Annotated in this window: 48 protein-coding genes; 18 read left to right on the plus strand and 30 right to left on the minus strand. The window is 43.9% G+C overall.

The genetic code is table 11. From position 1 onward, the window contains the following. From ACOT1A_RS21065 to ACOT1A_RS21155, 19 genes are all read right to left on the minus strand, one after another. The coding region (locus tag ACOT1A_RS21065; RefSeq protein WP_176690167.1) for a transposase at positions 1 to 260 on the minus strand (260 nt) is incomplete at its 3' end. 1 nt (position 261) lies between these two features. Continuing rightward, positions 262 to 462: a hypothetical protein gene (locus ACOT1A_RS21070; RefSeq protein ID WP_022646497.1), complete on the minus strand. Its 201-nt coding sequence runs from the start codon at positions 460 to 462 to the stop codon at positions 262 to 264. Between the two features lie 50 nt (positions 463 to 512). Beyond that, positions 513 to 1,304, minus strand: coding sequence for a hypothetical protein (locus ACOT1A_RS21075; RefSeq protein ID WP_000774871.1), 792 nt, complete (start codon positions 1,302 to 1,304; stop codon positions 513 to 515). Between the two features lie 229 nt (positions 1,305 to 1,533). Continuing rightward, positions 1,534 to 1,791 (minus strand): hypothetical protein, encoded by a 258-nt coding sequence (locus ACOT1A_RS21080; RefSeq protein WP_001052325.1) that lies wholly within the window; start codon positions 1,789 to 1,791, stop codon positions 1,534 to 1,536. Between the two features lie 65 nt (positions 1,792 to 1,856). Next, the gene (locus ACOT1A_RS21085; RefSeq protein ID WP_000556022.1) at positions 1,857 to 2,183 is read right to left on the minus strand and encodes a hypothetical protein; all 327 of its coding nucleotides are present in this window, start codon (positions 2,181 to 2,183) and stop codon (positions 1,857 to 1,859) included. A gap of 242 nt (positions 2,184 to 2,425) precedes the next feature. Continuing rightward, positions 2,426 to 2,746 (minus strand): hypothetical protein, encoded by a 321-nt coding sequence (locus tag ACOT1A_RS21090; RefSeq protein ID WP_000834113.1) that lies wholly within the window; start codon positions 2,744 to 2,746, stop codon positions 2,426 to 2,428. A gap of 294 nt (positions 2,747 to 3,040) precedes the next feature. Continuing rightward, entirely contained in the window at positions 3,041 to 4,291 is a 1,251-nt protein-coding gene (locus ACOT1A_RS21095) for a site-specific DNA-methyltransferase (protein ID WP_000104393.1), read from the minus strand. 170 nt (positions 4,292 to 4,461) lie between these two features. Beyond that, entirely contained in the window at positions 4,462 to 5,070 is a 609-nt protein-coding gene (locus ACOT1A_RS21100; protein WP_000833775.1) for a hypothetical protein, read from the minus strand. Between the two features lie 155 nt (positions 5,071 to 5,225). Next, positions 5,226 to 5,483: a hypothetical protein gene (locus ACOT1A_RS21105; protein ID WP_001290639.1), complete on the minus strand. Its 258-nt coding sequence runs from the start codon at positions 5,481 to 5,483 to the stop codon at positions 5,226 to 5,228. A gap of 64 nt (positions 5,484 to 5,547) precedes the next feature. Then, positions 5,548 to 5,976 carry a hypothetical protein gene (locus ACOT1A_RS21110; protein WP_000069824.1) on the minus strand — a complete coding sequence of 143 codons (429 nt, stop codon included), beginning with the start codon at positions 5,974 to 5,976 and terminating at the stop codon, positions 5,548 to 5,550. A 91-nt stretch (positions 5,977 to 6,067) separates the two neighbouring features. Next, entirely contained in the window at positions 6,068 to 6,445 is a 378-nt protein-coding gene (locus ACOT1A_RS21115; RefSeq protein ID WP_000645320.1) for a hypothetical protein, read from the minus strand. 405 nt (positions 6,446 to 6,850) lie between these two features. Next, entirely contained in the window at positions 6,851 to 7,996 is a 1,146-nt protein-coding gene (locus ACOT1A_RS21120) for a hypothetical protein (protein ID WP_000339750.1), read from the minus strand. Between the two features lie 44 nt (positions 7,997 to 8,040). Then, positions 8,041 to 8,337, minus strand: a complete 297-nt coding sequence (locus ACOT1A_RS21125) for a type II toxin-antitoxin system RelE/ParE family toxin (RefSeq protein WP_000581857.1) — start codon at positions 8,335 to 8,337, stop codon at positions 8,041 to 8,043. A 49-nt stretch (positions 8,338 to 8,386) separates the two neighbouring features. Beyond that, the gene (locus ACOT1A_RS21130; protein ID WP_000170639.1) at positions 8,387 to 8,857 is read right to left on the minus strand and encodes a hypothetical protein; all 471 of its coding nucleotides are present in this window, start codon (positions 8,855 to 8,857) and stop codon (positions 8,387 to 8,389) included. A gap of 433 nt (positions 8,858 to 9,290) precedes the next feature. After that, entirely contained in the window at positions 9,291 to 11,681 is a 2,391-nt protein-coding gene (locus ACOT1A_RS21135) for an Ig-like domain-containing protein (protein ID WP_000694552.1), read from the minus strand. A 401-nt stretch (positions 11,682 to 12,082) separates the two neighbouring features. Next, positions 12,083 to 12,334 carry a hypothetical protein gene (locus ACOT1A_RS21140; RefSeq protein WP_000115760.1) on the minus strand — a complete coding sequence of 84 codons (252 nt, stop codon included), beginning with the start codon at positions 12,332 to 12,334 and terminating at the stop codon, positions 12,083 to 12,085. Between the two features lie 32 nt (positions 12,335 to 12,366). Further along, complete coding sequence (locus ACOT1A_RS21145; RefSeq protein ID WP_001107529.1) at positions 12,367 to 12,555, minus strand: hypothetical protein; 189 nt, start codon at positions 12,553 to 12,555, stop codon at positions 12,367 to 12,369. Between the two features lie 236 nt (positions 12,556 to 12,791). Next, positions 12,792 to 13,223 carry a hypothetical protein gene (locus ACOT1A_RS21150; protein WP_001251242.1) on the minus strand — a complete coding sequence of 144 codons (432 nt, stop codon included), beginning with the start codon at positions 13,221 to 13,223 and terminating at the stop codon, positions 12,792 to 12,794. Positions 13,224 to 13,326: 103 nt separating this feature from the next. Further along, a complete protein-coding gene (locus ACOT1A_RS21155) occupies positions 13,327 to 13,842 on the minus strand; it encodes a hypothetical protein (RefSeq protein WP_012695482.1) in 516 nt (171 codons plus the stop codon). Positions 13,843 to 14,173: 331 nt separating this feature from the next. Between ACOT1A_RS21155 and ACOT1A_RS21160 the strand changes: the two genes are divergently transcribed. The 5 genes from ACOT1A_RS21160 (at position 14,174) to ACOT1A_RS21180 (ending at position 19,653) form a co-directional block, all read left to right on the plus strand. Then, positions 14,174 to 14,938 carry a hypothetical protein gene (locus ACOT1A_RS21160; protein ID WP_000277498.1) on the plus strand — a complete coding sequence of 255 codons (765 nt, stop codon included), beginning with the start codon at positions 14,174 to 14,176 and terminating at the stop codon, positions 14,936 to 14,938. 80 nt (positions 14,939 to 15,018) lie between these two features. Beyond that, on the plus strand, positions 15,019 to 15,780 hold the full coding sequence (locus ACOT1A_RS21165) for a methyltransferase (protein ID WP_001447802.1): 762 nt from the start codon (positions 15,019 to 15,021) through the stop codon (positions 15,778 to 15,780). Positions 15,781 to 15,873: 93 nt separating this feature from the next. Then, the gene (locus ACOT1A_RS21170) at positions 15,874 to 16,137 is read left to right on the plus strand and encodes a hypothetical protein (protein WP_000149862.1); all 264 of its coding nucleotides are present in this window, start codon (positions 15,874 to 15,876) and stop codon (positions 16,135 to 16,137) included. 43 nt (positions 16,138 to 16,180) lie between these two features. Then, positions 16,181 to 16,768, plus strand: a complete 588-nt coding sequence (locus ACOT1A_RS21175; RefSeq protein ID WP_000491820.1) for a hypothetical protein — start codon at positions 16,181 to 16,183, stop codon at positions 16,766 to 16,768. Positions 16,769 to 17,232: 464 nt separating this feature from the next. Beyond that, entirely contained in the window at positions 17,233 to 19,653 is a 2,421-nt protein-coding gene (locus ACOT1A_RS21180) for an Ig-like domain-containing protein (RefSeq protein WP_000681217.1), read from the plus strand. Positions 19,654 to 21,730: 2,077 nt separating this feature from the next. Here ACOT1A_RS21180 and repHI2 read toward each other — a convergent pair. Then, on the minus strand, positions 21,731 to 22,819 hold the full coding sequence (repHI2, locus tag ACOT1A_RS21185; RefSeq protein WP_000159528.1) for an IncHI-type plasmid replication initiator protein RepHI2: 1,089 nt from the start codon (positions 22,817 to 22,819) through the stop codon (positions 21,731 to 21,733). Between the two features lie 1,107 nt (positions 22,820 to 23,926). Further along, positions 23,927 to 26,383 carry an Ig-like domain-containing protein gene (locus tag ACOT1A_RS21190; RefSeq protein ID WP_001232713.1) on the minus strand — a complete coding sequence of 819 codons (2,457 nt, stop codon included), beginning with the start codon at positions 26,381 to 26,383 and terminating at the stop codon, positions 23,927 to 23,929. A gap of 372 nt (positions 26,384 to 26,755) precedes the next feature. Between ACOT1A_RS21190 and ACOT1A_RS21195 the strand changes: the two genes are divergently transcribed. Continuing rightward, positions 26,756 to 27,382 (plus strand): hypothetical protein, encoded by a 627-nt coding sequence (locus ACOT1A_RS21195; protein WP_000966518.1) that lies wholly within the window; start codon positions 26,756 to 26,758, stop codon positions 27,380 to 27,382. 57 nt (positions 27,383 to 27,439) lie between these two features. On the opposite strand, the gene ACOT1A_RS21200 is transcribed toward ACOT1A_RS21195, so the two are convergent. From ACOT1A_RS21200 to ACOT1A_RS21220, 5 genes are all read right to left on the minus strand, one after another. After that, entirely contained in the window at positions 27,440 to 27,721 is a 282-nt protein-coding gene (locus tag ACOT1A_RS21200; protein WP_000535423.1) for a hypothetical protein, read from the minus strand. Continuing rightward, on the minus strand, positions 27,708 to 28,151 hold the full coding sequence (locus ACOT1A_RS21205) for a hypothetical protein (protein ID WP_001805248.1): 444 nt from the start codon (positions 28,149 to 28,151) through the stop codon (positions 27,708 to 27,710). Before ACOT1A_RS21205 ends, ACOT1A_RS21200 begins: the two co-directional genes overlap by 14 nt. A gap of 60 nt (positions 28,152 to 28,211) precedes the next feature. Continuing rightward, positions 28,212 to 28,388 carry a hypothetical protein gene (locus ACOT1A_RS21210; protein WP_000070862.1) on the minus strand — a complete coding sequence of 59 codons (177 nt, stop codon included), beginning with the start codon at positions 28,386 to 28,388 and terminating at the stop codon, positions 28,212 to 28,214. Further along, entirely contained in the window at positions 28,385 to 30,076 is a 1,692-nt protein-coding gene (locus ACOT1A_RS21215; protein WP_000096325.1) for a DUF4942 domain-containing protein, read from the minus strand. Before ACOT1A_RS21215 ends, ACOT1A_RS21210 begins: the two co-directional genes overlap by 4 nt. A gap of 247 nt (positions 30,077 to 30,323) precedes the next feature. Next, entirely contained in the window at positions 30,324 to 31,487 is a 1,164-nt protein-coding gene (locus ACOT1A_RS21220) for a hypothetical protein (RefSeq protein ID WP_000114860.1), read from the minus strand. Positions 31,488 to 31,856: 369 nt separating this feature from the next. Between ACOT1A_RS21220 and ACOT1A_RS21225 the strand changes: the two genes are divergently transcribed. Then, entirely contained in the window at positions 31,857 to 32,669 is an 813-nt protein-coding gene (locus tag ACOT1A_RS21225) for a DNA adenine methylase (protein WP_001121574.1), read from the plus strand. Between the two features lie 8 nt (positions 32,670 to 32,677). Here the strand turns inward: ACOT1A_RS21225 and ACOT1A_RS21230 are convergent, their stop codons facing one another. From ACOT1A_RS21230 to ACOT1A_RS21245, 4 genes are all read right to left on the minus strand, one after another. Then, complete coding sequence (locus ACOT1A_RS21230; protein ID WP_000970401.1) at positions 32,678 to 33,532, minus strand: hypothetical protein; 855 nt, start codon at positions 33,530 to 33,532, stop codon at positions 32,678 to 32,680. 234 nt (positions 33,533 to 33,766) lie between these two features. Further along, complete coding sequence (locus ACOT1A_RS21235; protein WP_000838219.1) at positions 33,767 to 34,483, minus strand: zinc finger-like domain-containing protein; 717 nt, start codon at positions 34,481 to 34,483, stop codon at positions 33,767 to 33,769. Continuing rightward, entirely contained in the window at positions 34,480 to 34,680 is a 201-nt protein-coding gene (locus tag ACOT1A_RS21240) for a hypothetical protein (protein WP_000594930.1), read from the minus strand. Before ACOT1A_RS21240 ends, ACOT1A_RS21235 begins: the two co-directional genes overlap by 4 nt. 19 nt (positions 34,681 to 34,699) lie before the next feature. Beyond that, positions 34,700 to 35,752 (minus strand): hypothetical protein, encoded by a 1,053-nt coding sequence (locus ACOT1A_RS21245; RefSeq protein WP_001065778.1) that lies wholly within the window; start codon positions 35,750 to 35,752, stop codon positions 34,700 to 34,702. A gap of 476 nt (positions 35,753 to 36,228) precedes the next feature. Here ACOT1A_RS21245 and ACOT1A_RS21250 point away from each other — a divergent pair, with 476 nt between their 5' ends. The 11 genes from ACOT1A_RS21250 to ACOT1A_RS21300 all read left to right on the plus strand — a co-directional run bounded on the left by ACOT1A_RS21250 (position 36,229) and on the right by ACOT1A_RS21300 (position 47,864). Further along, positions 36,229 to 37,104 (plus strand): RepB family plasmid replication initiator protein, encoded by an 876-nt coding sequence (locus ACOT1A_RS21250; protein WP_000594611.1) that lies wholly within the window; start codon positions 36,229 to 36,231, stop codon positions 37,102 to 37,104. Positions 37,105 to 38,252: 1,148 nt separating this feature from the next. Then, complete coding sequence (locus ACOT1A_RS21255; RefSeq protein WP_000423602.1) at positions 38,253 to 38,606, plus strand: hypothetical protein; 354 nt, start codon at positions 38,253 to 38,255, stop codon at positions 38,604 to 38,606. Positions 38,607 to 38,623: 17 nt separating this feature from the next. Then, a complete protein-coding gene (locus ACOT1A_RS21260; protein WP_001447770.1) occupies positions 38,624 to 38,974 on the plus strand; it encodes a type IV conjugative transfer system protein TraL in 351 nt (116 codons plus the stop codon). Between the two features lie 11 nt (positions 38,975 to 38,985). Further along, the gene (locus tag ACOT1A_RS21265) at positions 38,986 to 39,774 is read left to right on the plus strand and encodes a TraE/TraK family type IV conjugative transfer system protein (RefSeq protein WP_000783153.1); all 789 of its coding nucleotides are present in this window, start codon (positions 38,986 to 38,988) and stop codon (positions 39,772 to 39,774) included. Next, complete coding sequence (locus ACOT1A_RS21270) at positions 39,774 to 41,045, plus strand: TraK domain-containing protein (protein ID WP_000592092.1); 1,272 nt, start codon at positions 39,774 to 39,776, stop codon at positions 41,043 to 41,045. Before ACOT1A_RS21265 ends, ACOT1A_RS21270 begins: the two co-directional genes overlap by 1 nt. A 1-nt stretch (position 41,046) precedes the next feature. Next, entirely contained in the window at positions 41,047 to 41,508 is a 462-nt protein-coding gene (htdO, locus tag ACOT1A_RS21275; RefSeq protein ID WP_000521242.1) for a plasmid transfer protein HtdO, read from the plus strand. After that, positions 41,498 to 42,853 carry an IncHI-type conjugal transfer protein TrhB gene (trhB, locus tag ACOT1A_RS21280; RefSeq protein ID WP_000351841.1) on the plus strand — a complete coding sequence of 452 codons (1,356 nt, stop codon included), beginning with the start codon at positions 41,498 to 41,500 and terminating at the stop codon, positions 42,851 to 42,853. Before htdO ends, trhB begins: the two co-directional genes overlap by 11 nt. 7 nt (positions 42,854 to 42,860) lie before the next feature. Beyond that, positions 42,861 to 43,343 (plus strand): hypothetical protein, encoded by a 483-nt coding sequence (locus ACOT1A_RS21285; RefSeq protein WP_000377632.1) that lies wholly within the window; start codon positions 42,861 to 42,863, stop codon positions 43,341 to 43,343. A 118-nt stretch (positions 43,344 to 43,461) separates the two neighbouring features. Next, entirely contained in the window at positions 43,462 to 44,214 is a 753-nt protein-coding gene (htdT, locus tag ACOT1A_RS21290; protein ID WP_182911723.1) for a protein-disulfide isomerase HtdT, read from the plus strand. 9 nt (positions 44,215 to 44,223) lie between these two features. After that, complete coding sequence (gene trhV, locus ACOT1A_RS21295; protein ID WP_001022588.1) at positions 44,224 to 45,174, plus strand: IncHI-type conjugal transfer lipoprotein TrhV; 951 nt, start codon at positions 44,224 to 44,226, stop codon at positions 45,172 to 45,174. An 8-nt stretch (positions 45,175 to 45,182) separates the two neighbouring features. Continuing rightward, a complete protein-coding gene (locus ACOT1A_RS21300) occupies positions 45,183 to 47,864 on the plus strand; it encodes a TraC family protein (protein WP_000387412.1) in 2,682 nt (893 codons plus the stop codon). Positions 47,865 to 49,380: the final 1,516 nt, after the last annotated feature.

Raw genomic sequence — 49,380 nt, forward strand, 5'->3', positions numbered from 1 at the left:
GCGCGCAGGGTCAGCCTGAATACGCGTTTAATGACCAGCACAGTCGTGATGGCAAGGTCAGAATAGCGCTGAGGTCTTCCCCGTGATGAAGGCGTTGCCGACTCATACCAGGCCTGAATAGCTTCATCATCCAGCCAGAAAGTTATGGAGCCACGGTTGATGAGGGCTTTATTGTAGGTGGGCCAGTTGGTGATTTTGAACTTTTGCTTTGCCACGGAACGGTCTGCGTTGTCGGGAAGATGCGTGATCTGATCCTTCAACTCAGCAAAAGTTCGATTTATTCAACAAAGCCTCATAGAAGTAAAACTCAGTTAAATGAAGATCGTTTTCTTTCACGTATGCCGCCAATTTGCGGATACGCTGTTCAAGCATTGTATCTATCCGTAAGGAAACACTCTGCGGAACGTCACTTGCAAATTCATTGATACAATCAACGGTAGAAACTATGAATTTATTGGTCATGGCAGGCTCCAGGCCACCGGGGAAACCGGTGGCTACGGTAATTGGCAGGCTTAAGCGCCGCAAAGGGTGTCAAGGGAAGGGAGAAGCTTGCTCAGCTTGTCGTAATCGAGCGGAGACAGTTCTGTAACGAGTTCGACCGAAAGACTAGTGTTGTCTTCTTCACACAGAATATAGATTCCGTCTTCTGGCTCTTTTCCGGCACATGCCTTCAGTCGTTTGTTAACGACCTCCTGGGCTGAATCCGCTACGTCGCAGCTCAGGACATAGCTTGCCACATAGCTGCTCTCACCGTGGTAATGCGTCACTTTACACAGAGCATACTGGATACCGGCTTTGTGAGCCTCATTCATGAGACGAGAAAACTGACAGCCATCCTGGTAATAGTGGGTATCCTTTGTGACCAGAATAGTCATACCCCCAAATTCATCTGTCCGGCTTTTACTGCATGTAAATGCAGCAGTAATTGTTACCATTTCCGAGAGGTCGAATACCGACAGCACGGCAGTTGTGAGGCAAATTGCATGGTCAAGATCAATGGTCTCTCCATGAAAAACTGCCAGCCCACTGCTGGTAACTTCTGTTGCGAACAACAGTTCATAATTGCAGTCTGGGCAGGATGGTTGCCCAAAGCTCGGCTCAGAAGGGTCATACTCAGGGTGGTTCTCGATAATACTGAGGATCAGCTTCTCAGTCAGAGAACAATCTGTCAGTGGCTTATCAAGCAAACGCTCACCTTCTGCAATTTCTGCTTCGGTAACGAATGTGATTGCTTCTTGTGCCATTTTTGCCTGCTCCTGAGTGCAGGGAATAATAAACGACGCCTGAGTATAATTATCTGCCACAGTTGACTCCTTGATTATTTAATTAATGTATTTGATGAGAAGATCATAACAAATACACTAATACCAACTAATAACCTGAAGGCGTTTTTTTAGAAAAAATATTAAGAAGAAGAATATGAACACTACCTCATCTTAAATTAATATCATTCAGGATTAATATTCATTTTTGCAAATAAAAACCGCCAGACGGCGGCTTTTATAAAGAGGGAAATATCATTGGAAGTTGAAATTACTTCACGGCAGGCCGACAAATTACGCGACTGCTGTGAGCTGAAGCGAAACTTGTAGAGGAAACTATAATCACCTTTTCTAAGTCGTCGGCACTGTCAGCAATATGATGCCGGAAAGCCTCCTCTGCATCACCAGGGGAGTCGGCTTCGACCAGGTAGGCCTGATCATCATCATCAAACATAATGCGCCCGGAAATGAGATAAAGTCGGCTCAAATCTGGCGTTGCTGCGCTCGTGCTTCGTTCGTTCAGATTCATTTTTTCTCCGTCTGTTGCTCGTAAAAAGAATGACGCCGGTTTAAAAGGCGTCGCCAGGGTTCGGGCTAAAACGCAGGGTTGCCATCGAGGAAGCTCATTGGCTGGCCAATAGCGGATGCCACCCTGAGAATTTCACCTGGTGTGGCATAACGCAGCATTTCAGAGCGTCCAAATTTCTGATACTCATCTACTGACATCTTTCTCCACTCTGGGTGAGGATCTTTTCCGCACAGTGACCAGTTGCTTTCAGAGGAATCACGACGGAGAACGTACACATCAAGCGAGGCTGTAAGCCCACTTCCATATCCCCGCTGCGCTACAATACGAACCTGAGAACCATCGTCGCGTTGCAACGTCTGGGTTAATTTCGTGATAGGATCCTGAGAATGCATGCCATTTACCTCGTTTTCAAAAGATTTACCGTAAGTAAATGATACCGAATCGAGAATTCTGGCTAATAGGTCAGAAGAAAAAATAATGAATATTTTTGAAGTGTAGGATAATGATTAGAATAAAATGGCCTGAATAAATCGCTAGCGGTTAAATCCGCTTATTTCAGAGAAGCTCTGATTTAGTAGTTAGGGAAAACGATGCGGTGAAAAGTAACTTTTACACCGCAATTCAGAAAAAAGTTTCAATTAGTCACATTACGAATAACCCGGCTTACTTTCGCATGTGCGTTCCCCTGGATGTTAAAGTAAAGCCCCTCAGGCAGACTCGTCGCCCACTTAACTCCTCGCTCAGCCATACGCTTCGGTGTTTCCAGCCAACCACGAGGAATATTGCCCGTAACGTCACCGATAACCCGTGAAATGCATGCTGCTACCCGGATGCCGCCGGGAATATCGCATTCGGATTCAACAATATGCATAACCTCAAATAAAGCACCATGCCGCTGGACATGATCGCCAATGTGCAACTCGATAGGAGAAACCATTTCTGTATCTGACTTCATATCTGTCCACCTTTAATTTAGAAACCGTCTAAATTACCAATATAGTTAATGTACCGGATGTTAATTCAACAAGTTCTGTATCACAACCATCAGTTTTTTTTGTTGGGTCTATATCGGAGAAACAAGTGAATATTGAATACACTCGTTAATACAGACAACCGGAAATGAATGGCACCCTAATTATCTCTGCGGCGTATGCTAAGCCGTTAATATTGTCATTTTATGGTAGAAACAATGCAAAATGAATAAACCGCTTGTCGCTTCAAACCACTTTATCAAAACCGTTAACTTGCATTAAGCCCGATACAGTTCGGCGAGCTCGTCCAGCATGGGGTTACTCTTATATCCCGGTGCGGCCGTAAAAAGGTTTCGGGAAATCGCCAGCCATTCCATGATTTTGTCCGTCGCCAGCCAACGTCTGCCAAGTCGCTCGGCTGCGATGGGAACTTTATGCAGGCCAGCGAAGGGATCTACAACAAGATCTCCCGGCTCTGTCAAAAACTCAATCAGAAACGCTGCAAGCCTGGTAGGAGACGTTGCACCATGCAGCGGAAAACCTAGCTCGCGGGCAATGGAATGGCAAAATCTCGTATCAGCGCAGCTATTGCCGTAAAACAAAGTATTTTTGGGGATCGTTCCTTCTGTTTTATTTCCAAAGGATCCGCTTTTAAGCTGGTACGCCCCATCACCATAAAAGGTCGTGCGATTTTCACCGCCTGCTGCCTGCAATTTAAGATGCTGCTCTGAATGCGGTTGCAGTACACGTAAGTTGTTTGAACGAACCTTACTCGCATCATTGGTAAACCACAGCACAGGCTCATACGATGAGCAGAGCTGCACTCGTTGCTTACATGCCCAGTGCGTTGGCGATGGGGGCTTACTGCGATTCACCCACTGAAGCCTGTCCATGAGCTCAAGCCCCAGCTTGTCACATAATGCCAGTGTCAGACGCTCCAGATACAGAGAACGTGAAGGCCTGCCCCTATTAAAGCTATCTTGAGTGATATTCAATGCCACACTTGCGCCGGGTACAAGCTGTTTCACGATCGGTTCGAGGATACGCAGAAGCCAGTCAATATAAACCTGCTCGCCACGCCCCCCGCCATGCCCGTAGTCTCTTGAATTTCGAAGGAGGTAAGGCGGCGAGGTCAGGCAAAGATGAATTTGCTCTGTGATATTGCTGAAGAAGGCATAGGCGTTTCCAAAAACCGATGCCCCAAGAGAAGTTGAGAAACCGACAACACAGAGCTTTTCCCATGACTCGTGTAGGTTTGTTTTCGTCTTAGAGGAGTATCTCCAGACGCCCCGTTTTTCTGGAACGCGTTCGATGACTCCGGCCTGCCGAAGAGTCTGCTGAAACCAGCGTACTTTGTGTTTGACGCCGCTGGTTCTGGTTTTATCTGACCCAAATTCTTTCAGTTCGTGCAATTCGGCATCCGACATGCCAGTTTCACGCTGCACTTCGCGATAAAGCTCGTCGTTGCTCAACGGCAATTCGGAGGCTGCGTAGATCCGTGCAATTAAATCCGTAGAAATCGTGCTCATCAGCCATCCTTAATGGAGATGCAGTTTAAATATCGGCCTGATGGTTGGAAGGGGGATTACTAAATCAAACCGATCTGTTTATTTATAGGCTTTGTCAGGTCATGCAGCACAGCTGGGCATGCGCAAAGAGACCCAGTCTTCTTTAGCGGAGACACCTTCAAAAGTTGTACTCAATCAGCCCCAAGATTTTGAAACTCAATGTGCTTTTGCTCACACTCCTCCCTGCCCCACGAGCCCTGCCATTCACAGATGTCCCGGTACTTAATTTCCAGCTTATCCATCTGTGAGAGGTTAGCTGTTGCGAAGTCTGGCCATATGTCGTGCCAGCATGCGTTGTACGTGACGCCTGCTGGTGGGCAATACATCATTGCATCAGCATGGATAATTTCAACGCGAGGATCGTTTGCAAACGAGGCCGCAACGAGGTTAATAACGTCCTGTTCTTTTTCAATTACTGTTACATGGGTTACATCTTCTTTTTGAAGAATGGCGTGAAGCACCATCCCCAGACCAAGACCATTAATGAGCACGCGCCCGGTGGCTCGCTCTAAAAAATCCTGGCAGGTTCTGATCTCCATCGGGGTATTGGACATCACCACATCCCAGCCGTTGGACAAACGCCGATATCTACCGGGCGGGATAAACTCGTCTGTATTACCTGTATACTCGGCACGAAGGGCGAGGCTCATCGCCTTATCTGCGGTAATTTCGAATGTGTCCAGTTTCCAGGTTCCGGACGTGCCGTCTTTAACGGGTAAATCAGAAAAGCAGCTCTTCATCAAGGCAACCAAAATTCCAGTAATGTTGTTACGCTGAACCTATCACAAACCTGCTCTTAATACAGTTATCAGGAGTGACAGCGATCTTTGAGGAATCGTTTAAATCACGGGCATCCTGTAGCGGACGCCCGATATTTAATCAAATGTCGCAGGTGTTAAAGGAAGCGTTGCAAAGTTGCAACGTCTTCTGGAGCAACCTCCACGCAGCTCCTGACACTGTAGTGATTTTCGCCGTTGTAGTCGTAAACCCCACCGTCTTCAAAACTCAGCTGTTCAAGCTCGCCATGGCACTCTGAAATGAGTGCCGTCTGGCAAGCATTTTTCTCACAATCGCTGACGAGTAACCGAACATAGCTATTCTCATGGTCGCCGTTTCGGTTCTGGATTTTAACGATAAAGTGTTTTTCAGACATTTGTGCCTCCAGCACAGTTTGAGGTTAATTTAGCGTTGCCCCGGCTCACCGGGGCAAGAATAAATCAACCCTTAATGAAACTGTGCCCCCAGGTGTTAGGCTTAAATGCCTGCTCTTTGATATATGTTTTCATTACCTTGCAGGTTTTTTTCAGGGCTTTGGTATTGGCATCGGTTACTGAGATAAAATGGCGAGAATAACGGTTTTCCCGGTATTGCTTATCAGCGTTTGGGTCAATTGCTTCGCTTTGCAGGAGTCCTTCGTGCCTGCCAATTACTATTACGTAGTTCATTTCACCTGAAACACGATCCGTGAGTAATTGAATGGAAATATCAGTCGCTCGCGTGGCCTGGCTAGCAGAAATTTTTGCATGTAAGAAAGCTCCCTTTCGAAAGTTGGCCGGAGTCAAACCTGTAATATCCTCGGTGCTAAAATTAAGTGAAGATAGAGTTGAAAATAAATCACAGCTAATGACTTCAGTATTATTAGACATAACCCGGCTCCGCTCATATTCATGTTAAGGTAATTATATCAGGTTGATAGCATTACCTAATAACTTGGTGGCAAAAAGTTGTGGTTTTTGATTAACTAAAATTGATGTTCTCAATACTGCTCAAGAATTCTTTCTTTACACCCGGAGTAAAAGGTATACGTTCAATGTATTTATAAAGCGTCGCAAAGGTTTTGGTTTCAATGTTTCGTGAAATAACATCATCAATCGGGTCTTCGAACATATTAATAAAAACATCAATATGCTGCTCTCCGCTTTCTGAAGCTAAAGAGAGAATACAGACCACTTCAATGTAGCGGTTATCCTGCTCTGCAATGAACAACCAGTGCCCTTCGTTAAAGGCTGGTGCAGCACTGAAGCGTTTTACAACAATTTCTGAAAGAGCATATCCTGCCTGATCCAACAGATTAATAAAGTTGAGTTGAGTTGAAACCACGTCTAACGCTTTCATAAAACCTCCTTTTCATCTGTACTTATTATACTGTTACCCATCCCCCCAGCTAATAACCTCCCAGCAAACTTTCAAAAAAAATACCACCTTTAATTAGAATTGAACACATCCTTTTTAAATAACAAAAAGGATTATGAAACCCACAATGTTTGTGATGTGCCACCAAGGAAAAGTAACTTTTATGTGCTCATAAATCTTATTTCGTATTCACTTTCCTTTGTCTTTCGGTCGTAGATTATCAGGGGAAGCATAAGAAGAATATGTGAGGTTTAAGCAAATGCGGTGATCGGGCATTATAATTTGGTGAGGCTATTATAAGTGGATAAAGATAGTCGTAGGTATAGGATCAGGTTAAATTGCATTTTCCCGGTTGCCTTCCCTGGCCTACCGGTTTCAGCTCAGATACTAAGACCAGCGGTAATACTTAAAATATTCCTCATTTGCAGCTATAAACTCCCTCAAACCGTTCATTAATCCCTTCTCAAACGCTGTCACGATAAACCGGTAACCGTCCAGTGTTTCAATGTAGTAAATACCGCCTGGTGTAATTCCAACATGCAACACCTCGGCTGTCATCATAAACTGGCCTTCCGGAAAATCATGCGAAAGGTAAATGAAACCAGTAGTGGCCGATGCGGGTGTGGCATTCACTAAGACCCCGTTAAACTGCTGCCCGTGCCTCGCCGGTACAAGCTCACTTCCCCTGGTTGACTTATCAAGCAGCCTCTTAACATCTTTTTCTTCTTTTAACGAGGTATAGACCCGCACATCACTGTCATCACCTGGGCGAGAGCCGGTGCCAACATGAGCAAGACGACGGTAAGCACTGCGCATATTAACGTGGCAGGATGCCCCTGCTCTACCCTGAAGCCTTACGCCAAAGTCTTCGCAAAGTAACAAAATCTGACGTAGCTGGTTTTCATGCACGGACGCTGAGAGTGAAAGATTGAAACAGGAAAAGGTCAGTTCTAAAACCTTTTCGCGTTTGTCATTGAAATGAGCTTCCAGCCTGATGACTGGCTTTTCCGACATTGCAAAAGCTTTGTCCGTTACTCTGTACCGGCATTCATCTCCGAAACATTCTTTAACAACGCTGGCTATGACCGTGTCGTGTTCTCCATCTTCCGGAGCTGGCACAAAGATTTCAAATTGTGCCGGTGTATCCGGCTCAAGCAGAACGGGATAGAGACGCGGAGAATTAAGCAAAGCGCATTCAGAATTAATGAGCTTAACCCAGGCGCTTTTGTCGTCCGGATCCTTAAGCTGCTGTCCAAGGTTATCGCAAAAGTCAACTATCTGACGGGTATGCTCATCCGTGACTGCACAGATCAGGTTAAGACCATGCGTGGCCATACGCAGTTCCCGGGTTCGGGACTGGGAATTGATCGACCAGGGGTTAAGTGAAAGCGAAATAGGGCTTATGGAAGGGACGACCGTCTCATTCTGCAAATCTGTAAGCTGGCAGTTCGCAGTAGGCTTCGGGGAAAGGGTACTAAATATGTAACTTGCCTGTTGTTTAGTACTGGCCTGGATATAAAACATCGCGTCCATGCTTGTATCCCGGGATGAAATTGAAAATAGCTTCATTTTTAACCTTAATGGATGAGCGATTTATAGTCATGTGCAGACAAATGAACATTATGTGCGCCATCATTCCATTCAAAGAATAATCGATACTTAGAGTTTACTCGAATGGAGGAATAACGGTTTGACGTCATTCTTAAGCGTTCATAACGCAAGCTGTTGGATAATAACTCCCGCTCACTCTGGACATTATCCAGCGTTTCAAGTCGACACAGAATCGCGTTAATAATTTCAGAAGGAATACCTGCCGTTGTTTTTCCATTACGGAAGAACTTTTCAAGCCGTCTGTCTTTAAATGAATGGATCATAGTTCCTCCGTAATAATTGACCTTAAAATTAAATTAAAAGGGCTTTGAATTAATGAATACCTAAAATGCGGGCGGCAACTGCCAGCTGCTTATCACTTAACTGACGCTGGTGGGTTAAAGAAGACTTAAGGCTTTCCAGAAAATTATTACTACTGGATTGTTGGGTGATTGCATCAACCATTTTTTGATGAGACCTGCACCATGCTGTGAACGCAGAACTGTGGGCGCTTTCAGTCCTTAAACGCTCGTCTTGCAGGGATGCTGACACTTTGCGGGCAGCTTGCGCATTAATGCGGTACAGCGCATTCAGCGTGTAAGCAGTACGGGTCGTTTCGAGGCTGTAACCCGTGGCTTTACAAGCCATACAGCGACTTCTATAAAAATGCTTACGCTCTCCCCGCCCATTGCATTTATCGCAAACAATACGAAAAGTATATTCCGCAGTACCTTTTACAGAATCAACACAGCGGATTTTTGCGCTGGAGATTTCAATTCCACTGCGATCATAATATTTGGTCATAATGTGATTCCTCCGGTTAGTTCTGGAGTAATCATGACAGAATGAATCTACTGGCTAATAACCTGAGAGTAAATATTTTAAAAAAACATTGAGAGAGGGGCTGCAAATTTATACACGAAGGATTCAAATATAATTTGTTTAAAAAATTAAGAGCATTCTGAAGTAAAATTGCATCAAAAAGCATTCATGGATAAATCATGTACTGGTGCCAGCGATTTAAACGAGGACATTGTTCCGGTGTAATTACACAGTTTAGCATCATAGATTATAACCAAAAGGAAGGAGTCCTTCCCGTCTCGGGAATATTACTTTCCCGTTTGCAGTTTAAGAGACACTTAATGAGAAAGTAATAATTAAGTCATGCTCAACTCTACATTTTACATTGAGGATGGCGTAACAGGGTACGGCATACTACCGTACCCTTGTGTAGGGTTTATGTTTGAGGGAATTCTATAGTAAATGTGGCCGTGCCAGATTGACCACTTACAGCGGGAGTAACGGGATATGTGCGCTCTTCACCATTACCAAGATCCAGTGACAGCGATTTAGTTTCACCAGGCTGGACCGTAACTCCGGCAACCGTAACGCCGAACTGGGCGTTTTTCTGAACAGTCAGGGTTCCGTTTAACTGTCCGGTAATGATAGAACCGTCCTGACGACGCAACACACTGGTTCGGATGATGGCCAGCGGCGTGTTGTCCGTTGCTTTCAGTGCTACGGCTGTGGCCAGCGTCTTGAGATTATCCAGCATAATCAGGTTAGCTGGCTGGTAGGTAAAATTAAGCGTTTTAGTGGTCCGGTTACCTGATTCGTCAATAGCCAGAGCCTCCAGATGATACATCTGTCCCGATTCGTCAGTATTGGGGAAGATTCTGGGGTATTCAGGAATAAAGACATCCTTGGATAGCGGCGTGAATGCAAGGGTGACCTTTTCAGAGTTAGGTCCACCAGCGAGCTGAAGCGATATCAGGGAAGCATCCCCAGAGGCATCAGTAACGCTTATGCGTAGGTTCTCAAGCCCTTTAACCAGTTTTCCTTCTGCGTCTGCGCCATTAAAGCTGAACGCAATAACCGGAAGCGTTGAGTCAATTTTCAGCGGTGCATTAAGCGTTTTGGTTCCTGTGTTTCCAACAAGATCCGTGGCAGACACGCTAACAACCGTATAATCCCCGTCCGGTAGACCAGCGTATGAGAAAGTGGCGTTTTTGGTTTTATAATCGCTTTCACTGACAGTCACAGGCTTCAGGGTGAAAGTTTCCCCCCGGGCATTTTTAAGGGTGGCTTCGAAAACTTTGGTATCCCAGTAGCTGATGTTCCAGGCGTTGACGCGATCATTATCGGTGGCCGTCATAGTGATTGTCTTGGAGGCCTTGTTTACCTGAGCGACATTAACCACCGGTGGGTTGTTATCCCAGATAACCGTAAAATTACCAGCAAGCGCATCGAATATGCTGTCACCATCTTTTCCCGAGTAAAGATGCAGATACTCAAATCCTTTGTCACTGGTGTAGTTGAAGTTAACCGTCATCTCGCATGAACTTTGTCCGACAGGAATAGTGCAGAACCAGGCTGCATTTTTTACCGTTCTGAACTTTTGCACGTATGGTCGGGGTTCTGCGGTTACCTTTATGCGGCTAATGGTGGCGGTTTTAACGCTGATTGAGGCCTGAGTTAACCACTCACTGGTATCACTCCGGTACATCTCTTTAGCCACTATCTTCGGGGCTATTTCCATCGCCGGGGCTGGAGTGAAGTTGAGGGAGTTATGATGAATTCGTCTTACTCCTCCCGCCAGAGTCTGAAATTCATGATAAGTATCCCCCACATTTGGATATATGTATTTGAAAGTATAGATATTATAAGTGCTATCGGACGTCTGGAAATTCGAGTCCGCCCAGCCATATTTGGAACCGTTAACAGCAGTAAAGTCACTTTTCTTCCTTAATACCCGTACGGAAATAGGGTTCTGGAAGACGGTCATGCCAGACTGATAGGAGACCCATGATCCGGTAGTGGCGTCCTGCACCTGGATGATATCGTCAGGCTTAACCCGATCAATTACGCTTCGGCGGCTTAGTTCGCTCCTGTTTCCCGCTTTGTCATAAAGGTAGATCCCCACTTTATATTCAGAGCGGTTTTCCGGTGCCAGGGCATTGCTGCTTGCGTCGGCGACTTGAACGGTTACGCTACCTTCCACTGTATTAATTTCCGCTGGCTTTTTACGCTCCACTCCAGCGGCATCGGTTATGAAATATTCAGCATTAGCAAGCCCGGAACCTTTATCACTCAGTCCATTAAAGACCAGTGCCTGGACGCTGGCGTACTGCATACCGGCTGGTACTGAAGTGAAGATCGCTTCGCTGCCAAAGTTCCACCCATTTCTCGTATAACTTATGGTACCCGTTGCCGGAGGCGTTCGGTCAATTGCAAGCGGGTAATCCTGCCGGGAGACCTCCTTCCCTTGCAAGTCGGTAATCACCTCTCTGAGGGTGAAGCTATCTTCTCCCATCGCTGGTACGGTCAGAGTCTTGCCGTAATAATCAAAGCCTGTCGAAGATGTGGTACGGTCATCAACGGTAACCAGGCTGCTTTTCGTGCTCCAGATGAGGCTCCCGTCACTTTTCAGCAGACTGAGCGTAATATAACGGTCCAGACCGGAAATAACGGCAACGTCAAAGCTCGTTACCGGATTAATCCATACGGATGCAGGCGATACGGTCTTTTTAACGTTCAGGGTATCTTTAAAGCTGAATTCTGCGATTTCAGCGGAAGCTCCTGCGCTGAAACCTGCAAATGCAATAAGCAGGGCTAGTTTGATTTTCATGGGTTGTCTCCTGATCAGGTTCCCCATGATACTTTTTCAGTGTTCGTGATCTTTTCGGGAAAATAGCTATTTTTGATGTTTTTCTTTTCTGCCCGGCGGGACTTTTTTGTTTACGTGAATGCAACAAAACCAGAAAAGTTACTTTTTGATAGGGTAAAATTAGGTTTCCCTAATTTCCAGAAGCAAGCGAAAGCAGAACTAGCTTAATAGCCATTAAGAACGCCATACCTATTGATAAATAACGCTCCTTACATTTAATGATTTGAGCATTTAAAAATGAATTAGCGAAAGAATTTTGGTTTGCTTTTTATTGCATGAGTAAAACAGTATTAATAATCCGGAGCCATTAGAACGTACTCTAAAGACTCCGGTATACAGATATCTTGCCAGTAAAAATGGCCTTACTCCTCATCATCCCCCAGCGCTTTTTTGATGGCGCGGCGGCGGGCTGCATCACCTACACGATATCCGACTGAATATACGTCATTCAACCGGCGCAGAATAAGATTTATTTCCTCATCCTGAATGTAGGCAGGTAAACACAGAACCACGTCGCCATCTTCATCATAGACTCGAACAACTTCCTTCTGCCCATCTCGCTCGCGAATAATCTGGACATGCTGAACCCTGGTGTATTCTGGGTTTACGCTCATTTTAAGTATCTCTCTGTAATTGTTGTTACCAGTTAGCTATAAGCCGGATAATTCTGGTATTCAGTGTTCTGCACAGCAATCGCCTGCTCGTGGATCATTGACACTGCCAGGCGGGCTTTAACTCGCTTGCTGGTGAGAAAACGCTTCACTTCTTTAAGTTCGCTGCCAGCCGACAGCATATTGAAGACATGCTGTTTGAGACTGTTGTTATTTTTGGCCACTTGTTTCTCCATCATCTTTGTACATGGTTATTTCAGGCTGGCCTGCCAGATCACACACGTTATCCATATGCTTTTGGACCCAGTCTGTTAGACCCAGACCTTCGGCCTTTGCCTGATTGACGTAACGCAGTTTACGTTCAGGGGTAACCCGCATCTGTAGTTGTGCCGTCGCTGGAACCGCCTCTTTCAGGGCGTTAAGGCCCCTCTGATCACGGGCCTGAATTGATGGTTTACCGCTAGGCATCTGATGTATCGCTCTCCCGGCGAGCGGTGGACAGCTCTATTTCTTTTGCGATAGCTTTATCTATGGCATCCAGCTGCATGGCAAACTTGATTTCAAGCGAACAGCGTAATGCCTTCAGGGCGCGTTCTTTGGTGCTGTATTGTGGTATGCCGTTCTGGCTACCATTCATGCCTCGCATGCGGCGGGAGGTTGCATCGACAACCTCTCCCTCTTCCCGTGTGCCGTGAACCGTAGTTCCGCTCCATGTCGGATAAACAGTGCCAGTGGCGGTGTTGAAGCTCCAGCCGTTTTGGTATTCCCCCGAGACCTCTGGTACGGGCATATCGCGTTCAACGCCATAGTCAGACCAGCGTAAAGCGCGGTTTATTCTGGCCTGTGCCACCAGCTCATCATACGCGGCTTGTTCTTTTTTATTCATCGCCATTTAGGGCAATCTCCTTAGAGGGGAATTAGGTGTTATATCGGTACGTAAGTGCTTTTCAGGCCTAATCTCTGACAAGGCCTGATGTGCCAGACTGCCGTTGCATTCACCGTTTTATGGCGGTTGACAGAGCCTCATTAAGAGCCGCAATTAGCTCAGGCGAAGTCGGCTCCAGATTTTTGGAAGCGTTCAGCAGCTCCTGAAGTGAAGAGATTTCCTTTGGCTCCACCTGGTTTGTTTCAGGTGCCGTTTTTTGCACTTCATCCAGTGTACGCTGTGCACCGTTATCCAGCACCAGCACCCCCCCGGCACGAATTTCTGAAATGGTGCGCAACGTATACATCAATTTATCCCAGACACGGCTACCAACCTCGAACCCGGAATCAGCTACTTTTTCTTCATTATGCTTTTGAAAAATTTCTTCTAACCAAGTGGTGAAGCGCTTTCCAAAAGTATTGGCGGCTAAAGAAGTGCAGGAATAAACCTGTTCAACCTGTTTTGTTCCATTTTTATCAGTGAATGTAATGAGACCGATTCGGCCACTGTTAACAGTGTAAAAGCGAGGTTGAAAGCCAGCTTTGAGAAGGTTTTCAATAGCTGAAAAAAAATCTTTTTTGAGCATCGGTTTCAAAATGGTTTTCCTTTTATGCCCGGTGCCGCCGGGGCGGTGGCGTTAAATATACGCCATGTAAGTAAATTAATTTATACCCATTTGATTGTCAATACAAACAAAAAAACAAACCATGTTTATTATTTTATCAACGATGCTATTTTAAAGTCCGTCTAAAATAAAAAACCAAAAAGTTAAATTTGAAGCCGTCCTTCCTAAATTCATTTCTTGCGCATATTAGCACCCTGCTTTAAGTAAATAATTTTTGAAAAAGTTGTCTGGAGGTTATTAGCTCGTGCATCTGGATTGGTAATATAAAGCCAACACAGAAAAGGAAAACAAAATGTATAAATTAGTATCTCCTCGTGAACTGACTGAGATTATTACCGGTTTACTGCTTAAACCTGAACTCCTTGGTGAGCTGGACTCACCAGAAAAGCATCGGATGTTTATGGCAGATTTAGGCCGCGTGGTGGCCGAACATTGTGGAGGTCTGGTAAACAGCGTCGTCTTGCCAGGAACAGAAGTTACAGTGTCGGATGGGTTACCGCTTAATGGCCAGCCGGTACGTTATCTCGGAATCAAAGAGAACATCCCTCACCTCCTTGTAGAGCCTGATGCTTCCTTACCTTCGCTCGCTAAAAACGTCTGGATGTATGCAGATCCTGAAGGCTGGAAAGAACATTTTGGAGCTGAGGAAGACTGCCTTACTCCTGAAATGATGCAGCTGTTCCGTAAAGGTATCCAGGCTCTTCAGAAAGAGCATGACACCCCTGAAATTAGCCTCACACTTCAGGACTGGCGCCTGGAGGAGGAAACACTGCCAGAAGAGGACAGTCAGGCCTATCAGGTCAGCGTTACCGGCCAACATAACATCCACTGTGAAGTTGTTAACAAGGAAGGTAACCCCTGTTTTGGTGTCATGTTCGAAATCGATCAGGGTGTGCCTGCCTTACACATCAACACCGGCGGGGATATGTTGCTCCACATTCATTGCGCCCATAACGGACTCGTTCTGACCCCTGATGCAAGCGGTCAGCGATTTGATAAGGCTCCCGTTGACCGCTTCTCTTATAACAGCCCATCCCTGCTGTTGTCTGCCGACTAACCAAGGCCAAATCTGAATTGTCCCGTTTAAGTAACCAACCCGCTGCCGCCAGGCGGGTAAATCCTCTTAATGGAGTTTTAATGCAAATCTCAACTGAAGTTCTGAACGTCTTATCTCGCTGCCGTGCTGAAGGGAACTTTCTTTTCCTGGCCGACCAGCTCGACCGCAGCATTTATGTTAAGACAAACAAAGTGCTCGAAGCCGCCGGTGGCAAATGGAACCGAAAAGAGCAGGCACATATTTTTACGGCGGATGCAGCTGAGCGTATCGAGCAAATCATTCTGACAGGTTCGGTTGACATCCCACGAGATCTGTTCAATTTCTTCCCTACACCTGAGAATTTAGTCACAGATATGGTTCTACGCGCTGAACCAGCTGCCGGGGAGCGTGTACTGGAGCCAGAGTTTGGTGATGGCCGCATTCTGAAAGCCTTAAAACTGGCGGCTCCGGATGCATTGATTACCGGGATCGAATTGAACGATGAGCGATTCCTTGCAGTGAAGAACGATAGTGTCCTTAGCACAGGAGTCGAGCTGGTGCATACCGACTTTCTTGGGTACCAGCCCGATGAAACTTTTGATGTTATCGTTATGAATCCACCATTCCTTAAACGCTCTGACGTTAAACATGTCATGCATGCCATCGCAATGCTCGCTAAGCGAGGTCGCTTACAGGCCATTCTGTCAGCTGGGGTATTGTTCCGGGAAGACACACTGACAAAAGCGCTCAGGGAGCGAGTCAAACAACTTGGCGGACAAATTTCGCCTCTTCCGGATGATACATTTAGGGAGTCCGGAACAAAGGTCAAAACAGCCCGCCTTGAAATTGATCTTCGCCGCTAACTGACAAGCAACCGGAAAGAAATCTTAATACGAGTAGCCGGTTAAAGTTACCTGACCGGCTTAACTGACTAAATCAATAAAGAGTGAACAGAAATGACGCATACTGCCGTTTCTCAGGCTAATAGTGCTTTGCAGCTACCCACGGTGGAGCATGTCTACGCTCTTCTGAAAGCAAATTGTAAACCTGACCGCTTTGACGGGCGTGACGGACCCGTGTGGGGCCAGGAATACTCGTGGAATCTGGCAAAAGATCGCTTACAGGATCTGGAGAAATACGGTAAGGCATATGTCTCCCGTCATGAAGACCGTATGGGGGAAGGATTTAGTTTTGGTCCTGACCTGTTAATTATTCGCTAACGCTCCTAATGCCTGATGATATGGTAAGCACAACTGGAAAAATATGTTTTCAAAGCCTATGACCACTTTCACACCAGAACGTATTGAACAAATTTTGGAATTTGCCGAGGGTAGTAACCCAAGCGAAGCAATGAGTCTCAGAGCTGACGAAGTTGCTGTACTGGCACGTATTGGAAAGGCAGTTATGTCGATTGCGCCTGTTTATCAGTGCGAGTTTTGCCACCATGACGCAACCGGGCAACTTCAGTGGCACTGGGAAGATGTGAACAAAGCTTTTTATGATAAATACGATCCAGACAGACGCGGAAGACGTCGAATCCTCTATACCGCCCCGCCGATGCCTTTAGTTTCGGCTGACCTGCTTAACATGGCTTCATCTGCTATTGAAGACTTGCTCACTAACAAAGACAGAAGTGGTGCGGGAATGTGGAATGACATTCCAGAACAGCTACGACGCGCAGCAGAACTGGTAATGGATAATAGCCGGGCCGCTGAAACAGAAGCGATGCTGATGCGTCTTTATGTAGAATGTGACACAGGTGAGCGCAGGGGCAACGGCACTCAATCTGGCGTAGCAATGCCTTCTTGGCAAACCGTTGAAGAGGCACGTGTGTTGCTAGGGGTGAAATGATGCAGTTCTCGCCAGGGCAGTTTGTAATTCACAACAAGAAGCGCCTTGCGGAACGAAGGTAGACGTACTGACTGAGGTTCACTCCCCTCTCGACTGGTGGCGTAATGCCGCCAGGTTTTGATTCATATATGCCGTCCGTTAACGCATTTATATCTGACATACCTAATTTATCCTGATTCTTTTTTACATAAAGTAAAAGCATCACTTAATGCGATATGTGGATGCCGATAGTTTCAGGCTAATGTTATAAGTTTTGCAATCGTTGCCAGTTTGGACACCACAGAAATGTCAGATGTAATTCCAAAAAGAAAGATTTCCGTCCTGAACGCACAATAAGGTTTGTCGAAAGGCAAATTATAGATTTGTAATTTCGAGCACCATATGGAGAAGTTTTTTATACTTTTACGAACATAGTGACCTTTAGGAAAAGCTTAAAATAACACCAAACCTAAAGGGGAATAAGAATGAAACATCTCGCTTTTATTACTGCTGTAGCCGGACTCGGTATGTCTGTTCAGGCCCCAGCTCAGATATATGAATCGGCCTTTAAAGACACGAACGGTATTGAGATCCACGCCCCGTCTTCTCGTCTTATGCTTAATCCGGCATCACCGGTAACTTTGACACTTATTTCAGGTCTTGATCGTTTCGTTAATGTCAAAGTCACGAAAGACACTGGAACTGTCATTCTTAATACTACGACTACACGGACGGGTGTATCAGACCGACTAACAGCTGCTGACGGTAGTGAGTTCTACGGCAAAAAAGTAACTTTGCCTGCTTTGGGTGAAGGCAAATTTGTCGTTCAGATAAACGTGTTAGATCTCAATCAGAAGCCTGTAGCGACCTATAACTATAACTGGCTAATTGATGTCACCCCTCCAGCGGCAAATGCTCTTACCGCTAATACTGGTTCTGGCTCTACCGCTGGTGACGTGTGGAAGCTTGGATTAGAGGCAACGGGGCAGTATGACTTCACCTCTTCGGGCGTAAGTGATGCAAATGGTATTGATAAGGGCCTAATATATATTTACAGGCAGGACGGTAGCCTCTACAGCACTACACAGATGCAGTATGACGTATCCGGCCAAAAGATGTACCACACTTACTCTAAGAATTCAGTTAAGGGAACCGGAATACCAGACAGCAACCTGGATGAAGACTTTACTGCAAAAGTTGTTATCTTCGATAACGCAGGTAATAGCCGAACGCTGCCAACTCAAAAATTTCGCTACGACAACACGCTGGGTGAGATGACACTGTGGGCCGTTCATGATCCAAATACGTCTTCCAGCGTCGTACCCGGGGTTTCTAATTATCCGGCTTACAAAGCCGGTATGGTCGTTAACGAAAACCCTATTCGATTAGTCTACCGGATCCCAAAATCTAACTACCGTGCTTATTCAGAAGGTGGGCTTCAGTTCATCAATCAATATTCCGCCCCCAAAGAGATAGCTGTAGACAGCACTTATGCTTATGTTGAAATGACTCTTCCCTATGGCTCAATTAATGGGGATATGGCTCGTATGGCGAACTTTGGCCAGTGGGGAGGGTATTATCCGTCATACAGCCTCGTTCTAAACCCATCTGCAAACCAAACGCCTGCATTTGCGGGTACCTGGGTAGATTTCCTCGATGACAAGGGGAACTGGGTTAAGTGGAAGGATTTTGAGAGTGTGGCTTCATCACGACTGCCAATTAAAATTTCCCGACTTCGTTTTAACGTTGAAGCCCGGCCCTTTGCACAAGAGATCGGCGGTAAGGCGACCTGCACCATTCCGGCAGGAAAAACCTCGTGTGAAGCGCCTGAGACGTTTGATATGGCCTTGGGTACCCAGGGCTACAATAGGATCCTTTACTTCGTTCGCAGCATCAGCAATCCCATTTTGCGGTCTGAGCAATGGATTATGACACGCTGGAACAATAAACAACTGCCGGTAATAAACTCGATATCATATGACGAGACTAACAAGCAGCTGGATGTACTGGCGTCACTTGAAGGCGATGGTAACTGGTTCGACTCGGTCTCATTGAGGGAATTTTATCTTTCCGATAAGAACACCGGTACCCGGATGTCACCCACAGGCGTAATCAAATCTCGTATCTCAGGTAACTACACGATTGCTTATGATTTATCCCGTCAGTCTGAAGGAAAATACAACGTTGAGGTCAACATCAGGGACTTCTTCCAGAACCAGACCAATAAAACTTTCGGAGAAATTGCTCTGGATAACACTCCTCCGACAGTGGCCATAACATTCGACGGAAAGCCGGTAAAAGACGATACGGTAGTGTACGGCCTGGAGAACCTCAGGATCGCTCTGGCAGATAATCTGACAACCCCGAGGATAACCCGTCTTCAGCTCGTAGGTGGCCCCACAGCTGATAACGTTGAGCTTACGTGGTCACCGGCAGGCAAAGATACATACATGCCTGAGTATCCGAGGCTGTTCCCAAATTTCGAACCATCTGAAAATTATTCAATTAGCGTAACAGTTGCCGATAGTCAGTCGAATACCAAAACCTATACTCAGAAGTTCAGTTATCTACCGAATAACCTTGTGCAGTTACATAATCTACGCACATTATCGGTCAGTTCGCCTCTCAAAACGACAGATGGCGTACCCCTTGCGTACCTGTCCACTAACGTTCTGCGTAAGACAAATGGAGAAATTGCTAAAGGGGTCCAGAACGCAACGCTGACTGTGCGGAAGGATGCAGCCTTCGGTATTAAATTTAACGGGGCACAGGCGGCTCCAGGTGAGTCAGTTGAGGTGCAAATAGATATGGGCCAGGGGGATAATCTTCTGTTACCCGTTTATCCTTCCGAAAATGGGAAAGTTGGCACCTCAGAATTCATGATTCAGATCGACGAGTTGAAGTAACTACCCGGAGCCGACAGTAAAACTGACGGCTTCAATTTTACTGCCCTCCTTGACTCCGATCAGCCAGTACGTCTTCAGAGATTCGCAAGGAAGAACCGAAAGAAAAGTTACTTTAATCGTACGTTTCCAGCGATGCTTTTAAAAGACAATGCACACTCGTTGATTACGACAATGGGAGTGAGTGTCGAAACCCTTGAGTAAGGATACCCGGTAAATATACAGCCCCGGGGATCCTCTTCCTTCAACCGGGGATGACAACGGTAGTGAGTCCGGCAACTCACTCCCGTTGTCACTTCTCTGACATATCGTCATACGAGCTTACTCAAGTGCATCCACAAAGATGGGATCGTTTTGAATCTAAACTGGTACTGGTTAGCCAGTCACTTGCATCTATTCCCCCGTCGATACTTAAGTGACAATTGTAGTGATCTGCAATACTGGTGTCTCAGAAACACTGACGACGGTAGAGACTCAATACCCTAACCCCTGACAACAGGAGTGAGCTTAGAGGTGTTACGCTGCTGTCACTTAATGCTTGGGAATTGCCTGACTCACAACCATTGTCATCCGGAGCTACTGATTAACGTTGAACCGCTGGACTTTAATGACAGTGGTAGTGATGGATAGGCTCATTTCCATTGTCGTCATTTTATCGGACAAGCCTCTTCGTCCTACAGGTTTAAGCTGACAATGGTAGTGATTGGATGATCTCACTACTGTTGTCACTCAGTTCTTTGAGCGGACCCTTCCCTCGGTTGGTCGGCATTAACAACGGTAGTGACTCGATTGGCTCACTGCCATTGTCATCGTGTAAATGACGTACCTTATCAGCTCAGCTGAAAGCAATGACAACGGAAGTGACTCTAATTGCTCACTGCCATTGTCGTCGTGTCTATTGAGAGCCTTATCAGTGCACCTGAAAAGCAATGACAACGGTAGTGATTCTAATGGCTCACTACCGTTGTCACCGTGTGTATTGAGAGGATGGTCCACTTAACTGGACGTCTATGACAATGGTAGTGACTTTAATAGCTCACTACCATTGTCGGCGTGTGAATTGAGAGGATGATCAGCTCAGCTGTACGGCCATGACAATAGTAATGACTTAATGAGCTCACTACCGTTGTCACCCTGTTAATTAAGAGGCTCATCTGCTCTTCTGGAAGGCTATGACAACGGAAGTGACTTGCTGGGCTCAGTGCCATTGTCGCCGTATGAATTGAGAGGATCATCCGCTCTTCTGGATGGCAATGACAACGGTAATGACTTAATAGGCTCACTACCGTTGTCATCCTGTAAGTTAAGAGGTTGATCTGCTCAACGGGACGACTATGACAACGGTAGTGACTTGCTGGGCTCACTACCATTGTCACCCTGTGAATTGAGAGGTAGATCCGCTTAACCAGACGTCCATGACAACGGTAGTGACTTTCTGGGCTCAATACCGTTGTCACCCTGTGATTTAAGAGGTTGACCCGCTCTACTGGACGGCCATGACAACGGTAGTCACTTTCTGGGCTCACTACCGTTGTCGCCACATAGAATGAGAGGAGCATCAGCTCAGCTGAACGGCAATGACTACAGTAATGAGCTGGATGAAGCATAACCATTGACATCTGGCCCAACCGGAAGCCGTATTCGCCAATCCAATCGAGATTCACAATGGCCGTGACTCGCCGCATTAAGTTCCGGTGTCCTCCCAAAGCTGAACGCACACTCGGAGGACAATGACAATGCCAGTAAGGTACACATCATTACCATTGTCACTATAGCTACCAGAGAAGCCGGGATTTGAATGTCGATGGTAGTGAGTGGGTCAACTCACTGCCATTGTCACCCCGTTACGATATTTTCCGTTGGATGTACTGGCCAATGAAGTAAAGCGTAGAAACCGGGTGTTAACAGGTGACTCAGGAGAAAGCGTTGAATTCGCAATCTCGATCTACATAGGGTGGTAGAGAACAATGACAACGGTAATGACTTTTGACTCATTACCGTTGACGTGAAAGAGCGGGCTGGGACTAACGAAAATCGAAGAAGTAATTTAGCACCCGGAGCCTGAACCGCCGGGTTAACTTTAGCTGGCGTTGCTGTTCTTTTTCTGGCTTCGAAGACTACGAATATAGCGCAGTTCTTCAGCGGTTAAATCATGGACGGTAAGAACATCATCGCCGTCTATCGGGTCAGCTGGTGGGCATAACTCACCTTCTAAAACAGAAGACCCTGAGTTCTCTTCTTCATCTTCAACCACTTCTAAAGGAGGCTGAGTATTGTTCAAATTCAGATCGGGATCCCGCTTATGAATCTGGAAGTATACTTTTCCGTCTTTCTTAATTTCGGTGTACTGGAGGTATCCTATCGATGCCAACTCTTCAAGAGCCTTTCTCACGGTAGCATTCTGACTATTTGCTCGTGTTTTGAGGTTCAGACGATTTTTCAGCCGAGTAAGGGATATCGGTATAGGATTTGGCGGTAATGACTCTATGAACGTATAGAGAGCCTGGGCGCTTTCCTTCTTGGCCAACTCCTTAATTGCCTTCAGCTGCATCAAAACCTTATGATCGTATTGATAGAGCTCGAAAATCTTAGGATCAACCTGAAGGACAACCTGATCTGATTCCGGGTCTAACAGGGCAGACTGTACCAGATGCGTTGTATAGACTTTGGACGAGTTATTACTGGTGAACGACAAGGTAACGGATGCTAACCTGCGTAAGGAGGCGTCTATACGTTTTCTGGACGCTGTAGATGAGCGATAATTTTCAGGCGTACATAGCTTGAGGAATTCAGTGAATTTTAAGCTTATCGTGTCATTGTTAATCGGATGATTGGCATAGGTTCGAATGATGCCCATCCACGTCTTAAAATCTACTGACATATCAAGACGCTCACCGACAATTGAAATATTGGTGAACCCCTCGCTCTCCATTAAAGAGAGCGTCTGTAACTCTTTCGTTGCGTCAAAGCCAACCGTTTTATATTCCCGATTTTGACGCCCCACACTCTTTGGTGATGGGACGAACAGCCCGAGCCGCATCAAAGCAATAGACTGCACCGTACGGTTGCTGTTAGGACGCAAAATGATGTCTTTACCTGATTCTTTCTCTCTAACAGAGAAAGCCCTGGTGACCAGGTCCTGCTGCTCAGTATCTTTCTCTTTAGTCATAATAAGTTATCACTGAATGTGTAAACAGATTGGTGAATAGTAAGCCCCAGCGAACTCTATGTCACTGGATGGATCATTGTGATGATCCATATCTGTGCATAAGTTCTACCTAAAAAAACGACTCCACTCATTAAAACTTGGCAAAAACTCTTTGCATACAATGACCTGCAACTCTTATCAACAACGGATCAGATCAAGTTAAAAAGATCTAATGAAAAGTCACTACTATTGTCGCTCTGATCACTACTGATGTCAAAAAACTCATTACCAACGTTATAATAATCACTACCAATGTCAAAATAATCACTACTGTTGTCACTGATCACGTCTCAGGCCTTGTGCCGTCTGGCCTGGAGGCAGCGGGGATCTCTTTTGATCTATCAGGAACACTAAGGTACTAATTATTGGAACTACCTTGTGGAAAATGGGGATAAATAAATGCTTAGTTCTTATACAGGTCTCAACTTGCCTCCCTGATAAAAACTGTCGTCAAAGCTAAATCACAGCCACAGGCATTTTCGGTGGATAAATTTTTGAGAAATAGAAGCATACATGCAGACTCGTGTCGCAAGTAATTGAAAGTAATAATTTATTTAAATAATGCGAGTCACCTTACCTTACAGTGGAAGTTTAAGTCTAACCTCACTACCATTGTCACTTAAAATCATTACCAACGTCGAAATAGTCTCTACCATTGTCTTTTAAGTCACTCCCGTTGTCACTTATGTCGCTACTGTTGTCAGTGACAATGCTCCAGCCCAGTAACCATGCGGCCTACAGCGTACCGGGATCTTCTTTGTACTCTCTGGCACCTTTGGGATCATTTATTGGATCTACATGAGGGATAAAATCTTTTGACGATTTCGTAGTGCAGTTATACCAGCGACTTAGCAAGACAAAAGCTGCAATTTAGTGACGAGTTACTAGTCTGCCCAACAAGAGCAATGCAGAGAAGATATGTGGTGAAATGACCATGGTAGTGAGTCTAATCACTACCATGGTCCGCAGTAAGCGTTACTTACGCAATGAACGTCGGACTGATTTGCAACAACATGGGCTACGGCGCATCAGAAGACGGCCGTTGTGCTTCAGCAAAACAGCCCTGCTTTATTTTAATTCTTCAATGTTAATCATGAACTCAGATCTGCCTGTAAGGCCGGATACAGCAGGGAAAATAGGAAAGCTACGGCTGTCCCCGAGCCCCAAATCCAGTTGAAGCTCTTTGCTTTCACCTGGCATCGCAGAAACACCATTTACAGTCACGCCGAATGCAGCGTCCTTACGGACAGTAAGCACTGCGTCCTGAAGCCCTGTAGCGATTGAACCATCCTTTTTACGCAGCTGGCTGGCATACAGAACAGCCAGAGGAGTATTGTCAGATGTTTTGAGAGAAGCATTGACAGCTAAGGTTTTCAGATTCTCTAGCCTGACGAGATTGTTTGGAAGGTAGTTAAATTCGACTGAGCTTTCTTTAACGTTGTTCATCTCATCTTTGGCCTGAACTGTGAGAGTGTATGTTTCGCCTTCATTAAGAGACGGAAAGATCTTGGGATAATTAGGTGCATACAGGTTGTTTCCCAGATTCACCCAAGACAATTCCACCGCATCAGAAACAGGGCCACCGCGAAGAGTCATACGGCTTAAGGATGGTTTAGTTAGAGCATCGGTGAGCTGTATACGGACGTTCTCCAGCCCATATACTGTTACGTTTTTGCTGATCGGTTTTCCTTCGTAGCTAATACTTACAGATGGTGCTGTATTATCAACGACAACAGTTTGATAAGGGAGGTTACCGGTATTGTTGAATGTATCTTGGGCATTAATTACCACGTTATAACTGCCTTCTGGTACCTCTTTCATGTTGAACTCATACGTGTAGTTCCCAGACGCCATATTTCTACCTGTTTGTTTGCCGGTTACGCTTATTTCTGCGTTGTTACGGTTTTTATCTGACAACCAAACTCGATTTACATAAACATGGTCGAAATATGAACCATCTCCAGGTTGATTCACGTAAACCTGGAGAATGTTGGTGGTTTCAATGTAATCAAATCCAGTGACGGAGGGACCCAGTGTATGCCAGGCTATATTCTCCCATATAGGGGCAAAGAAGGTTGCTTCGGTGGTTGACCTTACTTCATAGCCACTATGAAGATAGCCGGTAGTGCCATTTATAATATCCTGGGGCAAAGAGACGGTACAGGTTGTTGAGCCAGCTGGAATACTGCATGTTGCTCCGCCAGTGATTTTTTGATCATATGGCCTAGCCTGTACATTGAACCGGATATTAGTAAGTTTTATAGGCATATCAGATGCCTTGAACAGGTTCCAGTTTACGCTGTTGAACCATGTTCCATCAGCCTTTTGTCGTTCTATGGGTGAACTTCCCCAAGCCGGACTCTTTACAGAGGCAGGATCCCAGTTGAGCCAGCTGGCATACTGACCAAGATCTCCTCCAGACCATTGATATGTATTCACAGGTCTATAGTAGTTTCCATCTAAGGCACCCTGTGGCAGCTTAACTTCCACGTAGACATAGGTGGCATCTTCGGAAAGGACCTGTACTCCGCCATAGTTATTGGTAATGCTCATGCCACCATTTCGATATGGCTTCCAGTTAGTTCTTGGGATACGTATAACCAACTTGTAGGGGTTTTCCAGCACTGTAAGGCCTCGTTTAAACGGGACGTATCCCGAAGAAATGCCGGGTACAACACTGGTGCTTACACGTGAGTCATGAACTGCAAATGGCGTAAATTCTCCCATTTGATCGTCATATAAAAACCGCTGGGGAGGAATGTTAAGCGTATTTCCTGCCAGGTCCGTAACGATGAAATTGAAGGTGAATTCTTCATCAAGATCACTTGAGGGCATGCCAGCCTGGGTGTTCATATCTTTAATCCACGGATAGAACGCACGTTTATTGGCTGTGTCATAACTCAGGTTATTGTCGGAGACCACAGAACCATTACTTCGTTTAATGACAAGACGGATCTTGGCAATTCCACTAGCATCCTCAATACCGTCTGCAAATATAGAAAACTGGCCACTACCGCCTCGGCCCAACTCCCAAAGTGGCCCAGAAAGTACCATGTCGTAACCTGCGTTTTGACTCGGATAAATACTCTTATAGCGTGGAGGAGTTGTATCAACGATGAAATGATAAGTAGATGTGCTCACTACAGTCTGGCGAATATCCAGAGTTTCATTGACTACAGTAAAGGTCCCTTCTCCGAGCGCCGGTAGAACCATATCCTTTCCATAGTATTCTGTTCCATCGGCAGCAACGATACGATCTGCAACGCTCGTTTTGGTCGAGACGGAGGAATACATAACCTTTTTATCGCTGTCTCGTGTGACCGTCACTCGCTCGTACCGATCAAGACCCGATATCAAGTTCAGAGTCAAAACACCAGCGGGATTAAGATATGTTTGTGTTGCAGGCTTAATATTCCGAACAGCCTTATTGGTATCTGTAAATGAGTAGCTAAATACCTGAGCATGTGCCGAAGATACAGTAGCAAGGGCAGTTGCAACCATGCAGCCAATTAGAGTTTTACGCATATGATGCTCCGGGAATAGGTTATAGCCTTATTCTACGGATTCAGCCTACAAGGTCCGGTCGGATAAAGTGATAATTTGCCTGTTAAAAGAGACATCAAGTGAGAAAGCAACCAACGTACAGAATGCAAAATGGCGGCAGTGCATCTGGATGACGCAAAAGTAACTTTTTGTACCCACTTTTTTGGATTTTAGCCTTCAAAATGAGTATTCAACCAATCATAAAAGTAACTTTTGATAGACGCTGCTCCTTTATGTTTGCCAATTGTGCTGATATGTTTTTAAATTCAAGGAAGCGAGATTTTAAAAGCATCTGTTGAGTCAAATTTATGTAAAATAACAGGGTAACCATCACTTCTAGGTTGAGGAAACCCAATGTTATACATGCTCTTATGCTGTTTTCTGATGCTCAACAGTACATTCGTTATGTTCAGAGCAATGTCTGCAATAAGTAAAGGATCCGCTAAAGAAAACCGGTCTGAAATATCGCTGATAGTCCTAGCAACACTTGGAATTGCATCACCATTCATTGTCGCAATGATTACTATTAATGAAAGTATGACATCTAAAACAGTAACAGATTTTTCTTTGGGTGCTCAGTGGTCCGGAATGGTTTCAGCGGTAGCGCTAATGGGGTTATATGCTCGACGCGTTTGGAAAGAGAAGAAGTCCTTATTTACTGGCGCTTTCCTGGCCTCTTCCTTAATGGCCTTTATTTTTACTGACAGCCTTGTTTTCGTATCCCAGAAGGACACCGGCGTTCTGGCTACTTTCGTACTCGATAAAAACGCTGGAGATATTGATTGTAGTCGCCCGGCTATGATTGTCCATTACAGTAAAGGTGTTCCAACGGACTGGCGTTGCCCAACCAGTATCATGTTGATGGCGTATTCTTCATATCCTTTTTTACCTTGGCCTGAGTATAGCCATGGTACCAGCCAGTCTCTTACGGTTGTTATTGATACATTTATGGAAAACGCTGTTAATCTCAGTCAAAAATAATAAATAAACCTCTCTAGTGAGAGGTTTTATAAACCTGAGCCACCAATCTAATTAACTCTATATTTTTGTTTTAGCTTTTTTAAAGGTAGACTTACCGAATAAAACAGCAATTATAGAGCAAAGGCCTGGCGTTAGGACAAAAGCTAATAATGCACTGCCAAAACTTGTCATTTCAGGCACCACGAACCAGCTGATAGGCCACGTCAGGGCAGGTAAATTTAGCGGATCATAAAGCGCATGTAGAGCGCTTAACACACAGTAAAGTGCTAAAAAGCAAACTAGATAAACAACGATCCACATTTTAATTTGCTCAGCAATTTCAAATTTAGGACTGCCCATGCTTTACCTCAGTGGCTGAATATTGATGGTTAATATCTTTAATCACCCGTAAGCACTTAGTGCATACCTTAGTTCGATTTGTCTGCTTGTCCAGAGTGTATTTAACTTCAAGTTGACCTCCAGCATTAAGCAAAGTGAGCATCTCATCTTCTAACACGCTTCGGTAAATGGTCTTGTCCGAGAGTGTGCCCGGTAACGAGTACTCAACATAATTGTTTGAAACTCTTACCGATTTAGGGATTTTACCACTGAGCTGGATTTCATTCGTTGAAGGCATTACAGTTACTTTAATCACAGTTGCCGGTGACCAGAAATCCTGATAACGCACTTTATGAATTTTATCAGCTCTAAGGCCTAACCACACATTTCCGGCGATAAGAACAATAAGCAATCCATAAACTGATCGTCGAATGTTACGCCTTTTAATCACAATGTCCCCCATCCCTCAAATATCATTCTAAATAACTGCACCAGGATATCATGAGCGTAATTAAAAGAATTCTTCATAACCGGGGTTTTCAGTTGAGTTTGCGGACTCTTTACTTTGCGGTTTCTCGCCCTCTATTTGAGTATCCCTGACAGGTTTGGATTTACCCATGCTCCTCTGAAAGGTATCCATAACAAACTCAATATCTTCTTCTGGCAGGCTGGTGGGTTGGTTGCTCATAGGACTTCCTCTTGTTGAATACGTTCGGCGTACAGGATGCGAACCGAAACGGTCGTGTTTTCAAACTCGTTCTCAAAAACGTCCATCCATTCCGTCCGGAATTCTTCCCCCAGAAGGTTATCGAGCCCCTGAAGAGATAATGGAAGAACGGCTGCTAGAGATCCCCCGGCTGCGAGATGAGATGCAGCTGCCTGGAGATGCAGCCTGGCCCGGTTATCGGCAAAAGGTGGGTTCATCACGACATAATCAAACTTCTTCTGTTGATTAGACTTAGACCATGTGAGGAAGTCAGCTTCTGTCGTATCGTATCCCTTAGCCCGGGAGATAAGGCAATTCAAAGTATCAAGCTCGATGCCAGTAACGATCACACCGGCAGGGAATGATTTAAGCAAATCCGCATGGCCAATATTAGGCTCCAGGAGGGTATCCCCTTCCCCTGCACCGAGCAGGGAATATACATATTCGCTGATTCGGCAAGATGAAGGGTAAAACTGATGCGATACAATATCAGGCATCTCCCCTATCTGGCCGATGTAACGAATAACCTCACACGGATCATAGGAAAATGTCACATCGTATTTTGTTACTGTTGCCCCTAAGAACCGAAGGGTGTCAGCGGCAACACTCGAAGATTTGCGTTCGGCGAGAGACCCTAAAGATGTCCAGCAACTCCATTTATTGTCCCCGTCATTTTTAAACATTAGTTCAGAAAGCTGCATCCGGGTATCAAAGTCGATGCACTGCTTAAGTACAGGGAATGCCTCCAAAGATTTCTTGCTATGAGCCATGCGGTCGGCAGGTAATGCCAGCGGTACGATAGCTGATAAAATATTGTTAAGCCGCTCGGCGATATCAGGGTGGACGTCAATATGCATTGATCCATTTTTGTAAACCCTGAAACGAATACTGTTGCCATCGATGCAGATCCATTTTCTGAACCCCTCATGTTCGACCAACGCCTCAACCAATGATTTGGTGTTATGGATCGCCTTCACCTGTTCGCCACGGAAGAATGCGCATATAACGCGGAGCTCGCTCAGTGGTGAAATGCCAGACTCTTTAAAATCCACCCTTAATTTCTGCCAGGGGTATTTAGACGGCTCGCAAACTCCGGTAGTGATCATGCGGGTGGAGAACCCAAAAGCTTTGTTTGTCTTATGACTGCGGCTCAGAGACTGGAAGACGTCGTAAACCCTTTCTTTAATAAATTGATTGCGGTCATTAAGCAAAGCAACGACTGTGCCTACTACAGCGTCAGCTGTGAAATCAGGGATCACCTGAGGCGGCATAATATAGCGGTCGGCCGTAAACTGCTTATCCCATTCGTTACGTTTGGCATCCGACATGATAGGCAAAACATCAGTGAGTGCCATAACGCGTTTCCAGTATTCAGATCTCAGAGCGTTTTCCGCGAACAAGGCATCCGCTTCAGAGATACTGTGGTTGTAGCCTGAGAGATAAGAATAAAGTTTCTGGTGATTGTGGGTTTTGAACTGGACAGCCATGTGTTTCAACAAGCAGAGTTCATCATTATAGGACTCAACAAGATCCGCGATAATGCCGAGCTCTTTGCGCATATCTGGAAGAAATGTTTCAGAAGAGCTAACCACCAGGCTATGAGAGGTTGTTAAAGCCAGTACGCTGTGACCTGCATTATCGGGTTTAGCTTCAGAATCAAGAGATGACATTTTACCGGTCCTTTAGAAAAAACTTTTACCAGGATAGCAACGTCGCTCTGTAACCTAATAGGTTCAGTGACACGAAAAAGTTTTTTATGTCTCTGAATAAAACTTAAAGATGTCAACTCATAGAAAGAAGCAAAAAAAAAGCCCCGCATAAACGGGGCAAGAACGATACATGGAGGTTTAAAAAAGGCGGGCAAAAAGCCTGAATCCTTAATGACTCTGACAAAACCAACACTTTGCCAAAAGTAAATTATTCTGCGTCCGGCTGTGGGTCAGTATCCTGATCGGTCTCTTCCCCTGCCTTCTTAGCATTTTTTTTACGTGGGTATTTTGGCTTCTCACCATTAAGTTTTGCCTGACGATTCTCCGCACGGCGAAGCTGCTTGTTCTCTGATTCTGTGATCTCTTTTGAAAGATTTCTCAGCATCTCCAGAGTACTGCGGTTCAACGTAATGTTGATTTCTTCGTCAGCACTTGAATCTGTCATCTCCGGCAATTCAATATCCCCCAGTTTCTGTAATAAGCTGGTGGTGATGAGTTTGACGCCTTCTACGGCTTTTGTGGCAATAACCGGCGGAATCCGTGCTGGCTTGAAGTCTGAAGGTCTGACTCGTACCTGACCATGTTGGGTTTTTTTCACCGTGATGCCATTCGCATCGGCCTGCTCAAGTTCCGCGATCATCTTCTTGATACGTGAAATTGCTTCTGTTTCACCGAGCTCATCGATCAGTGAAAGCACGTTAACATACGAAATAGCGTCAGCATGAATCCATTTCTTGATAACAACAGAACAGGTTGTCAGGCGGATAAGAGAACTGATGGTCGTCGGGCTTTTATTTTCACGTTGAGCAATTCGTTCGAGTGACCAGCCAGCAAGAGAATGTAGGCGACGATAGGACTCGCCAAGCGCAACAGGAGAAAGCGCAAGACCACGGTTACCATCAATGGTCGCGAGCTCACAGCCAATTTCATCTTCTTTAATCTCAACGCAAAGGATTGTGATGTCATGATCTTCATCACATGCCATCATTGCGGCTTTTAAACGGCAGTGCCCCTGGCGAACAAAAGGTACCCCATCAATGACACGTACTCGGATAGGGTCTACATAGTCACCTCGAATGTAGGCATTCTTGATGTTGTAGATGTGTTCTTCAACCTCAGGGAGCTTATAGTAATCGTCACCCATTCCCATTTCGCGGGAGTTGAAGCCTGGCGTGACCTGAATTACTGAAGGGTGGATAGCCCATGCTTTCTGGTCACTTACTTCAGTACAAAGTTCAGGGTTTGCATCACGGAACTGTTTAAGCCCAGTGACGTAACGACCTGTGCCAGTAACTACTGAAAAGGCAACATGGGCCGTTTTAAAGACCTTGTCATTAGCTTGCTGTGTAGGTTCTGTCAGTAAAACACTCATAGGGGCTCCGTTACATTTTTCTGCTTACTTTCTGCGTAGCGGGGATACTACCGAAAAAAAAATCCATAATTTTTCGCAAAAAAGGTACTTTTTGAGCCTATTCTGATTTTTCACAAAAAAAGAGGGCTCCCCATTTCTTGTGATGGCATCAAAATCGCTTCATAAACAAAGACATAAATCCAAAACATAAAGTTCAGGTATCAGTGAGGAAAAATCTTATAAATCCGCAATGCTGAAAGTCAAAACTGTGCGTCTTAAACAACTTTTTTTTGCTCCCTAAGTTATTAGTTAAAGCCCGTGGTTAGGTACGATACCAGCACCTAAATTTCTCTCTCAGGTATAGACACTTTGACTCGACATCTCAGACACATGCCGATAATCAAATGGGCTGGTGGAAAAACGAAACTGATGCCTTTCATCAGCCATCACTACCCACACGATCATAGTTGCCGGTGGGTAGAACCCTTTATAGGCGGTGGTGCCGTTTTTCTGAACATGTTTGCACAAAATGCATTGCTTGCAGATAGCAATCCAGACTTGATCAACCTATACAGGACTATTCAAAGACAGAAAACTAACTTTATAAATCAGGTCCAAAACCTAGCGGATAAAACCTTTGTCGAAAAGGACTACTATGAGATGAGGGACCGTTTCAACAAAACCTGTATTTCTGGTCAACCGCTTCAAAGAGCGGCTTTGTTTTACTCCCTGAATCGCCTGGGCTATAACGGTATGTGCCGCTATAACTCAGAAAGAATCTATTCAGTGCCCTGGGGGAAACATACAGAACTGAAGCTTGACTTCAATAAAATAGACTACCTTTCATTTCGTCTTTCAGGTATTGAACTGATCACCGCTGGTTTTGAGGAGACTCTGGCCGCAACCGGCGAAGGAGATCAGATTTATTGTGATCCGCCATATGACAAAACAAGCAAAACTAGTTTTGTCAGTTACGATGGTAAACCGTTCAGCCAAAGCGACCACGTGCTGTTAGCAAATATGCTCGTTGACGCTCACAGAAAAGGCGCTGCTGTTGCGATATCAAATAGCCTGACACCATTCACTTTGGGCCTCTATGAAGAGCGTGGATTCGTCATACACAGACTCAGCGCTTACCGATCCGTAGGAAGTAAGCCAAATACACGGAAAACGGAAACAGAAATACTGGCCGTGCTGAAATAGAGTTAATTCTAATCAACGGGGCTAATCCATTCCTGAAAAGTTAATACCTCAGGGTGAGTTCGTTGAACATAAGGTATAAACTGAAGCTCTTCTATTCTCCGGTCGCCCCTCTTTCCTTCGCAAATAAATGAAATGAGTCCTTGCTGAGAAAGCCCAGTAAGGACGCTCATAAGTCTTATATTTAGAGTTTTAAGCTGTAAGTCGTTATTAATGTCCTCCACTTTATGAGAGCTCTGGCCTGAACGTTTAAGATACTCGTAAACCATGAAATTCGAATTTCGTCGTTTTAACAATTTTTCGGTTATGCATTCCTGAATGAAACCGCCAAGAGCATCTAAAAGCGGACTGAGAACTACCGGGAAAGTTAATGTGTAACTTTGAGAAGTTTTAGACAAAGTAAATGAATTTAGAAAGCTAAAGTTAAGTCTCTTTTTTGAATATGGAGCGTAAGCGACAAGAGTAGTTGACATAACAGTAAGTAAAGCTTCAAGATGTTCCACTGTTATTAATGTGGTTTTATCTGTATTTCTTAGATTATGGAAATCAATAAACGCTACTCTTGAACGGCTAAGCCAATCTTGTACTTTAATGTCGATAGAAAATTGCGATATATGATTTGAACATTCATTTTGGTTGATAGGGCATGCAGACGAAAGATGGTTATGGATTATCATGCATAGCACAAAAAAAGGAAATCGGCAGGCTGTGGGGCATTGAAAACCGGTTAAAGAAAGCTTAGACGTTTCATATGCGCTTACCGGAAAAGTAACTTTTCTTAACGTTGGCTTTGACGATGTTCTTGCATTTTTACAAATGAAACCGAGACCCAGATCATTGTGCATTTTAAAGTCCATCTCCATCATCACCTTTTAGCCTTAACTGTATGGTATTGGTATACAAAAAATTAAAAATTATAATTAATAAGATTATCATTTTTTTACTATTGAAAAGGTTGTGATAGAGGGGAATTTAAATGTAAAAGATTTATACTCGCAGATCTTTATGAGGGATAAAACCCATTGCGTAAGCAACAATATTACGTGAGTGAGTCCTAACGACAGTTTAAGTCTTGGCTCTATATTTAAGCAGTAAAACATTTAACTGTCTTGGAGTTTACTTAACTTAAAAACTGTTATTGCAGCATAATTTTTCGAATCAAAATCATAGAATTTTCTGACTTTTCCAGTCAAATGATAACGTTCACCCAATAAAATGTGATCCTGTTTATCGGCCGTTAAAGCGATCCCGTCATTTCTAACTTTACCAGTAAATGTAAAAAAATAACTCCCTTTACTTTTTGCGTACGCGGCCCTGACTTCAGTAAATGTTAGTTCAATGCTTATGACCTGGCCGATATTGTAGCTATGTTTTAAAATTTCTTGTTCATTTTCCGGAGTTTCAGACAACATCACATCAAAGGTTGTAAAGAAACAATCCAGCTGGCGTTCTGTCAAAAAACGGTTATTGTCTAGTTGCGCCAATATACTATTAGAAAACTTAGTGTTAGCCTTTTTTGCTTTCTCAATAAGTACGTGGTTTCTGGATTTCCATGCTTCGAGTGTTGGGTTAACACGCAGTTCCGGAATGTTATCGAGAAAGGTAATTGGCTCTAGTACCACTAATTTTTCAATAATGGGTCCAACTGTTTGCACCCCATGACACTTTTCACATACATCAGCCCCTTTGTGGCCTGTGCCCGCACATTCGTTACATTCTCTTTCGATAGGTGCATAATAATTTCCATCTCCGTTAAGGGATACATTCACTGAGGCTGGTACCATATGACCATCAAGAGTAAAGAAAAGAGATTTCATTTTCGAAACACCTCCAAACGTGCCTCTACGATTGCTACAGCTTCTTTCACAGTTTTTTCATAGTGGTCATGCCCTTCAGGAAATTGGTCAAAACGTTTACCGTGTTCTAACTCTTCCATGTTGCGTTTAAGGACTTCATGAGTTAGAAGCAAATCATTATAATTATCGATAAGAGTCAGCTTTATAGGTTTAATCACTCAACTAATCCTCGGTTTTTTATTCCTTAAGGAGATCTCGAATTTCCAGAAGCTCTTCTAATTTTGGTTTAGAAAGAATGATTGCTGTATTTTCGTCGTTAAGTAAAGACAATAAAATATTTAGCTTTTCATCATTCAAGATTATTTGAACACCATCATCAGAAAATATTACATTTTTACTATCAACATTTTTGAACAAGTGTGCACTATCTCTACCAAATTTTAGTTCTGTTTGAGTATTCGTTATAGATTCCGTATGTGTACTTTCCACAAGCTCAAGAAATTCAGATTTTAGCCGTTCTGTTTTCTTATGCGAGAGGCGCTTAATACCCAAAGTCTTACGTGTGACTGCCGAATTTTTCTTTTCTGGTCCGCCTTTATTTAAGGTGTCTGGTCCTGCTCCAGCTGCATTGTGTTCAGGTATGCCTACAATTTTGCTCGTTGTAGTCTCAATATTCTTAACGCCAGGTAAGAAACCTTCTATATGTTTTAAAACCATTTTGTGATCGTTGGAATATTTTAACATTATTTCAATGGCGAGCGTTTTTTTGATTAGATTTAGGCTAATCAAACGTTGAAGCTCTAATGGCATATCAAGGATTTTTAGCATATTACGAATTGCGGTAGTTGATCGTTGATATCGCATTGCTAGTTCTTCAACCGAATACCCGAGACTAACAGCATGAGCTAATGCATGAGCTTGCCCAACCGGATTTAGCCCATTGCTTCTGTTACCATCGAGGTTCTCAAGGTATTCTTCAATTTCGTTTTTATAATCGATTAAGATAACAGATAATTTTGGAATATTAGCACCTTCAGAAATTGCTAATTTTAAGCCATGAAAACGAGTATGACCTTGACGAACTAAATATTTACCTTTTCTTTTTACGACCTTGATCATATCAACCTGCCTTCCTTCCTTAAAGGCTTGTTTGATTGACACAATCATCGATTTGACAGGTTCTTGTTCGTAACACAAATCTCCGATTACCGCCTCTCGGGGATTAAATCCCTTTTCAATTTCAACTAGATTAGTATCCACTTCAATGACTGTATGTTTGCTGTTGTTCATATCTTCCTCCTGTTTACTACATGATACATGAACCTCAAATTTGCCAAATAGGGCTGATACATCTAAAAGGTAAACTCAAAAAATTTGCTTAATAAAATTAAAATAAAAACTGTCTTGAATAAAACAATGATAGTAAACCCACTTTCATTTCCGTTTGCGATCTGTAGATATTGATAAAGGAGCGCTATTCCTTGTTTTATATGGACTTATCATTGTTTTCAACAGGTTAGATCAATTCTTTAGATCACTAAAGATCAATAGAGTTCAAGTAAAGATCACGGCATCTTTAACTCATTGATTATAGTAACTTTATGAAAGGATCCGGCATTCGGATGCATGCGAAAAGCATTTGAATGAATAAGGAAGGCATTTACTGGAATGCTTATGGCATTTAGGTAAATGCGTAAAAAGCATTTGCAAGAATATGTTATAAACAGTTTGCCAAATGAAAATCTTATCACCGACGAGTTAAGTTAATGATTAAAAACAACGAGTTAATCCATCCTTTTGACGTAACCAGTAATGAATCAGGTAAGACTTATCAACTGACGCCTAACTCGTCCAAGTCGGTTCAGCCCGTGGCCCTGCTGAGATTGAGTGTATTTACCCCTGTCGGCACAAAAGAAAACCGCGACCGAAACTTTGAAGTTGATGCCTCTGATGAGCTTTCGTGTATGGAAATTGCAAGATCGGAGGGTTATGACGACATCAAGATAACTGGTGTCAAACTATCTATGTCTACCGACTTTAAGTGCTGGCTCGGGATCATCATGGCTTTCAGTAAATATGGTTTTACTTCCGAGAAGATTAGCCTGACTTTTAACGAGTTTGCGAAGATGTGTGGTATCAGTTCAACAAACATCAACAAACGAACTCGTGCGCGCTTTAAAGAGTCATTAATGAACCTTGCATCGGTAGTGCTTGCCTTCTCAGACTCTCGTAGTGGTCGGTTCACAGTAACGCATCTGGTGCAGAAGGCTATGATTGATCCAAAAAGCGATACTGTTGAGCTGGTTGGGGATCCTTCTATGTGGGAACTGTATCGTTACGACCATAAGACATTGTTAAGCCTTCAGGTTCTATACATTTTGGCTAAAAAAGAAGCTGCGCAATCTCTCTATATTTATTTTGAAGCAATGCCAGCTGGTACGTTGTTCGTTAATATGAAACGGTTGAGGGAAAGGTTGCTTCTTACAACCCCTATTCGTACGCAAAACCAGATAATTCGTAAAGCAATGCGGGAACTTGAATCTATCGGATATCTCGATTATCAAGAAGTTAAGAAAGGTCGCGACATACAATTTCAGATCTTCAAAAGAAGCCCTAAGCTGGCCCTTGCCAAACAAGGTTGAAAGCTATCTGGTATGCACTGGTTATAACCTGCTGAAAAATAAGTTATTTATCAGTGCTATGCTTAGTGCTTCTTTTACTACTGGTCTTACATCTCGGCTTAATGTGCAAAAAAGTAACTTTTCAAACGAACTCCTGACTATTCATCTGTATGCCTTTCTGACTCAAGCGTACATGCTAGCCCATTCATTAAATGCCGTTGAGCAAGATGGTTTCGTGCGCACTCTATTCACGTGAATGCCTTTTGTGGATTACGCCTCTTACATTCATACAAATGCTTTTGATGTCGGTATCCCAAAAATTCATTCATTGAAATGCTTTTGTTTGCCACTGTATCCCGAGCATAGCTATGCAGTGGTATAAAAAGGCATTTTGGTGAATGGCATTAGGTCGAATGACACACAGTTCAGCTTTGTTAAGAGCGAGAATGGTCCAAGACATCTATGACATTGGGCATCAGAAGGACTATGTGCTTGATATGAGATCAAAAAAATATCAGAAGCATCACAACTCCAATGGCATTCAAAGAAATGCCTTTGTTTTGTTAGTACACCAAACAACCCAAAATTCATGCAGTTATATCAAAGACTCATTCGCAAAAGGACTCAGCCAGAAAGCATTTGCTTAAATAGCATTGGCCAAAAGCATTCGAATGAATGATGTTCGTATGGACAAGACAAAGTCCCACTCACGCCCAGAGGTGTAAAAGGCATTTAGATGAATGACGCACCGGCCCGAGGATTGTATGTAGTTTCTCCAACTGATAGTTGCCGAACCAGGGAGCACAGTGATATGCGGCCTTCTCAGAATCAAGAGATAGATAATAAGGGAACAAAAAAGATTAGATATGAAGCTTAGTTACCTGCCCGATATCTAGTTAGAGCTTTTCAAACCATCAAAAGTGACTTTTATGCTTGAGGAGTCTCATCAGCTTCAGGATTGAGCTTAACGTAATCTTACCCCCTCCCCTCTTTCAAACTTTTACTAAGCGTTCACTGGTACCTTTCAAAGATTATGCTTTAGGCCCTTTGCTTAAAAATTCACCAATCGCTAAACGTTAAAAAAAGGGGGTTTATGCGAACGGAAGGATCGGAATAAAAAAGTATTATTCATTCGCGTTTACGTGAACTCAAATCTACACGGAGTAATTATGGAACTTTCTTTAAATATTGGCCTTAGTGAAAAGAAATCTAACACGGCTGCACTTTTTAAAACAAAAAGCGCAAAAGTGATTTTGTTTGTTCTGCTGACCGTGCTTTTTTGCGGTCTGGCATATGCGGGTTCAGATGATGGGGCACTGGGAGATATTTGGTCATACATGAGTGAAAGTATGACTGGAGCTCCGGGCAAAATTCTGGCAGCCGCGATGTTGATCTCAAGCGTATATTTCTCTGTCCTTAAGCCTAACCCGGGCCTGGCACTGGTTTCATTATTCATGATGCTGGTAATGGCCAACGGCGAGAAAATTATCAGCACCTTTATGGATGCTGGCGTACCGCTGTAATTTATTGTTAATCATGCATGAGGGGGTTCATCCCCCTCTCTGGATTTTTAATGAGTAAGCAGAACGACGTTCCTCAGCATACCTATAGATTCCCTTTCAGGATCAACATGCCTCTACTGATTTTGTTTTGGGATGCCAAAAAATTAGGGCTTGCATTCATTCTGGTTGCATTTGGGAATATCTTCGAATGCTTCGGGTTTTCTGTTGTAGCAGCGGTTGTGTATTGGATTGCGTATAACAAAGCAGCTGAGTCAGGAATAAGAGGATTGCTAAAACACAAACTCTGGTGGCTCGGTTTTTTGCCAGGTAAAGCAGTTTTTAGTAGCCGTTATTTCAACGATCCATTTATCAGAGATTTGTATTCTTGATGGAGCTATGAATGAAAATGCTAAGTGGCATTAACATCCCTTTTTTCAAAAAATCTAAAAAGGATGAAAACGGTGATCTTGAACAGTCATACGTAAAGAAAGATGAAAGTGCTAAGGGACGTTTTTTGGACATTAAAAAACGATTTAGCCCACAAGCTGAAGCGTCAGGTGCTGGAATTACATACAGCGCCCTGATTAATCGTGATACAAAACTTATCCGCATTAATACTGTTTCAATAGCCGTCATTGGGTTATTGGTTGCAAAGATTCTTTTTTTCACTGACCCAGTGACGATTGTTACCCCTCCAAACATGAATGAAGAGATCACGGTTGTTGGTAACAAAGCATCGGAATCTTATAAAACACAATGGGCTCTCTTTTTTAGTACCCTTTTAGGGAATATTAATCCAACTAATATTTCCTTTGTGACGGCCTATGTCCTCGATGCCCTTTCACCTGAACTACAGGCTAAAACGAGTGAGTCTTTACAGGAGCAGATAAATATCATGCAGGCTCGTGGTGTTGAGCAGACCTTTAAGCCTAATGATATTTACTTTGATCCAAAAAATGACATGGTCTATGTCTGGGGTACCAAAACGACTCGACTTGTAAATGTTCCGGACAAAACTGAATCATCGAAATGGACTTATGAATGGGTTCTCGGGATGAAAAATGGTCGCCCAAGAATTGCATATGTAAATCAATATTCCGGAACACCGAATATTAAAAAAATTACGATAAACGGCAAAGAGCAACTGGCAACGCTGGATAATCCGCCACCGTCTACAGGTAACAAGTGATGATTAAAAAAAAGGGCTTAGGCTTCAACGCAATTACAGCATTGATCATGCTCACGACTTCGAACTGCGTAATCGCTGAAGAATACCAATTGCCAGCAACAATTAATAACCCGGTTGTAATGCCAGTTGGTGCTGACGGATTTCAGAATGGAGCTGCAAAAGCCATTATTCCGGGTCAAGCTGGTTCTGAACAGTCAGGTGCACAAACAAACCTTAGTGAAGCCGGTAATGCGCAGGGACAAAAACCTACAACTGATCTCCCTACCGTGCAACTTTCCCCAGCCAGCAATGCTTCGCCTGCGGTAAGCGCTATTACTGGAGCATTATCAAATAATCCTAGTCTCCCCGGATTTGACGCACAGACCCGATCTGGTGCAATTGATAGCTATGGGAGACCAACAGGTACCTCTTCCCAGCAGAATGCAACCAATGCGACCGCCACGTCAAAAGCCGATGAACTTTATGTCGAAGCTCGTAACCGATATAAAGAAGTTCAGCGTGTAAATGTGCCGCCTGGTGGGAATGTGGTACTGCCAGTTTCACGAGGACTTCAAAACAGAATATCGACCAGCTTCAAGAATGCTTCTGTCAGTACTTCTACCCCTGCTGAAGAGGCAAGCATATTTGTTAATGGTGGCGATGTCTTTATTTCAACTAATACCGATAAACCAATCGGGATTATGTTGTCTGAAGATCAGGTACCTGAATCGACCTATAACCTGACCCTGGTACCGCTTGATGTTCCCGGTGCGATGATTTCAGTTACTACATCTTTAAGCCCATCTATGCAAGCCAAACGTGAAACCTCATTGGATAAGCAAAACTATGAGGAAATGTTGGCCCGCTCCCAGTCAGAAGAACTGGCTCCAACGGATCCAAAACAAGACGATCATAAACAAAGAATCATTGATTTATTGACTCCTGTGGCTCTTGGTGAGGTCCCTTCAGGATTCAGTTTACAACAGGACCGACTTTCTCGTATTCCTGCGCCAGAGCAGTCACCATGTAACTTTAATATGTATGCAAAGCTCGGTCAGAGACTGGTTGGCTCACGTGAACTTATTGATGTAATTCTTGTGAAAAACGATAAACCATACGGTCAAATCGTTGCTGATCAGCAGTGTATGGCAGAAGGCGTTATTGCAAGTGCTTTATTTGATAAAGCATACCTGCAACCGGGAGAAGAAACAGAGCTTTACATAGTCCGGGATAAATTGTTCAAGGAACGCGAGGCCCGGGTTACAACCAGACCAAGTCTAATCAGAAAATAATATGGGAAAAGTTACTTTGCCTGCTCTGCTTGGGGCCACCGTGATTGGTTTTGTCGTATTTGCTTTAACCAGCTTTTACTACAGGTCAGAATATATACCAAAAAGGAGTGTATTAATCGTTCCGGACGCACCCATTAGTATCGAAGATGGCAGTAACGCTTTTCCCGTTCAGACAGTAATAATGAACGATCCAACTCTTATTGATAAATTTGTAGGAGAGGGCAATATTAATGAGGAGAATGCTTTTGACTATCACAAAAGTAACGTTTTGGAACCTAATTACAAACATGAAATATCTAGAACGAGCCAGATAGATAAAGCTGAAATGAATCATCCATCTGTTCGTGAAAACTGGGCCAGAGCAGGTGAACCCTATATCGTTCCTCAGATGTCTGACAGCGAACGAAATCTAAAAATTAAACGATTCCAGAAACCTACAAGTGGAGCTAATCATGGACATTAAAAAGGCCTGGGAAAATAAGACCGTCAGACTTTCTGTTATTGGCGCTCTGCTGGTAGTGATTGTTTATATTATTAGCCAGTCTATTTTTTCCACACCAGTTAAGAAAGAAAAGAAAACACAGAAAAAAGACATGCAGACCAATTTGTTGTTAGATGATTCGCAAATGAACAAATTGAGTAATGAAGAAAGCCAGAAAGTATATAAAGAAATGGTTAAGCAAAACCGACTTGACCAAAATGCGGCGAAAGAGGACCGCGAAAAAGCAGAAAAAGCCCAACAGGAAACTAAAGCCCAAGTTGCAAGTTTAACTTCTCAACTTCAGCAGCTGTCTCAGCAAATTAATGATATGCAGACAAATCGAAACGGCAATCGTAACTTGGATGCTGGTAGTTCGCGTAAAACGATTAATGAGCAGGCACCGGCAGCTCCTTATCAGCTTAATGCTAATGCGCCGATTAATGGCGTAAACCCTAATTACGCTTCTATCACACCTACGCGTAATAGCCCAATGAGAACAATCACACAAAGTTCCATTAAGACTAATGGTACCGATGGTGTCATTCAGGTTATGCCCGTGTCTGAAAACAGAATCAAGGAAGGCAGAGAGGTCATTGCAGGAGATAAAGCGCCAACTCGGACTGTACGAGGTGATGGTACTGCGCCAGTTGATAGCAAAGCGCGGCATGCTGCCCGAAAAGATGAAATGTTTCTTCCGGCAACATCTATTATCACTGGTGTTCTGATTACCGGGCTTGAAGCGCCTACAAGCCTTTCTTCCAAATCAGAACCAATGCCAGTAACGATGCGTATTAAAAAAGATGTCATCATGCCCAATAATTTCACCATGGATTTGCGTGACTGTAACCTTCTGGGTTCAGCTGTTGGTGATCTGGCGTCACAGCGTGCTTACATACGTGCCACTTCTATCTCTTGTGTTAATTCAAAAGGGAAAGCTTTTGACGTAAAACTGGAAGCATATGCTGTAAGTGAAAATGACGGAAAAAATGGGATCCGAGGCACGCTTATCAGCCGAAATGGTAACGCAATTGCAGGAGCTGCATTTGCCGGTGGACTTTCTTCACTTGCCGGTAGCTTAAGTCCCAGTAAGGTATCTTCACTTAACATCGACCCTAATTCACAGGCTCAGTATCAGTCCCCTAATTTTGGTGCACTTGGGGCATTAGCCGGGGCTGGTGCAGCTCAAGGTGGTCTTAATCGACTCGTCGATTACTACACCGCAATTGCAGAACAACAGTGGCCAATCGTAGAAATTAGCCCTGGCCGAGCTATTACATTTGTCGTTCAGACCGGAACTACAATTCCAACGAATCTGACCAGTCGCTGAGGTTTAAATGGATAGTTTAGAAAAAAAAGAATCGCCTGAATCAGCTGGACCTGAAATCACTAAAAAAATGGTGCGAGAAAGGACAACAAAAAAAATTACCTTCGAAATTGATATTGAAAAAATATTGAAGTATTTATTTTTCTTCGCCTTTGCCGTATTGGTCATTATTTATGGTTATAAAGGCTTTATGAATGTTTACGATTACTTCAATAAACAATCCCAGCCTTCGTACAAGATTGCAGTGCTTGACATGCCTGAATTACGTAAGGAATTTTTCAAGCATCACGGAGGCCGTACTGCTGACAATGATAGATCTCAATTCGAAGAATATTTCAGAACATTAATGAAGATCTACCGTGACCGTGGCTATTTAATTATTGATGCAACGCTTGCCGTTACTGTACCGGATAGTGTTGAAATCGTCACTTATATGGAACTTGAAGATAGCTCTGAAGCGGTACAATCAAGTTCTTATAATGCAAAGAAGTAGAGGGCACCCAATAGTGAAAAAGTTACTTTTCCCTTTAATGGCGGCTTTCGCCATTATGGCGAATACGGTCACTTATGCTTCAGAGCAGGTCCTAACTAATAGTGATGCTGCTGCGTTAATGGCAAAGGCAAAGGAAGGTGGCGTTTCACCCAGTCAGATCTCGGGTGTGTTATCAAAAATGAAAGGATATAAACCTAAGGATGCCATATACATTCCTTCTGGTGGGCTATACCTCTTTCAGGACGAACGTTCGCAGCTAATGGCAGTAACGACCGATGGCCGATACTCCCTTACTGGGGGAAGCCTTGTTGATGTAATTAAACGTAAACCTGTTCTGACTGTAGAAGAAATCAGGAATTCCTATTTTATTAGTCTTGATGAGGCCCCCTTCCCTCTGGAAACTGTAGCGTCCATTCCTCTGGGAAATTCAAAGCTTAAAAGACAAGCAGCCATTTTCATAACACTTGATTGTGACGGTTGCATGGAACTTGTTAAGAAATTCTATGCAGATCGGGACAAGTATCGGATAGATATTGTTTTAGTTCCCTCACCCGGTGAGCCAAAAGAAGAGCTTAGAAGGCTCTGGTGTAGTAAAGAAAAAGGAAAAATAAACAACCTCGATATTCTTCGTTGGCTAATGGGAAGCAAATCCGACATTGAAAAAAGATTGCTCTCTCAAAAAGAAGCAGAAGAATGTCCGGCGGAACCTTTGGTAGCGTCATTGATGCTCGCAGGAATTTATAAATTGCAGGGTGTACCTTCAGTTGTCAGACAGGATGGTTTGGCTGGTAATGGCATTCCAAAAGATTTCGACTACTGGTTGAACCAAAGCGTTGAACCTCTCTTAAAAAATCCATTTGAGACAAATTAAGGCTAGTTTATGAACATCAAAAGATTGGTACTCAGTGCTCTGGTTGTAGGTACATCCTCATATCTTACGGGGTGCTCCATCGGTAGTTCCGAATCCGAATGTCCAGGCATTGAAAAGGGCGTTATCTGTAAAGGTCCTCGCGAAGTTATGGAGTTAACTAATAATCGAGATGATCTGTCTGCACTGGCGGGGGAAGAGTCGGAATCGGGAAAGGAGAAATCGGCTGTCAATGACAGCCGTTATCCAACTGAAATTAGCCCTCCAGGGGAAGTCAAATATCCACAGTCTACTACCCTTAAAAATCAGCCTGTGGCTTATTCAAAAACCGAAATTAAGCCAGTTGGTCAGTTACCTGTCATGTACGATAAAACTTTAAAAATGGGTGCCCCTACTTCATCCATTGGACCACGGCCTATTTCTGGTGTACCGGTTAATTCAAACGTAAGGATGACTAGCAGTTATAGCACTGCCTCTTCAACTGGTAACCCTTTCGTTCATCCGGCTGCGGAAGTCGTTAAACAAACAAGCTATCCGGTTTCTGCTGGAAATGCCCCACGCTACGTTGCACCTAATTCTGATATCAGCCCTGGTAAGGATATGTACTCTCTTTACAATGGCCAGCCCGTTAACCCGACTCTCAACCCTGGGCAGATCCAGCAATACCGTTCGCAAGGTTATAAACAAGCTGTAGTGGCTCCTGAACCACTTGCTGTTCTGCAACAGGGGAAAGTAATGAGAATTACTTTTGCACCTTATACCGATGATAACGATGCGCTTAATCTTCCCGGCTACGTTTATGTCAACGTAAAACCGCAAACATGGATTGCTGGCAAGAATTCGACCTCAAACCCAGCTCGCATAGTTCCTTTAGAAGTACAGGATGCGGCCCGGGAAAATATGCAGCAGCAACAAAAAGCAACTAAAGCTGTCTCTTCGAACGGCATTGTTAGACAACTGTAAGGTCAAATATGGAAGCTATCAATAATTACAATAGCGGTTTAAATCGCCATCAATTAGGTGGGTTTATCCCTGTTTACGATCAATTAGCAGGGACTCACTATTTTTTGATTGATGGCAACAGATTAGGGTTTATGTTTATCTGTAATCCATCCCCTGGAGTTTTTGATAATCAGCAAGATGTTCTTGCTGAAATGTTCAAAATGGATTTCCCTACAGATACTGTCTGTCAAATATCTCTGACTGCATTGCCAGACCTGACTTTACAGCTTAGTGCTTGGTCAGCTGTGCGAGGTGGGCGTATGACTGGGAACGATAAGCTTAAAGCAGATCTGCTTAATGGTTATCAGTTGGACTACTACGACAGAAGTATGCATAAGCCTTTAAAACCTGATCATGATAACCTTATGTTGAGGGATTTTCAGGTATGGATCTCGCTATCGATTCCTTTACAGTCTGCCCTTCCTACCGAGCTGGAACATTCGCGTATCGATTCACTTTACTCTGAACTTGTAAGTAAGTTAATTACGATTGGATTGCATCCGTTTAAGGTCGATGCAGAAAACTGGCTCTATTGTATAGATAAGGTCGTAAACCCCGGAAAGAACTCCCGGTGGGCTGAAGGTTTCATAGACGTTAACACTATGAAAAGGCTTAATGAACAAGTTAACGTTCCCGGCCGTAAGTATACAGTCACAGAAAATCATTTCTCATCAGTCACACAAAGTGACGACGAATCTGAGCATCGTTACTTCAAACAACTTTCCGTTGTAAAGTTTCCTGAATACGTCAATTTCGGTTGTATGTATGAGTTAGTAGTTAACTGGATGCATGGACGTAAGACAATTTTCAGCCCATTTATGATCACTCAGACTGTTCAGTTTGCCGATCCGCTCAAGTTGTCAAAAGAAAACGTCCGCTACAAAGCAATCACTAATAAACAGGCAAGTATACCTTCAGTTGTCACATTCTGCCCTCGCCTGCGGGATATGGATAATGACTACATGGCCGTAACTCGCGAGCTTGAGGATGGCGCAAAGCTTTTAAGAGGGTATCTTACTTTCACTGTTATGGGTAGTAATGCCAATTCTGTGCAGACAGCAGCTAACGATCTCAAATCCTTTTACCTCGAAAGCCGGGTCAAAGTAGCAGATGATTCCTTTATCGTTTTCCCGTCATTTATGTCATGTCTGCCAATGTGCAATGACCCAAAGACAATTTTCGACCTTGACCGTTCCGAAGTAGTGAGCAACACCGGAGCGGCTCATATGACACCGATCTTTGGGCCCTGGAAAGGTAATACAGATAGACCAGTACTGAGTTTAGTTTCTCGTGAAGGTCAACTCATGGGACTTGATATTTTCAAGACTTCTGCAAGCTATAACATGGTTATTGGTGCAACGTCAGGTGCAGGGAAGTCATTCTGGACAGCATATCTAATCAATAACTATCTTGGAGCTGGACCGCGATCTAATAACCTCGTTCATTATCGCTCAACATTTAAGCATTTTTTAGAAAACGAATACCCAGATGATGATCCTGACGGTGCTCAAGTATTTGTTGTGGACGTGGGCCGTTCTTACCAGGGGATTGCGGAACAATATACAAACAGTCAATTTATTGATTTCGGTAAAACCCCTGACTTCACCCTAAATCCCTTTGCCTTCCTAACTGACATCACTGTTAACGACGATGTATTTAACGAAGCACCTGAATTTACCGGTGAATCAACTTCAAACGATGCAGAAAAAGACAAAGTTGCTCAGACCATAATGGTTTTGAATCAGCTAAAAATTATGGCTTCAGAGAAAGGCCTTATCGATGATTATCAACAATCAGTGATGCTTCAGCTTATTGCAGAAGAGTACCAAGAATCCAGAAAATCAGGTCGGACCGGTTCAATAACCGGCTTTGCTCTGCGTTGCAAGAAGCATGAAGACAAACGTATAAAGGATATTGGGGAGCAACTCGGAGCATGGTGCGAAGGTGGAATTTATGGGCACCGGTTTACCGATACGTTGCCTCCAATCAACTTCGACAGCAGATTTATTGTTTTGGAACTGGAGGAGCTAAAAGGCACCCCCCACCTTCAGACAGTTGTATTAATGTCTATCATTCAGGCTGCTCAGCATGCAATGTTCATCAAAAAAGATGGGCGTCGTCGCTTGTTCATCCTTGATGAAGCATGGGAGTACATTCGTCCTGATAATTCATCAGGTGCCGGAAATCAATCAAACCAATTCTTCTCTTCCTTCCTCGAAGCGGCATGGCGTAGGTTCAGGAAAACAAACTGCGCTGGCATCTGTATCACACAGTCGTTTGAAGATTATTTTACTTCTTCTGTTGGCCGGGCCCTGACTGCTAACTCGCCTTGGAAGATAATCATGAAACAAGAAAAAGAAAGCATTGAAGCAATGAAGGCTAATAAATATTTTTCTACTTCAGATGCAGAATATGAACGTATGAAAAATATTCGTACAGTCAAAAAGGTGTTTTCAGAGATGTTAGTCAGGTTCGAAAACTTCCAAGAGATCTGTCGGTTATACGTAGACCGGAAAATGGAGCTTTGTTTTACTACGGATAGTGCTGACAGGAGTAAATTATGGGAAATTCAAAGCCGCGAGAATTGTAGCTATGGCGAGGCAATAGAAATTCTCTATGCTCAAGAAGTAGCAGCGGGTTTGGCCGCGTAGAGTAAATATCTTCAAGCAAAAATAATTAAACCAGATGTCTCATAAGAATCTGGTTTTTTATTGTATGCCTTAAGTAAACAAATGAGGTTGTGACTTAATGAGTTCATCACTGTGCTGCAAATTTTGGTTTTATAATTAATGTGGTGTAAAAACAGTGACATAAATACAAATCGCAGTTAGGTTGTGTACGCATTAAGTAAACAAAATTTATAACTTCAATACTGACATTATAAGATGAAAATCACGTAAATTACATTTTTGTTTACCAAAGGTAATCAAAGTAGCGCGGCATTATTAGTGAAAACAGATCACTGGTGTCATTTTGCATACAAAACTTAATATCCTTTAATCATTCTTCTAAAAGTTTATTATTAACGGTTTGGTTTCTGAAAATTTATCCAATTTGCTCACCGAAGACTTTTAACTTATTTAACCCCCTTTATCGCCAAACTGTGATTTTCTAATGTTAGTCTACAGTTCTAGGGCCCTTGCTCCCATGATGCGAATCCTGCCACCTAATAAAGATTAACGCCTCATTCCTGTATGCCGGTCTTACGACGCCAGTGCACGGACTATTTTTGGTCATCACAAGGACAGGCGGGAGATTTAATCAGGGCGTGGTGTTGCTGAGCAGCAGCTGCGGCACTGTAAGCCGAAGGCGGAATTAACTCCTTTATCACCATCTGGGGACGTCATTATGGGTAGCCCTTTTAACTTACTCAGGACCATTAAGCTAAAATTCCGGATAGCGATTGACGTAAGATTTAGGCTAAGCAGGTAAAGTGATCCCCGCTCCCGGGGTGACAACTTTATACAAAAGGCCGAGCGGAAGATTGTCCTTAGGGAATATTTCTTTAACACAGCACGGGCACTTACTCACGCTGCCGGATTTAACCCCCTTAATCGCCAAACTGGGGTTCTGTCCTCATGCTGGCCTTCAGTTCTGGGCGGGGTTGCTATCACTTGCTCCCTAATGCGAGATGTACCTGCTGATACAGATTAACGTCATATTCCTGCGTGCCGGTCTGCCGACACCAGTGCACGGGCTTTTTTCGGTCATCACATTACCGGGCAGGAGATTTTATCAGGACGTGGTGTGACTGAGCAGCAGCTGGGGCACTGTCATCCGCTTGCAGATTTAACCCCCTTAATCGCCAAACTGGCGTTCAGTCCTGATAGTGTCCTTCCGTCCTGGGCAGGGTTGCTAACACTGGCTCCCTTAATACGAAATGCGCCTGCTGATAAAGATTAAAGTCACATCACTGCATACCGGTTTGCCGACTCCGGTGCATGGCCTTTTCCGATAATCACAAGGACGGACGGGTGATTATATCTGTGCATAGTATGTCTGAGCAGCATCAGAAGGCACTGTCAGCCACTGGCAGATTTAACCCCCTTAATCGCCAAACTGGCGTTCAGTCCTGATAGTGTCCTTCCGTCCTGGGCAGGGTTGCTAACACTTGCTCCCTTAATACGAAATGCGCCTGCTGATAAAGATTAAAGTCACATCACTGCA

Source organism: Enterobacter cloacae complex sp. SYL003, assembly GCF_049236925.1.
Classification (GTDB): domain Bacteria; phylum Pseudomonadota; class Gammaproteobacteria; order Enterobacterales; family Enterobacteriaceae; genus Enterobacter; species Enterobacter intestinihominis.

What these genes read in the sequence shown, in the direction of transcription:
- ACOT1A_RS21070 (WP_022646497.1), bottom strand. Translation starts at nt 462, where the DNA reads ATGACCAATAAATTCATAGTTTCTACCGTTGATTGTATCAATGAATTT.
- ACOT1A_RS21080 (WP_001052325.1), bottom strand. Translation starts at nt 1,791, where the DNA reads ATGAATCTGAACGAACGAAGCACGAGCGCAGCAACGCCAGATTTGAGC.
- ACOT1A_RS21085 (WP_000556022.1), bottom strand. Translation starts at nt 2,183, where the DNA reads ATGCATTCTCAGGATCCTATCACGAAATTAACCCAGACGTTGCAACGC.
- ACOT1A_RS21090 (WP_000834113.1), bottom strand. Translation starts at nt 2,746, where the DNA reads ATGAAGTCAGATACAGAAATGGTTTCTCCTATCGAGTTGCACATTGGC.
- ACOT1A_RS21095 (WP_000104393.1), bottom strand. Translation starts at nt 4,291, where the DNA reads ATGAGCACGATTTCTACGGATTTAATTGCACGGATCTACGCAGCCTCC.
- ACOT1A_RS21100 (WP_000833775.1), bottom strand. Translation starts at nt 5,070, where the DNA reads ATGAAGAGCTGCTTTTCTGATTTACCCGTTAAAGACGGCACGTCCGGA.
- ACOT1A_RS21105 (WP_001290639.1), bottom strand. Translation starts at nt 5,483, where the DNA reads ATGTCTGAAAAACACTTTATCGTTAAAATCCAGAACCGAAACGGCGAC.
- ACOT1A_RS21110 (WP_000069824.1), bottom strand. Translation starts at nt 5,976, where the DNA reads ATGTCTAATAATACTGAAGTCATTAGCTGTGATTTATTTTCAACTCTA.
- ACOT1A_RS21115 (WP_000645320.1), bottom strand. Translation starts at nt 6,445, where the DNA reads ATGAAAGCGTTAGACGTGGTTTCAACTCAACTCAACTTTATTAATCTG.
- ACOT1A_RS21120 (WP_000339750.1), bottom strand. Translation starts at nt 7,996, where the DNA reads ATGGACGCGATGTTTTATATCCAGGCCAGTACTAAACAACAGGCAAGT.
- ACOT1A_RS21125 (WP_000581857.1), bottom strand. Translation starts at nt 8,337, where the DNA reads ATGATCCATTCATTTAAAGACAGACGGCTTGAAAAGTTCTTCCGTAAT.
- ACOT1A_RS21130 (WP_000170639.1), bottom strand. Translation starts at nt 8,857, where the DNA reads ATGACCAAATATTATGATCGCAGTGGAATTGAAATCTCCAGCGCAAAA.
- ACOT1A_RS21135 (WP_000694552.1), bottom strand. Translation starts at nt 11,681, where the DNA reads ATGAAAATCAAACTAGCCCTGCTTATTGCATTTGCAGGTTTCAGCGCA.
- ACOT1A_RS21140 (WP_000115760.1), bottom strand. Translation starts at nt 12,334, where the DNA reads ATGAGCGTAAACCCAGAATACACCAGGGTTCAGCATGTCCAGATTATT.
- ACOT1A_RS21150 (WP_001251242.1), bottom strand. Translation starts at nt 13,223, where the DNA reads ATGGCGATGAATAAAAAAGAACAAGCCGCGTATGATGAGCTGGTGGCA.
- ACOT1A_RS21155 (WP_012695482.1), bottom strand. Translation starts at nt 13,842, where the DNA reads ATGCTCAAAAAAGATTTTTTTTCAGCTATTGAAAACCTTCTCAAAGCT.
- ACOT1A_RS21160 (WP_000277498.1), top strand. Translation starts at nt 14,174, where the DNA reads ATGTATAAATTAGTATCTCCTCGTGAACTGACTGAGATTATTACCGGT.
- ACOT1A_RS21165 (WP_001447802.1), top strand. Translation starts at nt 15,019, where the DNA reads ATGCAAATCTCAACTGAAGTTCTGAACGTCTTATCTCGCTGCCGTGCT.
- ACOT1A_RS21170 (WP_000149862.1), top strand. Translation starts at nt 15,874, where the DNA reads ATGACGCATACTGCCGTTTCTCAGGCTAATAGTGCTTTGCAGCTACCC.
- ACOT1A_RS21175 (WP_000491820.1), top strand. Translation starts at nt 16,181, where the DNA reads ATGTTTTCAAAGCCTATGACCACTTTCACACCAGAACGTATTGAACAA.
- ACOT1A_RS21180 (WP_000681217.1), top strand. Translation starts at nt 17,233, where the DNA reads ATGAAACATCTCGCTTTTATTACTGCTGTAGCCGGACTCGGTATGTCT.
- repHI2 (WP_000159528.1), bottom strand. Translation starts at nt 22,819, where the DNA reads ATGACTAAAGAGAAAGATACTGAGCAGCAGGACCTGGTCACCAGGGCT.
- ACOT1A_RS21190 (WP_001232713.1), bottom strand. Translation starts at nt 26,383, where the DNA reads ATGCGTAAAACTCTAATTGGCTGCATGGTTGCAACTGCCCTTGCTACT.
- ACOT1A_RS21195 (WP_000966518.1), top strand. Translation starts at nt 26,756, where the DNA reads ATGTTATACATGCTCTTATGCTGTTTTCTGATGCTCAACAGTACATTC.
- ACOT1A_RS21200 (WP_000535423.1), bottom strand. Translation starts at nt 27,721, where the DNA reads ATGGGCAGTCCTAAATTTGAAATTGCTGAGCAAATTAAAATGTGGATC.
- ACOT1A_RS21210 (WP_000070862.1), bottom strand. Translation starts at nt 28,388, where the DNA reads ATGAGCAACCAACCCACCAGCCTGCCAGAAGAAGATATTGAGTTTGTT.
- ACOT1A_RS21215 (WP_000096325.1), bottom strand. Translation starts at nt 30,076, where the DNA reads ATGTCATCTCTTGATTCTGAAGCTAAACCCGATAATGCAGGTCACAGC.
- ACOT1A_RS21220 (WP_000114860.1), bottom strand. Translation starts at nt 31,487, where the DNA reads ATGAGTGTTTTACTGACAGAACCTACACAGCAAGCTAATGACAAGGTC.
- ACOT1A_RS21225 (WP_001121574.1), top strand. Translation starts at nt 31,857, where the DNA reads ATGCCGATAATCAAATGGGCTGGTGGAAAAACGAAACTGATGCCTTTC.
- ACOT1A_RS21230 (WP_000970401.1), bottom strand. Translation starts at nt 33,532, where the DNA reads ATGATGGAGATGGACTTTAAAATGCACAATGATCTGGGTCTCGGTTTC.
- ACOT1A_RS21235 (WP_000838219.1), bottom strand. Translation starts at nt 34,483, where the DNA reads ATGAAATCTCTTTTCTTTACTCTTGATGGTCATATGGTACCAGCCTCA.
- ACOT1A_RS21245 (WP_001065778.1), bottom strand. Translation starts at nt 35,752, where the DNA reads ATGAACAACAGCAAACATACAGTCATTGAAGTGGATACTAATCTAGTT.
- ACOT1A_RS21250 (WP_000594611.1), top strand. Translation starts at nt 36,229, where the DNA reads ATGATTAAAAACAACGAGTTAATCCATCCTTTTGACGTAACCAGTAAT.
- ACOT1A_RS21255 (WP_000423602.1), top strand. Translation starts at nt 38,253, where the DNA reads ATGGAACTTTCTTTAAATATTGGCCTTAGTGAAAAGAAATCTAACACG.
- ACOT1A_RS21260 (WP_001447770.1), top strand. Translation starts at nt 38,624, where the DNA reads ATGAGGGGGTTCATCCCCCTCTCTGGATTTTTAATGAGTAAGCAGAAC.
- ACOT1A_RS21265 (WP_000783153.1), top strand. Translation starts at nt 38,986, where the DNA reads ATGAAAATGCTAAGTGGCATTAACATCCCTTTTTTCAAAAAATCTAAA.
- ACOT1A_RS21270 (WP_000592092.1), top strand. Translation starts at nt 39,774, where the DNA reads ATGATTAAAAAAAAGGGCTTAGGCTTCAACGCAATTACAGCATTGATC.
- htdO (WP_000521242.1), top strand. Translation starts at nt 41,047, where the DNA reads ATGGGAAAAGTTACTTTGCCTGCTCTGCTTGGGGCCACCGTGATTGGT.
- trhB (WP_000351841.1), top strand. Translation starts at nt 41,498, where the DNA reads ATGGACATTAAAAAGGCCTGGGAAAATAAGACCGTCAGACTTTCTGTT.
- ACOT1A_RS21285 (WP_000377632.1), top strand. Translation starts at nt 42,861, where the DNA reads ATGGATAGTTTAGAAAAAAAAGAATCGCCTGAATCAGCTGGACCTGAA.
- htdT (WP_182911723.1), top strand. Translation starts at nt 43,462, where the DNA reads ATGGCAAAGGCAAAGGAAGGTGGCGTTTCACCCAGTCAGATCTCGGGT.
- trhV (WP_001022588.1), top strand. Translation starts at nt 44,224, where the DNA reads ATGAACATCAAAAGATTGGTACTCAGTGCTCTGGTTGTAGGTACATCC.
- ACOT1A_RS21300 (WP_000387412.1), top strand. Translation starts at nt 45,183, where the DNA reads ATGGAAGCTATCAATAATTACAATAGCGGTTTAAATCGCCATCAATTA.